This is a genomic window from Rhizobium sp. WYCCWR10014 (assembly GCF_001657485.1).
GTDB lineage: Bacteria > Pseudomonadota > Alphaproteobacteria > Rhizobiales > Rhizobiaceae > Rhizobium.
The window spans coordinates 1-56,932 of the sequence record NZ_LXFU01000022.1 but is presented as its reverse complement, the minus strand read 5'-3'; the positions used below and the strand labels follow the sequence as shown (position 1 = coordinate 56,932).

Annotated in this window: 53 protein-coding genes and 1 tRNA gene; 30 read left to right on the top strand and 24 right to left on the bottom strand. The window is 61.2% G+C overall.

The genetic code is table 11. The features are described 5' to 3' along the window. Window positions 1–115: 115 nt before the first annotated feature. Window positions 116–892, bottom strand: a complete 777-nt coding sequence (locus tag A6U98_RS02160) for a class I SAM-dependent methyltransferase (RefSeq protein ID WP_017962305.1) — start codon at window positions 890–892, stop codon at window positions 116–118. 53 nt (window positions 893–945) lie between these two features. On the opposite strand from A6U98_RS02160, the gene gloB reads away from it, so the two are divergent. Then, window positions 946–1,716, top strand: a complete 771-nt coding sequence (gene gloB, locus A6U98_RS02155) for a hydroxyacylglutathione hydrolase (RefSeq protein ID WP_064647670.1) — start codon at window positions 946–948, stop codon at window positions 1,714–1,716. Beyond that, window positions 1,716–2,135 (top strand): cupin domain-containing protein, encoded by a 420-nt coding sequence (locus A6U98_RS02150; RefSeq protein WP_064647668.1) that lies wholly within the window; start codon window positions 1,716–1,718, stop codon window positions 2,133–2,135. Before gloB ends, A6U98_RS02150 begins: the two co-directional genes overlap by 1 nt. Before the next feature lie 164 nt (window positions 2,136–2,299). On the opposite strand, the gene A6U98_RS02145 is transcribed toward A6U98_RS02150, so the two are convergent. Both A6U98_RS02145 and A6U98_RS02140 read right to left on the bottom strand, forming a co-directional pair. Continuing rightward, window positions 2,300–3,190, bottom strand: a complete 891-nt coding sequence (locus A6U98_RS02145) for an EamA family transporter (RefSeq protein ID WP_064647666.1) — start codon at window positions 3,188–3,190, stop codon at window positions 2,300–2,302. A gap of 30 nt (window positions 3,191–3,220) precedes the next feature. Then, entirely contained in the window at window positions 3,221–4,003 is a 783-nt protein-coding gene (locus A6U98_RS02140; protein WP_064647663.1) for a DUF3108 domain-containing protein, read from the bottom strand. A 243-nt stretch (window positions 4,004–4,246) separates the two neighbouring features. Here A6U98_RS02140 and rpmB point away from each other — a divergent pair, with 243 nt between their 5' ends. Together rpmB and A6U98_RS02130 are read left to right on the top strand one after the other, a co-directional pair. Beyond that, the gene (gene rpmB, locus A6U98_RS02135; protein WP_018243798.1) at window positions 4,247–4,543 is read left to right on the top strand and encodes a 50S ribosomal protein L28; all 297 of its coding nucleotides are present in this window, start codon (window positions 4,247–4,249) and stop codon (window positions 4,541–4,543) included. Between the two features lie 112 nt (window positions 4,544–4,655). Further along, window positions 4,656–5,291, top strand: a complete 636-nt coding sequence (locus tag A6U98_RS02130) for a VUT family protein (RefSeq protein WP_064647661.1) — start codon at window positions 4,656–4,658, stop codon at window positions 5,289–5,291. Between the two features lies 1 nt (window position 5,292). Here the strand turns inward: A6U98_RS02130 and A6U98_RS02125 are convergent, their stop codons facing one another. The 5 genes from A6U98_RS02125 to A6U98_RS02105 all read right to left on the bottom strand — a co-directional run bounded on the left by A6U98_RS02125 (window position 5,293) and on the right by A6U98_RS02105 (window position 10,925). Next, entirely contained in the window at window positions 5,293–5,859 is a 567-nt protein-coding gene (locus A6U98_RS02125; RefSeq protein ID WP_064647659.1) for an AAA family ATPase, read from the bottom strand. A gap of 183 nt (window positions 5,860–6,042) precedes the next feature. Continuing rightward, window positions 6,043–7,077 carry an esterase-like activity of phytase family protein gene (locus A6U98_RS02120; RefSeq protein WP_064647657.1) on the bottom strand — a complete coding sequence of 345 codons (1,035 nt, stop codon included), beginning with the start codon at window positions 7,075–7,077 and terminating at the stop codon, window positions 6,043–6,045. A 13-nt stretch (window positions 7,078–7,090) separates the two neighbouring features. Next, window positions 7,091–8,992 (bottom strand): cobaltochelatase subunit CobT, encoded by a 1,902-nt coding sequence (cobT, locus tag A6U98_RS02115; protein ID WP_064647655.1) that lies wholly within the window; start codon window positions 8,990–8,992, stop codon window positions 7,091–7,093. Between the two features lie 12 nt (window positions 8,993–9,004). Further along, window positions 9,005–9,997, bottom strand: coding sequence for a cobaltochelatase subunit CobS (gene cobS, locus A6U98_RS02110; RefSeq protein ID WP_064647653.1), 993 nt, complete (start codon window positions 9,995–9,997; stop codon window positions 9,005–9,007). 310 nt (window positions 9,998–10,307) lie between these two features. Continuing rightward, complete coding sequence (locus A6U98_RS02105; protein ID WP_011653732.1) at window positions 10,308–10,925, bottom strand: J domain-containing protein; 618 nt, start codon at window positions 10,923–10,925, stop codon at window positions 10,308–10,310. Between the two features lie 102 nt (window positions 10,926–11,027). On the opposite strand from A6U98_RS02105, the gene A6U98_RS02100 reads away from it, so the two are divergent. Then, window positions 11,028–11,312 (top strand): BolA family transcriptional regulator, encoded by a 285-nt coding sequence (locus A6U98_RS02100; RefSeq protein WP_018243805.1) that lies wholly within the window; start codon window positions 11,028–11,030, stop codon window positions 11,310–11,312. Window positions 11,313–11,414: 102 nt separating this feature from the next. Here A6U98_RS02100 and A6U98_RS02095 read toward each other — a convergent pair whose 3' ends face one another. From A6U98_RS02095 to A6U98_RS02085, 3 genes are read right to left on the bottom strand one after another with little or no spacing between them, the layout of a single operon-like run. After that, complete coding sequence (locus A6U98_RS02095) at window positions 11,415–12,725, bottom strand: HlyC/CorC family transporter (RefSeq protein WP_064647650.1); 1,311 nt, start codon at window positions 12,723–12,725, stop codon at window positions 11,415–11,417. Then, complete coding sequence (aroB, locus tag A6U98_RS02090; protein WP_064647648.1) at window positions 12,725–13,855, bottom strand: 3-dehydroquinate synthase; 1,131 nt, start codon at window positions 13,853–13,855, stop codon at window positions 12,725–12,727. The genes A6U98_RS02095 and aroB overlap by 1 nt, the downstream gene beginning before the upstream one ends. After that, entirely contained in the window at window positions 13,852–14,442 is a 591-nt protein-coding gene (locus A6U98_RS02085) for a shikimate kinase (RefSeq protein WP_027682636.1), read from the bottom strand. The genes aroB and A6U98_RS02085 overlap by 4 nt, the downstream gene beginning before the upstream one ends. Before the next feature lie 148 nt (window positions 14,443–14,590). Between A6U98_RS02085 and A6U98_RS36620 the strand changes: the two genes are divergently transcribed. The 9 genes from A6U98_RS36620 to A6U98_RS02045 all read left to right on the top strand — a co-directional run bounded on the left by A6U98_RS36620 (window position 14,591) and on the right by A6U98_RS02045 (window position 22,869). Further along, a complete protein-coding gene (locus tag A6U98_RS36620; RefSeq protein WP_012759201.1) occupies window positions 14,591–14,767 on the top strand; it encodes a hypothetical protein in 177 nt (58 codons plus the stop codon). Between the two features lie 5 nt (window positions 14,768–14,772). Then, window positions 14,773–15,726, top strand: coding sequence for a site-specific tyrosine recombinase XerD (xerD, locus tag A6U98_RS02080; protein WP_064647646.1), 954 nt, complete (start codon window positions 14,773–14,775; stop codon window positions 15,724–15,726). A gap of 62 nt (window positions 15,727–15,788) precedes the next feature. Further along, on the top strand, window positions 15,789–16,742 hold the full coding sequence (locus A6U98_RS02075) for an acetyl-CoA carboxylase carboxyltransferase subunit alpha (protein WP_064647644.1): 954 nt from the start codon (window positions 15,789–15,791) through the stop codon (window positions 16,740–16,742). 197 nt (window positions 16,743–16,939) lie between these two features. Continuing rightward, on the top strand, window positions 16,940–18,178 hold the full coding sequence (locus A6U98_RS02070; protein ID WP_064647642.1) for a murein L,D-transpeptidase family protein: 1,239 nt from the start codon (window positions 16,940–16,942) through the stop codon (window positions 18,176–18,178). Between the two features lie 5 nt (window positions 18,179–18,183). After that, complete coding sequence (locus A6U98_RS02065) at window positions 18,184–18,408, top strand: sulfurtransferase TusA family protein (RefSeq protein WP_064647640.1); 225 nt, start codon at window positions 18,184–18,186, stop codon at window positions 18,406–18,408. Window positions 18,409–19,095: 687 nt separating this feature from the next. After that, window positions 19,096–20,073 (top strand): TRAP transporter substrate-binding protein, encoded by a 978-nt coding sequence (locus tag A6U98_RS02060; RefSeq protein ID WP_064647638.1) that lies wholly within the window; start codon window positions 19,096–19,098, stop codon window positions 20,071–20,073. Window positions 20,074–20,222: 149 nt separating this feature from the next. Beyond that, window positions 20,223–20,801: a TRAP transporter small permease gene (locus A6U98_RS02055; protein ID WP_064647636.1), complete on the top strand. Its 579-nt coding sequence runs from the start codon at window positions 20,223–20,225 to the stop codon at window positions 20,799–20,801. Window positions 20,802–20,805: 4 nt separating this feature from the next. Further along, window positions 20,806–22,086 (top strand): TRAP transporter large permease, encoded by a 1,281-nt coding sequence (locus tag A6U98_RS02050; protein WP_064647634.1) that lies wholly within the window; start codon window positions 20,806–20,808, stop codon window positions 22,084–22,086. Between the two features lie 9 nt (window positions 22,087–22,095). Further along, a complete protein-coding gene (locus A6U98_RS02045; RefSeq protein WP_064647631.1) occupies window positions 22,096–22,869 on the top strand; it encodes a FadR/GntR family transcriptional regulator in 774 nt (257 codons plus the stop codon). 31 nt (window positions 22,870–22,900) lie between these two features. Here A6U98_RS02045 and A6U98_RS02040 read toward each other — a convergent pair whose 3' ends face one another. Continuing rightward, on the bottom strand, window positions 22,901–24,064 hold the full coding sequence (locus A6U98_RS02040; RefSeq protein WP_064647629.1) for a GTP-binding protein: 1,164 nt from the start codon (window positions 24,062–24,064) through the stop codon (window positions 22,901–22,903). Between the two features lie 19 nt (window positions 24,065–24,083). Then, window positions 24,084–25,217 (bottom strand): D-alanyl-D-alanine carboxypeptidase family protein, encoded by a 1,134-nt coding sequence (locus tag A6U98_RS02035; protein WP_064647628.1) that lies wholly within the window; start codon window positions 25,215–25,217, stop codon window positions 24,084–24,086. 157 nt (window positions 25,218–25,374) lie between these two features. Between A6U98_RS02035 and A6U98_RS02030 the strand changes: the two genes are divergently transcribed. From A6U98_RS02030 to eat, 7 genes are all read left to right on the top strand, one after another. Further along, on the top strand, window positions 25,375–26,538 hold the full coding sequence (locus A6U98_RS02030) for a M20 aminoacylase family protein (RefSeq protein WP_064647626.1): 1,164 nt from the start codon (window positions 25,375–25,377) through the stop codon (window positions 26,536–26,538). A gap of 54 nt (window positions 26,539–26,592) precedes the next feature. Further along, window positions 26,593–26,669, top strand: a tRNA-Arg gene (locus A6U98_RS02025). Between the two features lie 182 nt (window positions 26,670–26,851). Continuing rightward, window positions 26,852–27,097 (top strand): BrnT family toxin, encoded by a 246-nt coding sequence (locus A6U98_RS02020; RefSeq protein ID WP_064647624.1) that lies wholly within the window; start codon window positions 26,852–26,854, stop codon window positions 27,095–27,097. Further along, entirely contained in the window at window positions 27,097–27,414 is a 318-nt protein-coding gene (locus tag A6U98_RS02015) for a BrnA antitoxin family protein (protein ID WP_064647622.1), read from the top strand. The genes A6U98_RS02020 and A6U98_RS02015 overlap by 1 nt, the downstream gene beginning before the upstream one ends. Window positions 27,415–28,073: 659 nt before the next feature. After that, window positions 28,074–29,471, top strand: a complete 1,398-nt coding sequence (locus A6U98_RS02010; RefSeq protein ID WP_064647620.1) for an ethanolamine ammonia-lyase subunit EutB — start codon at window positions 28,074–28,076, stop codon at window positions 29,469–29,471. Beyond that, on the top strand, window positions 29,468–30,214 hold the full coding sequence (gene eutC, locus A6U98_RS02005; protein WP_064647618.1) for an ethanolamine ammonia-lyase subunit EutC: 747 nt from the start codon (window positions 29,468–29,470) through the stop codon (window positions 30,212–30,214). The genes A6U98_RS02010 and eutC overlap by 4 nt, the downstream gene beginning before the upstream one ends. Window positions 30,215–30,243: 29 nt before the next feature. After that, entirely contained in the window at window positions 30,244–31,608 is a 1,365-nt protein-coding gene (eat, locus tag A6U98_RS02000) for an ethanolamine permease (RefSeq protein ID WP_064647616.1), read from the top strand. A gap of 158 nt (window positions 31,609–31,766) precedes the next feature. On the opposite strand, the gene A6U98_RS01995 is transcribed toward eat, so the two are convergent. Then, window positions 31,767–32,285: a DUF2937 family protein gene (locus tag A6U98_RS01995; RefSeq protein ID WP_064647614.1), complete on the bottom strand. Its 519-nt coding sequence runs from the start codon at window positions 32,283–32,285 to the stop codon at window positions 31,767–31,769. A 147-nt stretch (window positions 32,286–32,432) separates the two neighbouring features. On the opposite strand from A6U98_RS01995, the gene A6U98_RS01990 reads away from it, so the two are divergent. Both A6U98_RS01990 and A6U98_RS37035 read left to right on the top strand, forming a co-directional pair. Then, window positions 32,433–32,675 (top strand): hypothetical protein, encoded by a 243-nt coding sequence (locus tag A6U98_RS01990; RefSeq protein WP_064647612.1) that lies wholly within the window; start codon window positions 32,433–32,435, stop codon window positions 32,673–32,675. Window positions 32,676–32,802: 127 nt separating this feature from the next. Then, a complete protein-coding gene (locus tag A6U98_RS37035) occupies window positions 32,803–32,955 on the top strand; it encodes a hypothetical protein (protein ID WP_197496329.1) in 153 nt (50 codons plus the stop codon). 67 nt (window positions 32,956–33,022) lie between these two features. Here A6U98_RS37035 and A6U98_RS01980 read toward each other — a convergent pair whose 3' ends face one another. Further along, window positions 33,023–33,313, bottom strand: coding sequence for a BON domain-containing protein (locus tag A6U98_RS01980; protein WP_064647608.1), 291 nt, complete (start codon window positions 33,311–33,313; stop codon window positions 33,023–33,025). A 64-nt stretch (window positions 33,314–33,377) separates the two neighbouring features. Beyond that, window positions 33,378–34,028: a hypothetical protein gene (locus A6U98_RS01975; protein WP_064647606.1), complete on the bottom strand. Its 651-nt coding sequence runs from the start codon at window positions 34,026–34,028 to the stop codon at window positions 33,378–33,380. Window positions 34,029–34,408: 380 nt separating this feature from the next. On the opposite strand from A6U98_RS01975, the gene dxr reads away from it, so the two are divergent. Beyond that, window positions 34,409–35,599: a 1-deoxy-D-xylulose-5-phosphate reductoisomerase gene (dxr, locus tag A6U98_RS01970; protein WP_064647604.1), complete on the top strand. Its 1,191-nt coding sequence runs from the start codon at window positions 34,409–34,411 to the stop codon at window positions 35,597–35,599. Window positions 35,600–35,661: 62 nt separating this feature from the next. On the opposite strand, the gene ugpC is transcribed toward dxr, so the two are convergent. From ugpC to hemA, 7 genes are all read right to left on the bottom strand, one after another. Beyond that, on the bottom strand, window positions 35,662–36,735 hold the full coding sequence (gene ugpC, locus A6U98_RS01965; RefSeq protein WP_197496328.1) for a sn-glycerol-3-phosphate ABC transporter ATP-binding protein UgpC: 1,074 nt from the start codon (window positions 36,733–36,735) through the stop codon (window positions 35,662–35,664). A gap of 24 nt (window positions 36,736–36,759) precedes the next feature. Beyond that, entirely contained in the window at window positions 36,760–38,682 is a 1,923-nt protein-coding gene (locus tag A6U98_RS01960; RefSeq protein WP_064647600.1) for a glycoside hydrolase family 127 protein, read from the bottom strand. 20 nt (window positions 38,683–38,702) lie between these two features. After that, complete coding sequence (locus A6U98_RS01955) at window positions 38,703–39,566, bottom strand: carbohydrate ABC transporter permease (RefSeq protein WP_064647598.1); 864 nt, start codon at window positions 39,564–39,566, stop codon at window positions 38,703–38,705. Continuing rightward, window positions 39,563–40,480, bottom strand: a complete 918-nt coding sequence (locus A6U98_RS01950) for a sugar ABC transporter permease (protein WP_027666834.1) — start codon at window positions 40,478–40,480, stop codon at window positions 39,563–39,565. The genes A6U98_RS01955 and A6U98_RS01950 overlap by 4 nt, the downstream gene beginning before the upstream one ends. 74 nt (window positions 40,481–40,554) lie before the next feature. Then, complete coding sequence (locus tag A6U98_RS01945; protein ID WP_064647597.1) at window positions 40,555–41,793, bottom strand: sugar ABC transporter substrate-binding protein; 1,239 nt, start codon at window positions 41,791–41,793, stop codon at window positions 40,555–40,557. A 54-nt stretch (window positions 41,794–41,847) separates the two neighbouring features. Next, window positions 41,848–42,825 carry a LacI family DNA-binding transcriptional regulator gene (locus A6U98_RS01940; RefSeq protein WP_064647595.1) on the bottom strand — a complete coding sequence of 326 codons (978 nt, stop codon included), beginning with the start codon at window positions 42,823–42,825 and terminating at the stop codon, window positions 41,848–41,850. Window positions 42,826–43,185: 360 nt separating this feature from the next. Then, the gene (gene hemA, locus A6U98_RS01935) at window positions 43,186–44,400 is read right to left on the bottom strand and encodes a 5-aminolevulinate synthase (protein WP_064647695.1); all 1,215 of its coding nucleotides are present in this window, start codon (window positions 44,398–44,400) and stop codon (window positions 43,186–43,188) included. 324 nt (window positions 44,401–44,724) lie between these two features. On the opposite strand from hemA, the gene A6U98_RS01930 reads away from it, so the two are divergent. The 3 genes from A6U98_RS01930 (at window position 44,725) to A6U98_RS01920 (ending at window position 53,248) form a co-directional block, all read left to right on the top strand. Beyond that, window positions 44,725–44,982 carry a YMGG-like glycine zipper-containing protein gene (locus A6U98_RS01930; RefSeq protein WP_064647593.1) on the top strand — a complete coding sequence of 86 codons (258 nt, stop codon included), beginning with the start codon at window positions 44,725–44,727 and terminating at the stop codon, window positions 44,980–44,982. A gap of 169 nt (window positions 44,983–45,151) precedes the next feature. Beyond that, window positions 45,152–47,080 (top strand): autotransporter assembly complex family protein, encoded by a 1,929-nt coding sequence (locus A6U98_RS01925; RefSeq protein WP_197496327.1) that lies wholly within the window; start codon window positions 45,152–45,154, stop codon window positions 47,078–47,080. 66 nt (window positions 47,081–47,146) lie between these two features. Beyond that, complete coding sequence (locus A6U98_RS01920; RefSeq protein ID WP_064647589.1) at window positions 47,147–53,248, top strand: translocation/assembly module TamB domain-containing protein; 6,102 nt, start codon at window positions 47,147–47,149, stop codon at window positions 53,246–53,248. Between the two features lie 59 nt (window positions 53,249–53,307). On the opposite strand, the gene A6U98_RS01915 is transcribed toward A6U98_RS01920, so the two are convergent. Further along, the gene (locus A6U98_RS01915; protein WP_197496326.1) at window positions 53,308–53,745 is read right to left on the bottom strand and encodes an Lrp/AsnC family transcriptional regulator; all 438 of its coding nucleotides are present in this window, start codon (window positions 53,743–53,745) and stop codon (window positions 53,308–53,310) included. A gap of 124 nt (window positions 53,746–53,869) precedes the next feature. On the opposite strand from A6U98_RS01915, the gene rocF reads away from it, so the two are divergent. From rocF to A6U98_RS01900, 3 genes are all read left to right on the top strand, one after another. Further along, the gene (rocF, locus tag A6U98_RS01910; RefSeq protein WP_064647587.1) at window positions 53,870–54,805 is read left to right on the top strand and encodes an arginase; all 936 of its coding nucleotides are present in this window, start codon (window positions 53,870–53,872) and stop codon (window positions 54,803–54,805) included. 76 nt (window positions 54,806–54,881) lie between these two features. Continuing rightward, window positions 54,882–56,081, top strand: a complete 1,200-nt coding sequence (gene rocD / locus A6U98_RS01905; RefSeq protein ID WP_064647585.1) for an ornithine--oxo-acid transaminase — start codon at window positions 54,882–54,884, stop codon at window positions 56,079–56,081. 257 nt (window positions 56,082–56,338) lie between these two features. Beyond that, complete coding sequence (locus A6U98_RS01900) at window positions 56,339–56,815, top strand: chemotaxis protein CheW (RefSeq protein WP_003543427.1); 477 nt, start codon at window positions 56,339–56,341, stop codon at window positions 56,813–56,815. Window positions 56,816–56,932 lie beyond the last annotated feature (117 nt).

Genomic DNA, 56,932 nt, shown 5'->3' with positions numbered 1-56,932 from the left:
CTTGGAATTGCCGGTAAATCCGGGCTGAAAAACACCAAGTGGCATTAAAGCGGAATGCGATTGTTGTCGAGAGCCATGGGCGTGACACAAGCAGTTGGGGAACGCTGGGAGCGACTTACCTGCTACGTGTGGTCGGCACGCCATGGGGTGCGAGAACCGGCACGAAGACGCGGCGGGAGGCCCGCGCCGCAACCGGCAGCCCCTGATAAAGCCGCTTTTGCGCTTCGACGATGATGACGCCCGAAAAGGCCGGCCAAAGCGTTCGGCCGATCCGCTCGAAGGCGCGCCGCAGGCGCAGGATGGTTCTGAGCTTCGAGGGCGGGAAGAACAGCGCTTCAGCCGTCGCGCCCGGCGTGAAGTTCGTCTCGCGCAGCAGATTTGTCAGCTGACCGCGGGAATAGGGCCGCCCCGAACCGAAGGGCGTATGCTCCATGCGTGCCCAGACGCCGCGCCGGTTCGGCACGACGATGACCAGCCGTCCGCCCGGCGCCAGCACCCGCCAGAGCTCCTTCAGCGTCTCGCGCGGGCTTTCGGCAAATTCCAGCGAATGCACCATCAGCACCCGGTCGATCGAGGAGTCCGGCAGCGGCAGTTCCTCGTCGAAAATCAGCGCCGTGGTCGAGAGCGAGCCCATCGGCCAGTTCACCGCGCCCTGCCCGGCCGGCATGAAGGCGAAGGTGCGCTCGGTATCGGCCTGGAAGCGATCGAGGAAGGGCACGGCATAACCGAGACCGACCAGTCGCTCTTGCGGCAGCCGCACCCAGAGCGAGGACAGCGCCATGGCGATCGACTGCTCGGCAAGACGTCCGAGCTCGGAATGATAGAACTGGCGTAAGTCGACGATATCGGCGTGCATTGCGACAAATGTTATCAGCGGGCGGTTGGACTTCAAGGCCGGAACCTCTACATTTCCGCGAGACTCCTGGGATAAGGGATTATTGAACGATGAAACCTTTGGAATTAGACGTTTTTCTCTGCCGCACCGACAATTTCGGCGTTCTCGTGCACGATCCGGAGACAGGCTTTACCGCGGCGATCGATGCGCCGGAGGAGGCGCCGATCCTGGAAGCGGCGACGCGTCGCGGCTGGAAAATCACCCATATCTTCACCACGCATCATCACACCGATCATGTCACCGCCAACCTGGCGCTGAAGGGACAGTTCGGCTGCGAGATCATCGGCCCGATCAACGAGGCCGTCGCCATTCCCGGCCTCGATCGGACGATGGGCGATGGCGACAGCTTCCTTTTTGGCGACCACATGGTCAACGTCATCGAGACGCCCGGCCACACCGCCGGCCACATCTGCTATCACTTCGCCGATGACAAGCTGCTCTTTGCCGCCGACACGCTGTTTGCACTCGGCTGCGGCCGGCTGTTTGAACGCCCGGCCGCCGATATGTGGCATTCTCTGCAGAAACTCGCTGTACTGCCCGATGAGACCGCCATCTATTTCGGCCATGAATACACATTGTCCAATGCCCGGTTCGCGCTGACCGTCGACCCCGACAATGAGCGACTGAAGAACCGCGCCGCCGAGATCGAGGCCTTGCGCGCCGACGGCAAATTCACCATCCCGACGACGCTGGGGCTGGAAAAGGAAACCAACCCGTTTCTGCGCGCCGCCGATCCGGCGATCCGCCGCAATCTTTTGATGGAAGGCAAGACCAACGAGGAAGTCTTTGCCGAAATCCGCAAGCGCAAGGACCATTTCTGATGTCGCCTGAGAACATCATCCGCGAACTCGGCATGCAGCCGCATCCCGAAGGTGGCTGGTACGTGCAGACATTCCGCGATACGGCGGGCGGAGAACGCGGCCACTCGACGGCGATCTATTATCTGCTGACCAGGGGGCAGCGTTCGCACTGGCATCGTGTCCCTGACGCGGCCGAGGTCTGGCATTATTACGCCGGCGCGCCGCTCTCGCTGCATCGGTCGGAAGACGGAACGGCAAGCGAGACCCTGACGCTCGGAGCGAATCTCCCTGCCGGCGAGCGGCCGCAGGCGATCATTCCCGCCAATTGGTGGCAATCGGCCGAAACCCTCGGCGATTTCACCCTGGTCGGCTGCACCGTCTCGCCCGGCTTCGAATTTTCGAGCTTCGAGATGGCGCCGCCCGGTTGGAAGCCCGGCTGAAGCATATCGCGCAAAAGTGTGCAGCGGTTTTGCGAGAACGATGGGCGTAAAAACAAAGATCTAAAGCGCGAGGAGCGAATCGGAGAGATCGCGACGCGCTTTAGAGCATGATGCCGAAAGTGTGAGCGGTTTTCGGGCGACATCATGCTCCAACTAGCTGAGGCCTACTCTGCCGCCGCGGACTGGGCCGGAATTTTGCGGCGGAACATGTCCTGGGCGGCGAGCACCGCCCCTCCGGTGACGAGCAGACAGGCAAGAGCCATGCGCCAGCCCAGCTCGGCAAATCCGAACAGCACCAGGATAAGCGTCGAAAGCAGCGGTGCTGCATAACTTGCCGCGCCGAGGATCTGGATATCGCCGTTCTTGACGCCGTAGTCCCAGGCGTAGAAGGCAGCCCCGACCGGAAAGAGCCCGAGCCCGGCGATGGCGACCCACTCGAAACTCGTTGCAGGCCAGACGGTCGTCTCCAGGCTTAGATGACAGAAGAGCGACAGCATGGAGGTCGCAAGGCAGAAGCCGGTGACGACATCCGTGGAGACGGCGTCGAAACGCCGCGTCAGCAGCGAATAGCCGGACCACGTGAAAGCGCTGAGAAAGGCCGCCCCGTAACCGACGGCATAGGCGCCGTCGAAATCGGTGCCGTTGCGGCCGACGATCAGGAAAGTGCCGCAAAGCCCGGCAAGCGCACCTGCCACATGATACCAGCGCAGCCGTTCGCCCGGCAGCAGCGCCGAACCGACGACGATCAACAGCGGCCAGAGATAGGCGACCAGCCCCGCCTCCACCGCCGGCGCGTTGCGGAGCGCGGTAAAATACAGGAAGTGATAACCGAACAGCCCCAAAATACCGGTTATCCAGACCTTGGCCGGCTGCTTCAGCAGCGCCAGCCGCGCGGGGTTGAGGATAAGCACGACGAGGCCGGGAATGCTGCCAATCGCAAAGCAGACGGCCGAAAGCTGGAACGGCGGCATCATGCCGGAGGCGGCCGTGAACAACGCCAGGAACGACCACATCAGAATGGCCGTAAAACCGATCAACGTCGCGCGAAGCTTCACCTGTCCCCCTTCACGGCGGCAGAAGCCCCGTCAGCTGTTGCTGCCGTATTTGACGGCAGTGATCGTCACCATTCCATATTCGGTTGGAATGCGCACATAGACAGGAGCGTATACATTTGCCGCGTTCGACTTGGCAAACCAGATTTCCATGCGGTTACTCTTGCTGAGATAGTCGATGTCCTTGCGGCCCTTCTTGTAGCCCGAGCGCGGCACGAAGCGCACGCTGCAGACGGTTGCCTTGCCCTTGAAGCCATTGGTGGAAAAATCCTCGTCGCCCTTCGGCGACAGCACCAGATCCATCCGCGTCTCGCCGTCGAAGATCGGCAGCGTCTGCGAGCAGACCTTGGTATCGCCCGTGAAGACCAGGCCGGAGATCGGATCGAGCACCGAGCGCATGTCGCGCGGCGTGACGTCGATCCAGTTCTTCGGACGCTTCGGCATCGGTGTCGTCGTCGCCGAGATGATGTTGCCGTTGCGGTAGCTGACCTCGTAGACGCGGGCCTTCCTCTTGCCGCTCTTGTAGTAGAGCGAATATTTCTGCGCCTGCAATCTGTCATTGCGCACAACGCCCGTGACGCTGGTCTTCGCCGAAATCGTCGTGACGAGATCGGCAAGACCGGCAGAATTGATGTCGCCGGCGATCTTGTAGCTGTGATCGTCCTCGATCTGCGTCAGGAACGCGGCGCGCGCGATCGGCAGGCCGGCGAGCGCCACCCGGTATTCCGTCCGATGCTGGATTTCGCCCGCCGATGCCGGTATGGCAAGAAGTGCGGCGATGGCCGAAATGAAAATCCGTCTGCCCGAATGAGCCATGGAAAAAAGCCTTGTCTTGCTGCGCGCTGGCAGGCCCTTGCTGAGCGCTCTATACTCCTGCCGTGAAGGGAAGAAAACAGCAGCTTTTTGACAGAATTGCGGGAAAGGCCAAGGTTTGGCTTGACGCGAGCAACCTGTCTGACTATAGAACCGCAACTTTCCAATCATGCCCGTTGGATTGCGCGCCTGGCTTTGCCGGGAATGGCAATTCGATGGCCCGAGAAAAACAAGAATAGGTGTTCCATGTCCCGCGTGTGCGAATTGACCGGCAAGGCCGTCCTGACTGGTAACAATGTCAGCCATGCCAACAACAAGACCAAGCGCCGGTTCCTGCCGAACCTGTGCCAGGTAACGCTGATTTCCGACGCTCTCAACCAGCGTTATCGTCTTCGCGTTTCGGCTGCCGCTCTTCGCTCCGTCGAGCATCGTGGCGGCCTCGATGCCTTCCTGCTGAAGGCCAGCGAAAACGAACTGTCGATGCGCGCGCGCCTGCTGCGCCGTCAGATCGCCAAGAAGACCGCTGAAGCCGCTGCTGCGTAAGCGTCTGCCCTTCTTTCATACGGCTTCAAAAGGCTTGAACGGATAATACCGGACAAGCCTTTTGCTTTGCCGGTTTGCTCCTCCAACTGGTGGCATCACCCAGGATAAAAAAATGCTGAAGACCCGCTATACCATCGCCTATGTCGCGCTGATGACGCTCGTCGTCGTCGCCTCCAACTTCCTCGTCCAGTTTCCGCTGAACGCCGAAGTCGCCGGCATCAACCTTGCCGACATCCTGACCTGGGGCGCCTTCTCCTATCCCATCGCCTTCCTGATCACCGATCTGACCAACCGCCAGTTCGGCCCGCAGGCAGCCCGCAAGGTCGTCTTTGCCGGCTTCGTCGTCGGCGTGACGCTGTCCTTCTTCACCTCGGTGCCGCGTATCGCGATCGCCTCCGGCTCGGCCTATCTCGCCGGCCAGCTGCTCGATATCGCCGTCTTCAATCGCCTCCGCCGCCAGGCCTGGTGGCGCGCGCCGCTGGTCGGCTCGCTGATCGGCTCGGCGCTCGATACGGTGATGTTCTTCTCGCTGTCCTTCGCCGCGTTTTTCGTCTTCCTCGGCCCGAACGATCCGTTTGCGCTGGAGGCCGCCCCCATCCTCGGCGTTTTCGCCACGGAGGCACCGCGCTGGATTTCCTGGGCGATCGGCGATTTCGCCGTGAAGATGATCGTCGGCCTCGTCATGCTGCTGCCTTATGGCGCGCTGATGAACGTACTGCGGCCGATGCAGGCCGCTCGCGCAAATTAAATCACGAACGCCGCCGGACCGCACCGGCGGCGATGGCAGGATGCAGCAGAACCTCTGCGGCCAGATCGTCGATGTCTAGCGATGAATCAAGCCGCAGCACCGGCGCTGTCTGTGTTTCCAGCCATTGCTCATGTGCCGCAAGGCTGCGGCGTTCGGGACCGGCCGTGTCGTAGCTGGCCGCCCATTCGAGGAACTCCCCGCTTTTTATGGCCATGTCGCCGCCGGGGCTGATTCTGTTTCCGTATCGGGCAATCTCCCGCGCAAGGATGCGCGCCATTCTAAGCTCCGGATCGATCCTGAGAAACACGATTAGATCGTAGAGCGGCTCGAGCGGCCTTCCCCATTTCAGCGCGGATCCGGAGAGGATCCAGTCTTCATGCCGTGCCACCTCGTCAAGCAACAATCCGATGCGCTCGTCGGCATCCCTCGGCGTCGTGAACGGTGGGTCCGTCGGCAGCCAGAAGAAATCGTCGGTGTCGAGATGGGCGATATCGAGCTTTTCGGCAAGCGCAAGGCCGAGTGATGTCGTGCCGGAACCGGACGCGCCCATGACATGAATATGCACCACGAACCTCCCTCCGAGGCTGCTTTCCCTATGGCGGGGATAGCTGAGGCATATGACATCAGTCTGACGTCTAGAGTGCCGTACGCCCTTTAGGACGCACAAAGGACGCTCTAACATTTTTAATCTAAGCATCGTGCTTTCCGAATTCCGAATCGATTCCGATTTTCGGAAAGCACGATGCTTAGATCAATTCCGCTTCCGGGAATTCGGCGCTGACCACGCGGCCTCTTCCGAAAGCCGGAATTCCAGCATCAGATTGCGCTGCAGGATCGAATGATTGTCGTCCGACACCAGGATGATATGGGTCGTGCCGTCGGCCGCCTGGAAAGCATCGAGCCCTTCCATATTGTCGATCTGCGAGTTGAAATTACCTTCCAGCAACAATTCGCCGTCAACGACGGCGCCGGGCCTGATGTCGGCGCCCTTGACGCGCCGAAGACGCATGCCGATGCCTTCGGCCATGTTGAAGCGGCGCTCCAGCAGCAGCAGGTCGCCATTCGGCAGGAAGGCGCCGTCGGTAATGTCGAAGCTGCCGTCCCGCTTAACCGAGAAACGCCCTTTCAGCGGCCCGCTGAGAATGGCCGCCAGCCGATTGCCGTCACTGTCGAGACCGCGTTCGGAGACGATGACCACGCCGCCCCGAAGCGGGCTGGATGCCGGCGCCACGGTGATGGTTTCGATGCCGCGGTTGTCGTCCAGCATTCTCCGCGGGATCAGGATCGGCAGCGTGGCGATCGCTCCCGAGCCGGCAAAGCCAGGATCGGGATAGACATCGACGCGATGAGCCTGCTCGAAGGAGACCAGGATCCGGTCGCCGTCAAGCGCCAAGCCTTCGGCATCCATATGTCCCTTGCCTTCGAAGCTGCGCCCGGCGCTGTTCTTCATCGGCGTGATCTCGACATCCGAAAGGCCAGAAAGCCTGCCCTTGACGTCGCGCTCGATGCTGCCGGTAAGCCACTGGCCGGTATCGAGCACGACGACGAAATGTTTTTGGTCCGGCCGGAAACGGATGGAGGAGAGCGAGCCGAACAGCGCTCGGCTGGACACCATCTCCAGCCCGCCGAGAAATTCCAGCGATCCGAATTGCGTCTCTGAATAACCGATCCTGAAATCGGAGATTTGCCGGCTAATGACCGGCACGTCACCGGCCCATGACGAGGAAGCGCCGGCTGCGATGCAGAGAGCCATCGACGCCGCCCGGCCGAGGCGCTTGACCGTCATTCTTCCAGCGGCGTCAGCCGGCACGGCGTATCCGGCCGCCGCGCGGCTGCACGGATTGGTCTTCGAACAGTGAGGCAAGCTGCTCGGTCATCGCGCCGGCAAGCTCGTCCGCGTCGACGATCGTCACGGCGCGGCGATAGTAGCGCGTCACGTCGTGGCCGATGCCGATCGCCAGCAGTTCGACAGGCGATCGCGTCTCGATCTGTTCGATGACGGCGCGCAGGTGGCGCTCGAGATAATTGCCCGGATTGACCGACAGCGTCGAATCGTCCACCGGCGCTCCGTCCGAGATCATCATCAGGATGCGGCGCTGCTCGCGGCGCGCGAGCAGGCGATTATGCGCCCAGATCAGCGCCTCGCCGTCGATATTTTCCTTGAGCAGGCCCTCGCGCATCATCAGCCCGAGATTGGCTCGCGCGCGCCGCCACGGCGCGTCGGCCGACTTGTAGATGATATGGCGCAGGTCGTTGAGGCGGCCCGGCGTCTGCGGCTTGCCGCCGGCAAGCCAGTTTTCACGCGCCTGCCCGCCCTTCCAGGCTTTGGTCGTAAAGCCCAGGATCTCGACCTTGACGCCGCATCGCTCCAGCGTGCGGGCGAGAATGTCGGCGCAGGTGGCGGCAACCGTGATCGGCCGGCCGCGCATCGAGCCGGAATTGTCGATGAGCAGGGTGACGACGGTATCGCGGAACTGGGTGTCGCGCTCCATCTTGAAGGAAAGCGCCTGCATCGGGTCGATGATGATACGCTGCAGCCGAGCCGGATCGAGATAGCCCTCTTCCAGATCGAAATCCCAGGAGCGGTTCTGCTGCGCCATCAGGCGACGCTGCAGCCGGTTGGCGAGACGGCCGACGGCACCTTGCAGATGCGCCAGCTGCTTGTCGAGGAAGGCGCGCAGGCGCTCAAGCTCGGCGGCGTCGCAAAGTTCCTCGGCGGTGATGATCTCGTCGAACTCTTCGGTAAAGACGTGATAATCGACCTTCTCGTTGAAATCGGCGAAAGGCGTGTTTGGACGGCGGGTCTCGCCCGGCGTTTCCGAATCGTCCTCGCCTTCTTCCATCATGTCGTCGTCGGAGATTTCGGCGCCTTCGGTCTCGCCGTCCTCCATCTGCTCGTCGGCGACCTCGCTGTCCTCGACGGGGGCGGCATCCGTGCCGGCATCCTCGTCGACCTCGTCCTGATCCTGCTCGTCGCCGCTCGACTGATCTTCCTGCTCCGACTGGTCGTCATTGTCGGCATCGCTGTCGTCGTCGCCGTATTCCTCGGCCATTTCCATGGCCGACAGCATGTTGCGGATGACCTTGGCAAAGGCCTGCTGGTCGTTGATCGCGCTAGACAGGTTGTCGAGTTCAGTTCCCGCCTTGTCCTCGATGAAGCCACGCCAGAGATCGAGCACCTTGCCGGCAGAGGCCGGCGGGCGCTGGCCGGTCAGCTTCTCGCGCACCATCATCGCAACGGCTTCGCCGACCGGTGCGTCTTCCTGGCGCTCGATGCCGGTGAAATTCGCCTTGGAATATTTCTCTTCCGTCATGGAGCGCAGGTTCGACGCCATGCCCTCCATGCGCAGCGCGCCGATCGATTCGACGCGCGCCTGCTCGACCACATCGAAGATCGCTCGGGCGTCCGAGCCCTGCGGCGCCATCGTCGCATGCATCTTCTCGTCATGACAGGCAAGGCGCAGCGCCATCGAATCGCCGAGACCACGGGTGACCGCCAGCTCATGCGCCGTCGGCCGCTTGGAAAGTTCCGGCAGCCGAATGCGCTCGCCGGTCATCCCCGGCCGTTCATTGGCGAAGGTCACCTCGACATCGCCGTCGCCGGCGATCGAGCGCACGCAGCCGGTTATCGCCCGGCGCAATGGCTCGACGTCGACAGGCGCGCCGGGTTTTGCTTTCGAATTGTCACCGCGAGCTGCCATGATCGGTCGGTCTCAAGCCCCGAGAACGATGTTGGCGGCACTTTCCTTCAGCTCGACGCCGAAGGCGCGCTGATAGTGCTCGGCGACCAACGGGCGTTCCAGCTCGTCGCACTTGTTGAGGAAGGTGACGCGGAAGGCGAAGGCAAGATCGCCGAAGATCTCGGCGTTTTCGGCCCAGGTGATGACCGTGCGCGGGCTCATGACTGTGGACAGATCACCGTTCATGAAGGCCGCGCGCGTCAAGTCGGCGACGCGCACCATCTTCGAAACCGTCTCGCGGCCGTTCTTGTCACTGCCGAAGCTCTTCACCTTGGCGGCGACGATATTCACTTCGTGATCATGCGGCAGGTAGTTCAGCGTGGTGACGATCGACCAGCGGTCCATCTGCGCCTGGTTGATCTGCTGCGTGCCGTGATAGAGGCCGGTCGTGTCGCCGAGGCCGATCGTGTTCGCAGTCGCAAACAGACGGAAGGCCGGGTGCGGCCGAATGACGCGGCTCTGGTCGAGCAGCGTCAGCCGGCCGGAGGATTCGAGCACGCGCTGGATGACGAACATCACATCGGGGCGGCCGGCATCATATTCGTCGAACACCAGCGCGACATTGTGCTGATAGGCCCAGGGCAGGATGCCGTCCTTGAACTCGGTGATCTGCAGCCCGTCCTTGACGACGATCGCATCCTTGCCGACGAGATCGATACGGCTGACGTGGCTGTCGAGGTTGATGCGCACGCAAGGCCAGTTGAGGCGCGCCGCCACCTGCTCGATATGCGAGGACTTGCCCGTGCCGTGATAGCCGGAGATCATCACGCGGCGGTTATGGGCGAAGCCAGCGAGAATGGCGAGCGTCGTGTCGCGGTCGAACAGATAGTCGGTATCGAGGTCCGGCACATAGGCGTCGCCCTTGCTGTAGGCGGGAACGCGGATGTCGGAATCGATACCGAAGGCCTCGCGAACCGAAACGGTGGTATCGGGCAGTTCTGATATATCCAGGTCGATCTTGCTCATCGTGTCTCCAAGGCGGGTGATACCACCCGGCCATACTGTCTCAGGCCATGTCGCAACCGTGACGCCGCGTTTTTTTATTCCGCGCCCGTCCAGGTCGGAACGTCGGCGATGCTTCTCCGGGACTGAAACGAAACCTCGGCGGGATAATGACCGCGTGCGAGCATTCTTGAAAAGTCCCGGACAAGAAACGCCGCGTCCGGAAGGTCGGCGGAGGCGATGTCGGGAAAACGCACAAATATGAGCCGCGTTTGCCTGCGGCCTCAGCCGATTTGGACCATACCCGATTGAAGCCCAAGAGCAAGGACGGGAATTAACAAAAACCGTTCTGCTTCAACAATTGATAGGCCTGGATGACGGCGCGGAAACGCTCCTCCGAGCCGCGATCGCCGCCATTGGCATCGGGATGGTGTTTCTTCACCAGTTCCTTGTAGCGGCTCTTGATCTCCGCCGATGTCGCATTGGCATCGAGGCCCATCGTTTCGAAGGCCTTGGTCTCGAGCGACTTCAGCTTGCGCGCCTGCGGAAAACGCGGCCCGCTGCCCTTGCCGCCTTCCTTGACGAAGCCGAAGGGATCGCGAACGCGGGTATAGGCGCCGGAGCGGATCTCCGAATGCAGCGGACTGTCCTTCGCCGCCTTGTTGACGCCGACCGTCCATGTCGGCCGGTGACCGGTGATCGCCTCTTTCTGGTAACGCGCGATCTCGCCGTCCGAAAGACCGGAGAAATAGTTGTAGCCCTTGTTGTATTCCTTGACGTGCTCGAAGCAGAACAAGAAGAACTGGCCTTCCGCATTGCGGCCGACGGGAGCGCGATGCGCCCCCTTCTTGTCGCACCCGTCCCACTGACAGGTAGGCGGCGCCTGCTCTGTCTCTGGCTCGCGTTTGCGGCGTGTTCGGATGCGATCGAAATATTTGGAATCAAGTCTCATGACGGCGCTAATTATGGGGCTGTCGCGAAGCGACAACAAGAATTGACAAACGGGAATGTTGCTGGCTTGGTAGATACCCTTTTCGCGAACCAGCAAGACCGGATGATGACCCTGCGAACCCGCATCGAAGAAAAACTTGTCGAAGCCTTCGCGCCCGAACGCGTAAGCGTCATCGACGAAAGCCATCTGCATGCCGGCCACCAGCCTGATATCACCGGCACCGGCGAAACCCATATGCGAGTGAGGATCGTTTCCGGAAAATTCGCCGGCATGTCACGGCTGGCGCGCCACCGGGCGATTACCGACCTGTTGAAACCGGAGCTCGATGCCGGCCTGCATGCGCTGGCCGTCGAACCGGCAGCACCCGGCGAACCGACCCGCTGGTAGCGGCACCAAAGCCTATATAGGCATTGGCGGCCCGCAATCCTACAGCGCCGCGCGTCTTTTCAGACGCGCAAAAGGACGCTGTAACAATTTGAATGACTGGAATCAGCTGGGCTTTGCACCGTCCTCCCCGGCGGGACGGATGCGCAGCTTGGTGATGCGGTTCTTCTCCCGCTTCATGACGATGAAACGCTTGCCGTAGAAGGTGAAGGCTTGACGCTCTTCCGGGATGGTCATCGATTCGTGGATGACGAGGCCGGCGATCGTCGTCGCCTCCTCGTCGGGCAGGCTCCAGTCGAGCGCCCGGTTCAGGTCGCGGATCGGCACGCCGCCGTCGACGACGACGGAACCGTCGGCCTCCTGACGCACACCCTGTATCTCGATATCGTGCTCGTCGGAAATGTCGCCTACGATTTCCTCGAGAATATCCTCCAGCGTGACGATGCCCTGCACCTCGCCATATTCATCGACGACGACGGCGAAATGCTGCTTGCGGCGCAGGAAGGCGTTGAGCTGGTCCTCGAGGTTGGTGCTGTCGGGCACGAACCACGGCTTCTGCGCGATCTTCACGATATCGAGGTTCTGCGGCTCCATGTTCGGTTCGGCAAGCGCGCGCAGCAAATCCTTGGCGTGGACGACGCCGATAATGTTGTCGATCGTGCCGCGCCACAACGGCATGCGCGTATAGGGGCTTTCAAGGATGACGCGCACCACCGCTTCCGGTGGATCCTCGGCGTTAATCGCCCGCATCGCGGTGCGGTGGACCATGATGTCGGACAGTTCGAGTTCGCTAAGATCGAGTACGCCGCCGAGGCGGTCGCGGTCGGCCTTAACCACCGATCCCTCGCGGTGCAGCAGATCGACGGCGCCGCGCAGTTCCTCATGCGCCGTCAGCATCGATGTCTCGCGTGAGAGATTGATGCCGAACAGCGAAAGAATCTGCCGCACGACCGCATTGACGAAGGAGGAAACCGGGCCGACGACGGCAACGAAGAGCTTGGCCGGCAGCGCGATGGCGAGTGCGAAGCGCTCAGGCGCCGAAATCGCCCAGCTCTTCGGCAGCACTTCCGCGAAGATGACCAGGATGACAGTCATTGCAAGCGTCGCCAGCGCCACGCCGGAACTGCCGAAGAGCCCGAGGAAGAGGCTCGTGGCGATCGAGGAAGACAGGATATTGGCGAGATTGTTGCCGATGAGCAGCGCGCCGATCAGCCGGTCGCGCCGCTCGATCAACTGCCGCACGAGGCCGGCGCGTTTGTCGCCATTGACCTCGAGCGTATGGACACGGCTGCGCGAAACGGCGGTCAACGCAGTCTCGGAGCCGGAAAAGAAGGCGGACATGAGCACCAGCGCCGTGATCGAAAGGATCTCCGGCCAGTATGTCGAAAGAAATGCCAGAGCGCCTTCGACCGACATCAGGCGTGTTTTTCCCGAAGAAAGCTGATCACTTCGGACGCCGGAACGTCGTCGGCGACGAAGGACTGGCCGATGCCGCGCGTCAGGATAAAGGTGAGCTTGCCGCTCTTGACCTTCTTGTCCTGGGCGATCGCGTCCATCAGCGTTTCGGCTGGCGGCAATTCGCCCGGAATGTCGGACATGCGGGTCGGCAGGCCGACCTCCTTCAGATGCCGCTCGACGCGGCGCGCATCGTCGGGGCTTGCAAGGTTCATCCGTGCGGAGAATTCATGCGCCAGCACCATACCGATCGAAACGCCCTCGCCGTGCACGAGGCGGGAACTGTCATAGGCGGTCGCCGCTTCCAGCGCATGACCGAAGGTATGGCCGAGATTGAGCAGCGCCCGCTGACCATTCTCGCGCTCGTCGGCAACGACGACATCGGCCTTCGCCTGGCAGCTCGCGGCAATCGCTTCGATGCGCGCGGAGCCGCCGGCAAAAACCGCCTTCCAGTTCGCTTCCAGCCAGGCGAAGAAATCCGGCTTGTCGATCAGCCCGTATTTCGCGACCTCGGCGTAACCTGCGCGGAATTCGCGCGCGCTCAGCGAATTCAGCACATCCGTGTCGGCCAGAACCAGGTCCGGCTGATGGAAAACACCGATCAGATTCTTGCCGTGGCGGGAATTGATGCCGGTCTTGCCGCCGACGGAGGAATCGACCTGCGACAGCAGCGAGGTCGGCACTTGGACGAAGCGCACGCCGCGGCGGACGATGCCGGCCGCAAATCCTGAAAGATCACCGATAACGCCGCCACCGAGCGCGATGACGTAATCATTGCGCTCGACGCGGGCTTCGAGCACCTTGTCGCAGGCCGTCATCAGATGTTCGAAGCTCTTGGTCTTCTCGCCGGCCGGCAGGACGACCTCAGCCGAGACAATGCCCGCTTCATCCAGACTTGCGACGAGGGCCTTGAGATAGAGCGGAGCGACATTTTCGTCGGTGACAACAGCCGCCTTGCGGCCCTTCAGCCGAGAGGCGATCTCGGCGCCGGCCCGAGCAATCAACCCCGGCCCGATCAGGATGTCGTAGGCGCGCTCGCCGAGCGGCACATGCACCGTTCGGATGGCGGAGGCGGAGGTTCTCGCATTCATGACGCTGCACTTTCCTTCTGAGCTTCGATCACGGCCTCCAGCACCTCGTCGGCCATGATTTCCTTGCGCACGTCGCGCGAAAGCACGGTGATATCGGCCTGCGCATAGATCGGATAACGCGCATTCATCAGGCCCTCGAGCGTCTGCTTCGGATTTTCGGTCTTCAGCAGCGGCCGCGTGTCGCGTTTGTTGACACGCTCCCACAACACGTCGAGATCCGCCTTCAGCCAGACGGAGAGACCGCCCTTCTTGATATGCTTGCGCGTCCGGTCGTTGATGAAGGCGCCGCCGCCGGTGGAGACGACACGCGGCCCGCTCTTTAGCAGCCGCTTCACCACCCGCGCTTCCAACGCCCGGAACTCTTGCTCGCCATAGGCGGCGAAAAGCTCGGCGATCGTCATGCGCGACACCCGCTCGATCTCGAGATCGCTGTCGATGAAAGGAATGGCGAGCTGGCTGGCGACGATGCGCCCGACGGAGGATTTTCCAGCGCCCATCAGGCCGACAAGGATCAGATTGCGTGAACCAAGCGCGGCGCGAGCTCTGTCTTTCAAGCTGTCAGCAACGGTCAGCAGTTGTTCACTCATCGGTCCATTCACACTTTGTTTGCAAACGGTATCGACAAATGCAGGTGGAGCGTCAAGTCGCAGGCAAGGGAATCATGGCTTGAATACCGCTTCTTGCACTTGCAGATAGGCTTCTTATAACAGAAGCAGAGCATGAAGGAGTTGCTGGATGCCGACCCTGTTCCGTTTCCTGTTCGTCTGCGCGATCCTCGCCGGGACGGTTTACGGAGCGATGCTGGCGCTTGTGACCTTCGTGGAGCCGCAGCAGCGCGACGTGACGATCCGCATTCCGTCCGAGCGGGTCAATCCGCCCGCCACGGGTGCGATCGACACGACCAGGAAGTGACCGGCATGGTGGATCTCGGCCGCGTCCATGTGGAATCATTTCTGGAGATGATGAGCGCCGAGCGGGGTGCTGCCGCCAACACGCTGCAATCCTATGAACGCGATCTCGACGACGTCCGCTCCTTCCTGAAAGAGCGCAGCATACGGCTCACCGAAGCCGCCTCCGCCGATCTCGCCGCCTATCTCTCCTCGCTCGCCCGAAAGGGCTTCAAACCCTCGTCCCAGGCGCGCCGGCTTGCCGCCATGCGGCAGTTCTACAAGTTCCTCTATGCCGAGGGCCTGAGGACCGACGACCCGACAGGCATACTCGACGCGCCGAAGAAGGGCCGTCCGCTGCCGAAGACGATGGGCGTCGAAGAGGTCGGCAGGCTGCTTTCGCGGGCTGAGGCCGAGGCGGAGGATGCGGGTCCGGGCCAACTGCAGCGCCTGCGCATGCTGGCGCTGCTGGAACTGCTCTATGCCACCGGAATGCGGGTCAGCGAACTCGTCTCACTCCCCGCCCGTGTGCTCGATCAGGAAGGCCGTTTCCTGATGATCCGCGGCAAGGGCAACAAGGAGCGGCTGGTGCCTCTGTCGCATTCGGCAATATCAGCCCTGAAATCCTACGGGCGCCTGCTGGCGGCGGAAAATGCAGCAATGAAGGAGCCGCAGGAAAGCGCCTGGCTGTTTCCCGCCGCCTCGAAGGAGGGATACCTGCCGCGCCAGGTTTTTGCCCGCGACCTCAAGAACCTGGCGATCCGCGCCGGCCTGACGCCGTCGCTGATCTCGCCGCATGTCATGCGCCACGCCTTTGCCAGCCACCTGCTTGCCAACGGCGCCGATCTGCGTGTCGTGCAGGAACTCCTCGGCCATTCGGACATTTCGACCACGCAGATCTACACACATGTCCTCGAAGAGAGGCTGCAGCAGCTTGTCCAGACGCATCACCCCCTTGCCAAACAGGCGAAAAAGCACGAATAGGACCGGCGACATGGGGCGGAGCCAGGAAAACGCCCCGGGCACAAGGAACGGAAACGCACCTCATGCACAATTATCTCGACTTCGAAAAGCCGATCTCCGACCTCGAAGGCAAGATCATCGAGCTGAAGAAGCTCGCAACGGAAGACGAGAGCATCGACACCACCGATGAGATCGGCCGGCTGGAGGTTCGCGTCCGCGAGGCGATCGTCGAAATCTATTCCAAGCTCAATCCCTGGCAGAAGACGCAGGTCGCCCGTCATCCGCAGCGCCCGCATTTCGTCGATTACGCCAAGACCCTGTTCCAGGAATTCACGCCGCTCGCCGGCGACCGCAAGTTTTCCGAGGATGCCGCGATCCAGGCGGGCCTTGCCCGTTTCCGCGGCCAGCCCGTCGCCGTCATCGGCCAGGAAAAGGGCAACGACACCAAGAGCCGCATCAAGCACAATTTCGGCAGCCCCCGCCCGGAAGGCTACCGCAAGGCGATCCGCATTCTTGAAATGGCCGATCGTTTTGGCCTGCCGGTGATTTCGCTGGTGGATACTGCAGGCGCCTATCCCGGCGTCGGCGCCGAAGAGCGCGGCCAGGCCGAGGCGATCGCCCGTTCGACGGAAATGTGCCTGGGTGTCAAGGTTCCCCTCGTCTCCGTCGTCATCGGCGAAGGCGGCTCGGGCGGCGCCATCGCCATCGCCACCGGCAACAAGGTCTATATGCTCGAACATTCGATCTACAGCGTCATCTCGCCGGAAGGGGCAGCCTCCATCCTCTGGCGCGATTCCACCCGCGCCCGGGAAGCGGCGACCAACATGAAGATCACCGCCGAGGACCTGAAATCGCTCGGCATCATCGACGGCATCATTTCCGAGCCGCTCGGTGGCGCGCATCGCGATCCCGACAGCGTGATTGCCGCAACCGGCGATGTGATCGCCAATGCTCTGGCCGAAATGGCACCCCGCACCGGCGAGCAGCTGCGCAACGACCGCCGCCAGAAATTCCTCGCCATGGGCCGCAATCTCTAGCGAACATTGGGCTCTTCACCGATTGGGGCCAAATCTTGGCCACATTGATGTTATCTGTAACACTCGCGCTTGCGGGGATGTTCGTGGCAAAGTCATAGGCTGGTAAGGTTTTATAAAGTATAAGCCGCCTATGATTCCTTCTGATGCCCGGACTCCATAGGCGGACCGGGTCGCACTATCTTTATGGGCTAGTTTGGATGCGCATACGTCATTTTGCCTATATCTCCCTCATGACGCTGGCTCTGTCCGGCTGCAATGACGCGTTGGAAACCGCGCAGGTCGATCTTTCCAAGGTCAAGAACAAGGTCGAGCAGCCGCTTCCCAGCCATATCCTGGCGCAGATGTCCGCCAAGGGCATGGACCGCAATTCGCCGATCATGATCCGCATCTTCAAGGAAGAAGGTGCCATGGAGATCTGGAAGGCGAAGACCGACAACCGCTTCGACAAGATCGCCGATTACAAGATCTGCGCCTGGTCCGGCCGTCTCGGCCCGAAGGTAAAGACCGGCGACCGGCAGGCGCCGGAAGGTTTCTACGACCTGACGCGCGCCAACCTGAACCCCAATTCCAAATATTATCTGGCGATCAACACCGGCTTCCCGAACCGCTACGACGCGGCGAACGGCCGCACCGGTTCCGATCTGATGATCCACGGCGCCTGCTCGTCCTCCGGCTGCTATTCGATGACCGACCAGCAGGTGCTGGAAATCTACGCGTTTGCCCGCGACGCTTTCAAGGGCGGCCAGGCGACGGTGCAGCTGCAGGCTTTCCCCTTCCGCATGACGGCGGAAAACATGGTCAAGCATCGCCTCGACAGCAGTTACGACTTCTGGAAGATGCTGAAGGTCGGCTACGACAATTTCGAAGTGACGAAGCGCCCGCCTGAGGTGAATGTCTGCGAGAAGAAATACGTCTTCAATCAGCAGGCGACCGACGGCGGAGCCTTCAATGCCGCCGGCAAGTGCCCTGCTATGTCGATGCCACCGGCGCTGACCGCAGCTCTTGCCTCCTACGGCAAGACCTATGATGCCGATTATGCCAAGGCGATGAGCAAATTTGACGGCATGGCCTGGTACGATCCCACGGAAGCCGAGCGCAAGGCCGTGGTCGCCAAGCTGCGCAAGGGCCGCGAACTTGCTTACGCCCCGACCGGTACCTCGCTGGAAGCCGGCCGCATGGTCAAGGTCGCCGAACTCGAAGACATGATGGCCAAGCGCACCGCGCAGGGCCTCGCTGCCAAAAGCGCGCCTGGCGCCACGCCTGCAGCACCTGCCCAGCCGCAGCCAATGGCCGTCGCTGCCGCGACACCTGCGGTCGTGCCGGTGCCGATGCAGAACCCGATGCAGAATGCGCTCGCCTACACGGCTCCCGAACCGCAGGAAACGGCGGAAGCTACGGCAAAGAAGCCGTTCTGGAAATTCTGGGCGAGGAACTGAACGGCTTGAACCCCGTTCTCTACGATCTTCGCGGCCTGAAATGCCCACTCCCCGTCATCAAGACGCGCAAGAAGCTTGCCGGCATGGCAAGCGGCGCGCTCATTCGCATCGACACCACCGATCCGCTGGCCGTGATCGACATGCCGCATTTCTGCAATGAGGACGGCCACCAACTGGTCGAGACGGAAAAGACCGAAAGCGGCCACCGCTTCCTGATCCGCAAGCGCTAAAGCGCGTCGCGCAAAACTGTGCATCGGTTTTTGCGAGGACGAGATGCGTAAAAACAAAAACTTGAAACGCGACGAACAAATCTGAAGGATCGCCGCGCGCTGAGGTATCTAACCCTAGATTTTTGCGGCGCACGTCTCTGCCAACCAAGGCATGAGACTAAACATCTGGCGATCCGCCGAGCAACACCAGTGTAAATGAACGAGCCTGAGAGTTCTTACGAAGCGTATGTCTCCACCACAAGGCTGTCGCCCGCATCCCCAACCTTGCCTGCTCGCGCTTCCACAGCTGTCGATCGGAGACCACGCAGCGGCGAAAATTCATCATACAACTACACAGCTTTTGTATGTTGACATTATACTATACAGGTTCTAGCCATAGTAAGCCGGTCGGAGGAACGGCAAGAATAGAGGAGGCTATTGATCCAAGTCTTCTGTTTCCACGATAAGAGCGAAAGTGTTCGCGTGTAGAGGTAAGCAACTGCTTCATCGGCCCCGATGAGCACGCTGAGCCATGTTGGTATGTCTCGATGAGCCTCTTCCGACCCGCACAGCCTTGGTGCCGGACCATCAGTGCCCGGTTGTGGAAATGCTGGAAGGAGGCCAAGCGTGCAGAGGACCGTCCTCTAAGTCGCGAAGCCGGGGATACCGACTCTGAGAATTCATCATCATGCAAAACGGGAGGAGAGCATGAAAAATTTCGTTAGACTTGCGGCCGGTCTTATGGTTGCCGCTTCATTCATGAGCGGCGCGGCCAGCGCTCAAACGGTGCTGAAATCGTCCGATACTCATCCGGACGGCTATCCGACAGTCGAGGGCGTCAAATATTTCGGCGAGCTGTTGAAGGAGCGCACGCAGGGCCGCTATTCCCTGGAAGTGTATCATTCCGCCCAGCTCGGCGAGGAGAAAGACACGATCGAGCAGGTGCGCTCCGGCGTCATCGAGCTGAATCGCGTGTCAATGGCGCCCTTCAACGGCACTGTGAAGGAATCGATCGTTCCGGCCCTGCCCTATATCTTCCGTTCGGAAGAGCACATGCACAAGGTCATGGACGGCGCCATCGGCGACCAGATCAAGAAGGCGTTCGAACCGGCCGGTCTGGTGGTGCTTGCCTTCTACGATGCCGGCGCGCGCTCGTTCTACAACAAAACGAAGCCGATCAGTTCGGTTGCCGATATGAAAGGTCTGAAGTTCCGCGTTATCCAGTCCGATATCTTCGTCGACATGGTGGCGGCCCTCGGCGCGAATGCCACGCCGATGCCCTATGGAGAAGTCTACTCGGGGATCGAAACGGGCGTCATCGACGGGGCGGAAAACAACTTCCCGAGCTACGACACAGCCAAGCACGCCGAAGTAGCGAAGAACTACTCGCTCGACGAGCATACGATCCTGCCGGAGGTGTTCGTCATGAACAAGGCAGCGTTCGACAAGCTGACGCCGGAGGATCAGGCGATCTTCAAACAGGCCGCCAAGGACAGCGTCGCCAAGCAGCGCGAGCTGTGGTCAGCCAAGGTTACTGAATCGCGCACCAATGTCGAAAAGCTCGGCGCCCAGATCAGCACGCCGGACAAGCAGGGGTTCATCGACGCCATGGCCCCGGTTTACGAAAAGCACGTGAAAGACGACGTGCTGAAGAAGATGGTCGAGGATGTGAAGGCTGTGCAATAGCCATAGCTTGCCTTCCTCTTTTGCGGGAAGCGGCGTCGGTTATCGGGGTGGACAGTTATCGCCACCTCGGTTTACCCGCCGTTTCGTGCACTTCTTTCTCGTTTCCTCCCGACAAGGGAGAGTGAGCGCCCAATTTCGACGAGGCCCTTATGTCGAACAACCTGACACCCGTCGTCAATTTTCTGACCCGCCTGAGCAACGCCGCCCTTTGGCTTGCGGGCACCGGCTTGGTGCTGATGACGGTCTTTGTCGCCTGGCAGGTATTTTGCCGCTATGTGCTGAACGACTCGCCGAGTTGGACGGAGCCGGGCTCGGTCATGCTGATGAGCTGGTTCATCTTCCTCGGCGCCGCCGTCGGCATCCGGGAGAATAATCATCTTGGTTTCGACGTGCTGCTTTATGTGCTGCCGAAATCCGGCAAGCGCGTCCTTCGCATGATCTCGGACGTCGTCATTCTCGCCTTCGGGGCCGGCATGGTCTGGTACGGCGGCGCGCTCATGAGCCTGACCTGGAACACCACCTTGCCGTCGCTGGGTATTTCCGGCGCGTTCGACTATCTGCCGCTCGCAGGCGGCGGCGTGCTTGCCGTCATCTTCTCGCTGGAGCGCATCGTGCTCCGCCTCGCCGGCGAACCGATTGACGATGCGCTGGATGAGATTCTGCCGGCGGAAATCGCTGTCGAGATTGAAAACATCAATGCCGATCCGAACGTCAAATTGAAAGTGTAGCGCGATGGAACTCTGGATCCTGTTCGGTGTTTTCACCACCTTGATGCTGATAGGCACGCCGATCGCCTTCTGCCTCGGCGTCGCCAGCTTCGCCACGGTGCTCTACATGGGCCTGCCGCCGCTGGTCGTCTTCCAGCGGCTCAATTCCGGCATGAGCGTATTTTCGCTCCTTGCCATCCCCTTCTTCATCTACGCCGGCGATCTGATGGTGCGCGGCGGCATTGCCAGCCGCATCGTTGCCTTCGCCGCATCACTGGTCGGCCACGTGCGCGGCGGCCTCGGCCAGGTCAACATCGTCACCGCCACGCTGTTCGGCGGCATCTCCGGTTCGGCGGTGGCAGAGGCGGCAGCCGTCGGCGGCCTGATGATCCCGCAGATGAAGCAGCGCGGCTATGGCGCCGATTATGCGGTGAACGTCACGTCAATGGCAGCGCTGATCGCACTGCTCCTGCCGCCCTCCCACAACATGATCATCTATTCGATCTCTGCCGGCGGCAAGATCTCCATCGCCGACCTGTTCACCGCCGGCGTGTTGCCCGGACTATTGCTTGCCGTCGCGCTCATGGTGACGGCCTACATCGTTGCGCGCTCGCGCGGCTATCCGACGGAGCCCTTTCCGGGCTTTGTCATGGTGGCTCATTTGTTCGCCGTCGCACTGCCCGGGCTGCTGCTGATCGCCATCATCTTCGGCGGGGTGAGGTCCGGCGTCTTCACTGCGACGGAAAGCTCTTGCATCGCGGTGCTCTACGCGCTGCTGATAACTCTCCTGGTCTACCGGCAGATGAGCTGGAGAGACTTCGTTCACGCCACGCAGGGCGCCGTACGCACGACGGCAATGGTGCTTTTGATTATCGGCACGGCCGCCGCCTTCTCCTGGTTGATGGCCTTCCTGAAGGTGCCTGCCTCGCTGGTGCTCTGGATGAAGAGCGTCGCCGACGATCCGCTGACGGTGCTGCTCCTGCTCAATGTCCTCATGCTTGTGCTCGGCACGTTTATGGACATGGGGCCGACCATCATTATCTGCACGCCGATCTTCCTGCCGGTTGCACAGGCCTACGGTGTCGACCCGGTGCATTTCGGCGTGATCATGATCCTGAATTTCGGCATAGGGCTGAACACGCCTCCCGTCGGCGCGGTACAATTCGTGGCTTGCGCAGTCGGCAAGATCACGGTCTGGGAGGCCATGCGCTCGATCTGGCCGTTTTACGGTGCGGGCATCGTGGTGCTCGGGCTGGTCACCTACATCCCGGCGATTTCGCTGTGGCTGCCGAGCGTGTTCAAATAGGAGTGCGACATGGCGAGCGACACGGCCGCAGATTTCAGGGTCGAGCGAAAGCCGAAACTCTCCGAAGGCGTCGTCTCGGCGATCCGCGCTCAGGTCGTGTCCGGAGTATACGCGCCCGGCCAAAAGCTGCCGACGGAGACCCGGATGGGCGAACTCTTCGGCGTCAGCCGCACCGTTGTGCGTGAGGCGATTGCAACCCTTGCCGCCGACGGCCTCGTCGAGGCGCGGCAAGGCGCCGGCGTCTTCGTCAAGAACCATCCGACGATTGCCTTCGGTTCGATCAGCGCCGATGTCGGCAACAAGGTTTCCCATGCACTCAACATAATCGAGGTGCGCATGGGGCTGGAAATCGAGAGCGCAGGGCTTGCTGCGCTACGGCGCAATGCGGCTCAGGAAGCTCAGATTCAGGAAGCATTCTTCGAATTCGACCGGCTGCTCGAGCGCGGCGAAGCAACCGGCAAGAGCGACTTCGCTTTCCACCGAGAAATCGCGGCTGCCACCAACAATTCATATTATGTCGAAGTTCTCGATGCGCTTGGCATGCGGGCCATCCCCTGCGACGTCGCCTCGCCTTGGGGTACGGATAGCACGCTGTCGCGTGGCTATCAGGAAGGCCTGCAGCGCGAGCATTTGGCGATTTTGAAGGCGATTTCTGCCGGGGACCCGGAAGCCGCCCGCGCCGCCATGCGCGCCCATCTGGCGGCAAGCCAGGAGCGCTATCGCAGCCTTCTCAGCGGCCAGCAGGCCAAGTGGCTTTCAAGTATCCTTAAACGCAAGACCTGAAGAAGATCGCCCAACAACAAACATCAACGGTTTAGATCCGCATGCCGGGGATGGCGAGCGGATTGTCCGACAGCGCCGCACGATCGGGCATATCGATGCGAGGCTTGCCGAGGAAGGCGTCGAAGAGATCCTTCACGAAGGCTTCCGGCAGATCCCGGGTGATCAGCACCATGCGCGTGCGCCGGTCTTCCCCCGGCCAGGCGGGAAGCCGCACCGGCGGATGGAAGATGCTCTGCACCCCATGCAGCACCAGCGGCCGATCCGGCCGGTCGGAAACGGAAACGATCGCCTTCATCCTCAACAGCTTCTCGCCATGGGCCGAACGCAGGAGATCGATGAACATCTCGAGCGCCATCGGATCGATCGGCTTCTCTTCGATGATCGAGAAAGAGCGGATCGAGGCATCGTGACGATTGACGTCATGCGGATCCTGATCCGCATGAGCATGATGATGGTGGTGGTGACCATGGTGATCGCCATCATGATCATGATCGTGATCATGATGGTGGTGATGCGCCTCGTGTGCATCCTCGTCCTGCAGCCAGCGGCCGACATCGGCGATCTTCGTCGCCGGATCGTAGAGCCCGTTGACCAGCACCGCGGCACTGCCCGCATCAGTGCTGTCGGCATCCATCATCACGGCACGCGGATTGAGCGCCCGCAGGCGCCTTTCCAGCCCGTCCGTTGCCTCGACCATCGCCTTTTTCGAGACGATCAGCCGGTCGGCGACCGCCGCCTGCTTGCGCGCTTCCTCGTGATTGTCGAGCGTCTGCAGCCCATTCACCGCGTCCACGACGGTAACGACGCCATCGAGTTCGAAATTCGTGGCAATGACGGGATTGCCCATGATCGCCTGCATGACCGGCGAAGGATCGGCAAGGCCCGTTGTCTCGATGACAACGCGCTTGACCGGTTTGACGCGGCCCGTCTGCACGGCGTCCATCAGGTTCGCCAGCGTATCCACCAACTCGCCGCGCACCGTGCAGCAAAGGCACCCGTCGGACAGCTCGATGATCGAATCGCCGGAACTTTCGACCAGGAGGTGGTCGATGCCGACATCGCCGAATTCGTTGATGATGACGGCCGCATCCTTCATCACCGGGTCTTTGAGGATGCGGTTAAGCAGCGTCGATTTGCCGGCGCCGAGAAAGCCGGTCAGGATGGTGACCGGAATCCTGTCGTTGAGCGCGCTCATGTCATCTTACCTTAAAAGCTTAAAAGGATGTCGGGCGCGGCATCGGCACCGGCACGTTGGCGAGCGTTCCCGCGGCATCGCCGCGCGCCATTTTTTCCGGCGGCGCAGCCGGCTGCGGATCCTGGCCCGGAATGAGGCCGGCAAAGACGAATTGCGGATCGTGGTCCATTGGCTGGATATAGGGTGACTGCACCTTCATGCGGCCGACTTCGTCGCGCGTTTCGCTGCGCACCTTGGCGCCCTTGGCGCTGCAGATATCGGCACTGATGTCGGTCACCTGGTCCTGTCCCGACCCGTAGGGTCTCAGTGAACCCAGCGTGTCGTTGCTGGCAGGCTGGGTGGTGAAGCCCTTCTGCAAAAGATTCGCCGTCGCATCGGCGCGGGCTGCAAGGCTGTCGGTGCCGAGCACGACGGAGACCAGCGTGCGGCCATTGCGCGTCGCCGAACCGATCTGGTTGAAGCCCGAGGCACAGATGAAGCCGGTCTTCATACCATCAGCGCCGGCGAAACGGCCGATCAGCATGTTGAGGTTCGGCACGTTCTGCTGACCGTTGGTGAAACCTTCCAGCGAGAAATAACTGGCATATTGCGGAAAATCGCGGCGCAGCGCCACCGTCAGCACCGCAAGGTCGCGCGCCGTCGTATACTGGCCCTTGCCGGGCAGGCCGTTCGGATTGACGAAGTGCGAATCCGTCATGCCGAGCTTCAGCGCCTCGCCGTTCATCCGCGTCACGAAGCCTTCCTGCGTGCCGCCGATGGCTTCGGCGACCGCGACCGCCACGTCGTTGGCCGACTTCACCAGCAGGATCTTCAATGCGCTGTCGAGCGTCAATTTCTGGCCCGGCTTGAAATACATCTTGGCAGCCGGCTGCGCGGCGGCACGTTTGCTGATGACGACGGGCGTATCGAGCCTGATCTGACCGGCGCGGATCGCGTCGAACACGGTATAGACAGTCATCAGCTTGGTCAGCGAGGCCGGGTACCATTTGCGGAAGGCTTCTTCATGCTCGAGCACGCGGCCGGTCTGCACATCGACGAGAATGTGCGGATTGGCCTGGGCCAGCGGAACGGAGGCCAGAAAAACGGCCGCCGCCGCTGATACGAAAGAAAGCGGCCGCAAGGCAGCAAACAAACGGAAGTGGCTCGTCGACACGGTTCGTCCTTCAGATATCAGGAAAATCTCGAAATCTTCCCCTATTTAGCCTATATGGCTATGACATGGCAAAGGTCATTGACTAAGTAATTTCCACAGCCTCACACCCTTGTGATGCGATGAAAGATTGTCGAGATTTCATAACAGGAACGCCGATATGCCGATTTTGAACAGAGCCGCGGAGTTGCAGGACGAGGTCGCCGAATGGCGCCGCCACATCCACGCCCGGCCCGAACTCCTCTTCGCGGTGGAAAATACGGCCGCCTTCGTCGCCGAAAAACTCAAGGAATTCGGCGTCGACGAGATCGTCACCGGTATCGGCCGCACCGGCGTCGTCGGCCTGATCAAGGGCAAGGGCGAAGGCCGCCGCACGGTCGGCCTGCGCGCTGACATGGACGCCCTGCCGCTCACCGAGATCACTGGCAAACCCTGGGCTTCGAAGACACCGGGCAAGATGCATGCCTGCGGCCATGACGGCCACACCGCCATGCTGCTCGGCGCCGCGAAATACCTAGCCGAGACCCGCAACTTCAACGGCAATGTCGCCGTCATCTTCCAACCCGCCGAAGAAGGCGGCGGCGGCGGCAATCTGATGGTCAAGGACGGCATGATGGAGCGCTTCGATATCGAAGAGGTCTACGGCATGCACAATCTGCCGGGCCTGCCGGTCGGCCAGTTCGCCACTCGCAAGGGCGCGATCATGGCGGCGACCGACGAATTCACCGTCACCATCAAAGGCCGCGGCGGCCACGCCGCCCAGCCGCACCGGACGATCGACCCGATCGCCATCGGCGCCCAGATCGTCGCCAACCTGCAGATGATCGCCTCGCGCAGCGCCGATCCGCTGCGCTCGGTCGTCGTCTCGGTGACCAAGTTCAATGCCGGTTTTGCCCATAACGTCATTCCGAACGATGCGACCTTCGCCGGTACGGTTCGTACCCTCGACCCAGAGGTGCGCACGCTGGCCGAGACGCGGTTCCGGCAGATCATCGAGGGACTGGTCGCTGCCCACGGCGCGGAGGCCGAAATCAGCTTCCATCGCAACTATCCCGTTACCGTCAACCACCCCGATGAGACCGAGCATGCGGTCGCCACTGCCAGCGCCATCGCCGGCGAGGCGAACGTCAACGCCGAGATCGATCCGATGATGGGCGGCGAGGATTTCTCCTACATGCTGAACGCCCGCCCCGGCGCCTTCATCTTCATCGGCAACGGCGATAGCGCCGGCCTCCACAACCCGGCCTACGACTTCAACGACGAAGCCATCGCCCACGGCATCTCCTATTGGGTCCGCCTCGCCGAACAACGCCTCGGTCTCTGACAACAATTAAGGCTTGGCTTCCCGCCAAGCCTTTTGTATGCATGGCGTGCAAGTGGTCCCGTAGCTCAGCAGGATAGAGCACCAGATTCCTAATCTGGGGGTCGCGCGTTCGAATCGCGCCGGGATCACCATTACTTTCAGCGATTTACACTTTTGGTTCGGACTTCGGACCCACATCGAGGCGTCACCGCCGCAGGCCGCGAGGCCGGAGCAATCGAGGGTCCATTGTAGTTCTCCGTTTGTAATCTACAAAATCTTTTTCGTATCCACATTTAATCATTGTCGATGGCAATGAATTATTGTAGATACATTTATGGAGATCGTATGGGGCGAACCGAAGCGGATTGCCAATATCGAGAAACACGGCCTCGATTTCGTCGATCTGACTTTCGAGTTCTTCCTGTCTTCCGTTGTCGTTCCGGCCAAAGACGGGCGGTCCAAGGCCATAGGCCGCCTCGCTGACGGAACGATCGTCGTGATTTTCGTAAATCTGGGCTCTGAGGCGCTTTCGATCATTTCGATGCGCCCCGCCCGCAAGGACGAAAGGAGCATGATCTGATGATTATCAAAGCCCCGAAAATGACCCAGTTCCAGCCTGGCCGCGGCTACTCCAAGGAGGATTGGGATGCCGTTTCCGACAATCCTCCTCTGTCCAAGGAAGAGATGGCAAGAGCCAAGCCCTTCAAGGAAGCATTTCCTGACGTTGCCGAGAAGATGGAGAAGGCCATTGCAGCCCGGGGTCGACCCAAGCTGGACAATCCGAAGCAACCCCTGAACATCCGCCTCGATGCCGATATCATCCAGTTCTACAAGGCTACTGGCAAAGGCTGGCAATCGAGGATGAACGATGCATTGCGAAAGGCGGCCGGCTTATAGCGCCCTCCGCAGATCGTCCCCCTACGCGCTCGAAGGGCATGATCGGCCGAACCTCCCCAGTCGACTTTGGGAGAAATTCGACATGATGCGCTCAATTGGGGCATTCATGAGATTCGGTTATATTCTTCTCGCATTTTTGGCGCCGGCTGCATCGGCAAATGCAGACAATGGCAGCGGCCAACGCCCGCCTTACGAGAATTGGGCGATCGACTAGACTCGTTCAACTGGCTAGATTTTCGACATCGGCGTCGATCCACGGTCAGTTCGCTCAAAATTGACGATCGCGTCTCAGCGCAGACTGCCCCACCGAACAAGCTCCCGGCCAGAACCGCTGGGTCAGGACGATCAACGACTATTTTCGCAATCAGTATTGAGCCGGGCGCAAATCTGCGCATATCGGAGCATGTTTTCGTAAAGTGGATACAACCACCCTAAATTGAAAACAGTCTCTGCGAGAGCCGAGCTGCGTGAGCGGTCATAGCCCGCCATGCGGAGCCTTTGGCACGGCTGCCTTGGTACGTTAGCCCATCAAATGGCACGCATCTTGCGTTGCTGGATATGGGGCCGAGCAAAAACATGCTCGGCGGAAGCCGGCGAATGCCCACCAAAGGCGGACGAGTTCTCGGGCATCGAATAGGCTGATCGACGGCCAGGAGCAGATGACAACATATTCGATCGTTCTAGGACGCGAACGCCACGTCTTTCAGGATCTGAAATCGGTATTGGCTTGCGCTTCGCCGCTGAAATCAGGTGACGTGCTGGCCGGGATCGCAGCGTCAAGCAATGAGCGGCGCGTGGCCGCCCGCTACCTGCTCGCGGATATGCCTCTCAAAACTTTCCTGGAGGATCTCGTCATCCCATACGAGGTCGACGAGGTCAGTCGACTGATCATCGACCGCCATGATTGGATGGCATTCGCGCCGGTATCTCATATGACGGTCGGTGAGTTTCGCGATTGGCTTCTCTCCTACGACGCGACCTCCGAAAAACTGCTCGCCATTGCACCAGGCCTCACCCCCGAAATGGTCGCGGCGGTCTCCAAGATCATGCGCAACCATGATCTGATCACCGTCGCCGGCAAATGTAAGGTGGTCACGGCCTTTCGCTCCACGATCGGTCTGCCCGGCAGACTGTCGAGCCGCCTTCAGCCCAATCATCCCACCGATGATCCTGAAGGCGTTGCCGGCTCGACGCTCGACGGACTTCTTTATGGGATCGGCGATGCGGTGATCGGCATCAACCCGGCTACCGACAATCTTGAAGCCTGCACAAGATTGATGGTTCTTTTCGACCGGCTGCGCGAACGGTTCGATATCCCGACCCAATCCTGCGTGTTGACCCATGTCACCACGTCAATCAAGGCGATCGAAGCTGGAGCGCCGCTCGATCTGGTGTTCCAGTCAATCGCCGGTTCGGAAGCCGCCAACAAGGGTTTCGGCGTCGATCTCGCCATCCTCAGGGAAGGCCAGCAGGCAGCACTTTCCATGAAACGCGGCACGGTCGGAAACAATGTCATGTATCTGGAGACCGGCCAGGGCAGCGCGCTATCGGCCGACGCCCATCATGGTGTCGACGAGCAGACGGTCGAGACGCGGGCCTATGCCGTTGCTCGTGAACTCAATCCGTTGCTCGTCAATACAGTCGTCGGCTTCATTGGCCCCGAATATCTTTTCGACGCTAAGCAAATTATCCGCGCCGGGCTCGAAGATCATTTCTGCGGAAAACTGCTTGGTGTGCCGATGGGGGTCGATGTTTGCTACACGAACCATGCGGAAGCCGACCAGGACGATATGGACAATCTGATGGTGTTGCTGACTGTTGCTGGCGTCAGCTTTCTGATTGCGGTGCCCGGCGCCGACGACGTCATGCTCAATTATCAGAGCCTTTCCTACCACGATATTGTCGGCCTCCGGCACCAGTTCAATCGTCCGCCCGCCCCGGAGTTTGAAGCCTGGCTCCACCGCATGGGCATGCTTGATCAAACGGGTCGTCTTGCGCCGGCCAGCGCCTCGGGCGCCTTCTCCCGTAATCTCTTGAGCTACAGGGCATCGGCATGAGTCCCTTCGAACGAGATCCGTTTGCGCGGTTCCGCAACGCCACCCGCGCCCGGATTGGGCTTGGAAGAGCCGGCGACGCCTTGCCGACATCGGCAATTCTCGACTTCCAGCTTGCCCATGCCCGGGCGCGGGATGCGGTGCATGGGCATGTGGATTTTGTCGCCCTTGCCAAACAGCTTGCGCCCGTGCCGACGGTGCGGATTCGGTCTCGCGCCAAAGACCGCACGATCTATCTGGCGCGCCCGGATCTCGGCCGCCAGACCAACGCAGACGATCTCCCGAACCCAGGCGATCGTTATGATATCGCCTTCATCATTGCAGACGGACTTTCGGCCTCGGCGGTCGAGCACCACGCAGTGCCGCTGTTTAAGGCCTGCATGAAGCGTCTCGGCGGCTTCAGCATCGCCCCGGTGGTATTGGGCGAGCAGGCGCGGGTGGCATTTGGTGATGAGGCAGCAGCGGCGTTTGGTGCGGAAGTTGCCATCGTGCTGATCGGCGAGAGGCCGGGACTAAGCGTGCCTGACAGTCTCGGCGCCTACATCACCTTCCGACCGCAATCGGGACGGCGGGACAGCGAGCGCAATTGTATTTCGAATATTCATGCGGACGGGCTCAGCTACGAGGTTGCAGCGGACAAGATCGTTTGGATCGTCCGGGAGGCGCTTCGCTTGCAACTGACCGGTGTCGATCTCAAGGAAAATGCCGAAGGCGCCATAGAAGCGCTGCCACACCAAGAAGCATAAAGTTCAATCTACAAAAAAGGGGAACAATCATGTCAAATTCTCAACCGACGCTCGCCAAGAGCCTGACTGGGCTGCATTTATGGGGACTTGCAGTCGGCCTCGTCATCTCGGGCGAATATTTCGGCTGGAGCTATGGCTGGGCGGCTGCCGGCACACTCGGCTTCTTGATCACCACGATCCTGATCGCCGTCATGTACACCACCTTTATCTTTTCCTTCACGGAATTGACGACGGCCATTCCGCATGCCGGCGGCCCTTTTGCCTATGCACTCAGGGCTTTCGGCCCGCTCGGCGGCTTCGTTGCGGGCTTTGCGACATTGGTTGAATTCGTCTTCGCCCCTCCGGCCATCGCGCTGGCCATCGGCGCCTATCTCAATGTGCAGTTCCCGGGGCTCGATCCGAAAGTGGCGGCTGTCGGCGCCTATATCATTTTCATGGCGCTGAATATTGTCGGCGTTACCATCGCGGCAACCTTCGAACTCTTCATCACCATTCTGGCGATTGCCGAACTGCTGATCTTTATGGGTGTCGTCGCGCCGGGCTTCTCTTTTGCCAATTTCGCGGCCAATGGTTGGGCTGGCGCCCCTGAATTCTCGGTCGGTGCCATTGGAGGCATCTTTGCCGCCATTCCATTTGCCATCTGGTTCTTCCTGGCGATCGAAGGCGCGGCGATGGCCGCAGAGGAAACCAAGAACCCCACCCGTACCGTGCCGATTGCCTATATCGCAGGTATTCTGACACTCGTCTTCCTCGCCTTCGGCACCATGATCTTCGCCGGTGGCGTCGGCGACTGGCGCACGCTGTCCAACATCAACGATCCGCTACCGCAGGCCATGAAGGCGGTCGTGGGCGAATCCTCCGGTTGGCTGCATATGCTGGTCTGGATCGGCCTGTTCGGCCTGATTGCCTCCTTTCACGGCATCATCATGGGCTATTCCAGGCAGATTTTTGCGCTGGGCCGCGCCGGCTACCTCCCTGAGGTCCTTGCAAAAATCCATCCGAAATTCCGCACGCCTTATCTCGCAGTCATTGCAGGTGGCGCCGTCGGCATCGCAGCCATCTTTTCCGACAGCCTGATCCAGATCGGCGGTTTGCCGCTGACCGCCAATATTGTCACCATGTCGGTGTTCGGCGCGATCATCATGTACATCGTCTCGATGGCGTCGCTGTTTAAGCTGCGTCAGGCCGAACCTGAACTCGCCCGACCCTTCAGGGCCTGGGGTTATCCCGTGGTGCCAGCCATTGCCCTCGGGCTCGCCCTCGTCGCGCTGGCAGCGATGATCTACTACAATTTCCTGATCTTTGTGATCTTCCTCGCGATGGGCGTGGTGGCATTCGGCATTTGGCGCCTGCTTTCAGGTGGCATCGCCAAGGAAGCGGCAGCGTCCACGTAACAAGGCTCTCTGGCCCGATCATCGGGAAGGCAATCGGACGAACCGGTTCCGATCAATATCGACGACCCCCGCCGAAGTTTGGCGGGGGTGATTTCAGCGCAAAGCTTGACTGATATCATTACGTTCCAGGGCCAGTGTCACGTTCACCACCGATTGGTTCACCGCACCTGACGATGGACTCGCCGCGTCCTCGTGACCCGCCGCGCACCCAATCCCAGCAGTGCAGCCACGACCCAACCTCCGACAAAACCAATCGCGCCCCAGACGAGACCCGCAAAGCTGACAGGCACGCCGGGCACGAAGTCGCGCCAGGTATTGGCGAAAACGACGTCATCGGCATTCCCCAGCAGGACAAAGGGCTTGGCGACGGGTGCGGCGGTGCCGAGGTGGAACTGCTGCGACAGCAGCGTTTCGTAGCGCGTAATCGTGCTTTGCATCGAGACGCCGCGGTCGCGCAGGAAATCGTCGGATGATTGCGCATAGGTGTTCAGCGCCTGCTGGCGATCGAGATGGTGCTCGGCGGCCTGAGTATTGAAATCCTCGACGATGACCCGCAATTCGTCGATCGCTCCGCCGATCCGCTGGCGGTATTGCTGCGCAAATTCCGGCGCCTGCGAAAACACCGTGCCGCCGGCAAGCCCGGCGACGATGGTGATGATCCTTGCAATCGGTCCCATGATCGATGCCTCCTGCTATACCCCAGCGCTAACGATCCGGCGCGTCAAAGGTTTCTGCCGTCGACACAATCGGTAACTCTATGTGATTGAACCGACGGCGCTTCCGGCGAGTTGATGCCGTGACCAACTCAGAAAGAGAGGCTTGTCATGAAACAGATTATCCTTGCCTGCACGCTCGCTGCTGCGTCTATCTTCTCCGCAATGCCGTCCCAGGCGGCAAGTGTGACGATCACCACGGATGACGCGCGCCCCAATTACCGCCACGCGGAACGGCCATATTACCGCCATCACACGAGGCCGCGCCACGTCTCCCAGGATTGCTTCACCAAGACGGAAAAAATCCGCCGTCACGGCCATACGGTCGTCAAGGAAACCCGAATCTGCCGTTAAGGCAAACCTTATGCAGGAAAGCCCGGCTGATCTTCCCAGCCGGGCTTTTCATTTGATCTGCCCAAATCTCGCAGATGAGGAACTTCGCCATATCAGCCGCGTTTATTGTGAAACTGGAGTATTCATCATGCGTATCAAGATGATTCTTTTGGCCATCGCCTATGTCGCCGTCAGCGCCGTGCTGATTGCCATCGCCTACCAGCCGCAGGGGTCGGTCGCCGCGCAGAAAACGGATCGTCTCGCCGGCTCGTCCTTCCTCGTCGAACGCTTCGCCGGTTGATCGGCTTATCGGCGACGATGTGGAAATAGTCCTCGCCCGGCAGGGTCCGGGCTCGGAGCCCCGTTGGTTAGTGCGAGCCGTCGAGCGAGGATCCGCCAAGCAGGATGCGGTTCTGGACCGCATGCACACCCTCGACCGCCTTGGCGACCGCGGTTGCCCGTTCGATTTCCCCGACCGTGCCAACGGTGCCGCTCAGCACGATCTGGTCGTTTTCCATCGTCACCTCGACATCCGACGCATCGATGCCGCCGGCAATCGCCAGAGCATTGGCAACGGCTGCCTCGACCGTTGCGCGATTGGCGATCTCTATTTCCATCTCGGGTTCGAGCCCGTGAAATGTCTGCTCCTTGAAAACCATGATCCGTTCCTCGGTGAAAGCTTCGTAGGAAACGCTGATCGGCGGAGTTTGGTTCAGTCCCCCGCTACCAGTTGACGCGATAACGAAGATTGACGCTGCCCGCCTGACCCCCGGAAAATGGATTGCTCACCGAAGCATCGAGATTGAGGTTCGGCAGAATGGCCTGGCTGACCCCTACCGTGCTCGAGAAGTCGCCGCTGGCATTGCTGACGCCTGTCCCCGCCGAAAGCGAGGTTCCCGTCCAGGGATGGATCAGCTTCAGCGCCTGCGATGCCGTCACCGAAGCCTGCCGGGCCTCGACCGCGTCATATTGCACGCTAATGGATCGGCTCGATTGCATGTCGAGCGAATCGGACAGTATCCAGCTGCGCGAGCGGCTGAGGGTCAGCGCGCCGCTGCCGCGCAGCGTATCGACGCTGACACTCGCGCCTTGTTGTGACCGGCTTGCCGGGGTGACGCTCGTCCTGATGATCCTGCCCCAAAGCATTGCCTGTTCGGAATCGGGCAGCAGCGCCCCGCCTTTGGTCGAGGCAAGCGCGATGTCGGCGCCGGCGCTCGTTTCCCATTCCGCCGGCAGGCGAAACCCCATCGTCGCCTTGTAGGACTGGTCCGAAAGCTTGGCCGGCGACCAAATCAGCAGGTCGTCCGCCCTGGCTCCGGCGGTGAGCGAGGGTAGGATGGCGAAAAGAATGCATGCTATTTTGAATGTCGACATGAAGTAGAACGTTTTGCCTGACAGAGGGCTGCAGCGCCGAAACCGACGCGGCAGCACATATGAAAGCGCTCGCAACGAACGCAATGAGGGATCACGGCCAAGCCGCCCATCCCGGTTTCATCCTCGATTTAATGGTTGGCCGAAAGGCCGGCGGCACCGAGTGCCTGTTCTTCGATGGACGCCGCAGCGCCCCGACTTGCCATACGCCCGTGTGACCGGCCGCAGCGGAACCGAATCCACCAGCAATGTTATAAGGATCACATCCGGCCGCTGCTCTGTAAACCCCTCAAGGGTTGAAATCTGCTGCACCGCACACTTGCCGCTCCCTCCAAAGCCTAGTAGAGCCTGAGCCTACGAGAGAAATTTTCGCGAAATTCTACATGATGACCGGCAAAAGCGCGCCGCGGCGCCTCAGCATCTTCGGTTCGACGGGTTCGATCGGCCAGAATACACTCAATGTCGTCGATCATCTGGGCGGACGGGAGAACTTCGAAATCTCCGTGCTGACCGGCAGCGGCAATGTCGAATTACTGGCCCGGCAGGCGAAATTATCCGGCGCGCGGCTGGCGGTGACGGCAAACGACCGCCATTACGAATCACTGAAGAGCGCACTTTCCGGCAGCGGCATCGAGGTCGCCTCGGGAAAATCCGGCCTGATGGAAGCCGCCGACCGCGAAGTCGACTGGGTGATGGCGGCAATCGTCGGCACCGCGGGCCTGGCCCCGACCCTTGCCGCCGCACGCCGCGGCGCCGATATCGCTCTTGCCAACAAGGAATGCCTGGTATCGGCCGGCGATCTGTTCATCGCAGCGATCCGCGAAGGCGGCGGCAGGCTGCTTCCGGTCGATAGCGAGCACAACGCCATCTTCCAGGTGCTGGAAGAGAACCAGCGTCACGCCATCGAGCGCGTCATCCTGACGGCGTCGGGCGGCCCCTTCCGCACCGCCTCGCTGCGTGACATGGCGGATGTGACGGTGGAAACCGCACGCGCCCATCCAAACTGGTCGATGGGATTGAAGATCTCGATCGACAGCGCCTCGATGTTCAACAAGGCGCTGGAGATGATCGAAGCCCGGCACCTTTTCGGCCTCAGACCCGAACAGATCGAAGTCATCTTCCATCCGCAATCGATCATTCATTCCATGGTCGGCTATACGGATGGGTCGGTGCTGGCGCAGCTCGGCGCGCCCGATATGCGCACCGCCATCGGTTATGCCCTGTCCTTTCCGCGCCGGCCGAACCTGCCGGTCGAGCGGCTGGATTTCGCCAAGCTCGCCAGGCTGGATTTCGAGGCGCCGGATGAAGTGCGGTTTCCGGCGCTGCGGCTCGCACGCCTGGCGATGATGCGCGGCGGCGTTCAGGGTGCGGTGCTGAACGGCGCCAAGGAAGTGGCGCTCGAAGCCTTCATCGAAGGGCGGCTGTCCTTCCTCGCCATGGCCGAGGTCACCGAGAGGGTCATGGACGATCTGGCCGGCCTGCCGCCGGCTGCCGGCATGGACGATGTCTTCGCCGCCGACAGGGAGGCCCGGCAAAGGGCGGCGGAGCTGATGACACTGGCGATCGCCGAGTGAAGTTCAGACGGGCCGATCGCCGAGTGGTCGCCCCGCCTGTGATCCTGACCACCGCTATTGGTCTAGCGCAACCGGTTGCCACCCTCGTCGAACAACCGGCAATCCGACGGTTCAAACAGCAGACTCACCTGCTCGCCCGCCGCGATACTGATCGGTGAGCGATGCTCGACGGTGAGCGACTGGCCATCGGCAAGCTGGCAATAGAGATATTGCGTTCCACCGAGATATTCTGAGAAATCTACCCTGGCCGTCAGGCTGCCCGATAGATCGGATGCAACCTTCAGATGCTCCGGCCGCAGACCGAGCGTCACCACGCCACCAACCGGCCGGTTTGCGGGCGGCAGACCGCTTTCGATCTGCCGGCCGGCGACTTCGACCAGGCCTCCCTCACCCCAGCGGGCATTCAGCAGGTTCATCCGGGGCGAGCCGATGAAGCCCGCCACGAAGGTATTCGAGGGATTCTCGTAGATTTCCCGCGGCGTTCCCGCCTGTTCGACGCGGCCGTCGCGCAGCACCACAATCTTGTCGGCGAGCGTCATCGCCTCGGTCTGGTCGTGCGTGACATAGATCATCGTGTTGCCGAGTTCGCGGTGGAGGCGGGCGATCTCGATGCGCATCGAAACGCGCAGTTCCGCATCGAGATTGGACAGCGGTTCGTCGAACAGAAAGACGTCGGGCTTGCGCACGATCGCCCGGCCGATCGCCACACGTTGCCGCTGGCCGCCAGAAAGCTGTCCCGGCCGCCGGTCGAGAAGATGGTCGATCTTCAGGATCGCGGAAGCGGCCTTGACGCGCGTCTCTATCTCCGCAGCATTGGTGCGCGCCATCTTCAAGCCGAAGGCAAGGTTGTCGCGCACGCTCATATGCGGATAGAGCGCGTAGGACTGGAAGACCATGGCGATGCCGCGCTCGGATGGATCGAGGTCGGTGACAACACGTCCCTTGATCTCGACCTCTCCGTCGGTCACGTCTTCCAGGCCGGCGATCATGCGAAGAAGCGTCGATTTTCCGCAGCCGGAAGGGCCGACGAAGACGACGAATTCGCCCTCCGCGATCGTCAGGTCGATCCCGTGGACCACCTGCAGATTGCCATAGCTTTTTCGCACGTCCTGGAGCACGACGCTCTTGTTACCCATACCGTTCGTCATCCCCAAAAAGACCTATCTGTCCGACTGGACCCAGACGAGCATCTCTCCGGGCGCACGGTTGTCCCAGAGATGATAGGGCACGAAACGCGCGGTGGCGACCTGCCTTTCGGCCGGCGCCTTGCGGTAGAGCGCTGTTCCCCAGTTCGATGTTTCCTCGCGCTCGACCTTGAGATCGAGGGCGACGGCATCATTGAGATCCTTCAGCACGATGGTTTCGGCTGTGGAGAGCTCACGGGGCAGGACGATGGCGTTGAGGTCTTCGCCGTTGTCAGTCGTTTCGACGCAATAGACCAGCGGGCCGCGCATCAATGCAACGCGCCCGGCATCCTGGCGCACCTTCGGGTTGGCATATTGCGGCCGAAGCGCCAGCGGCAGGTAGAGGGCGACACGATCGCCCGCGGCCCACTCACGATCGATCCTGGCATATCCGTCACGCATATTGGCGTTGAGATCGAGCATCTCTCCATTAACGCTGAGGGTTGCACCATCCGCCCAGTCCGGAATGCGTAGCGACAGCGCGAATTGCGCCGGCTTCTCCAGCCTGGTGGTAAAGGCGACCGCGCCGTCCCACGGATAGTTGGTGGTCTGCTCGAGTTCCACCTCGGCGCCGTTGGCAAGCTTCAGCCGCGCGGTGCTCTCGCCATAGAGGTGCACGGCGATCTCGTGATCCGAAACGGCGTACATGTAGGAGCCGATCGAGGTCACCAGCCGGGCGATGTTGGGCGGGCAGCAAGGGCAATGGTGCCACTTCCACCGGTGGTGCTTGCCGGCACTTTCGAGCGGATTGTCATAGAAGAATGTCTTGCCGTCGGTCGAAAGCCCCGGCAGCGCGCCATTGTAAAGCGCCTGCTCCATGATGTCGGCGTAGCGCCGATCCGGACCGCGGCCGAGCATGCGGCTCGCCCAGAATACCAGCCCGACCGAGGCGCAGGTCTCCGCATAGGCGGTATCGTTCGGCAGATCGAAGTAATCGGTAAAGCCCTCGTTGGAGGCTGCCGGCCCGATGCCGCCGGTGATGTACATCTGCTTGGTCGTCAGATCGTCCCAGAGCGTTTCCAGCGCTGCCGTCAGGCTATCGTCCTTGTATTCGGTGGCGATGTCGGCCATGCCCGAATAGAGGTACATGGCGCGCACCGCGTGGCCGACGACCTTTGTCTGCGCGCGCACCGGCTGGTGCGCCTGCGCGTATTCATAGGTCTTCTGGTGGTACTGGGAGACATCGCGGCCGTCGCGGCTTGCTTCCGCCGTGAAGAAATGCGGTTCGGTGCCGCGTTCGTCGATGAAGTATTTCGACAGCTCGAGATATTTCTTCTCTCCGGTCACGCGGGCGAGCTTGACCAGCGCCAGCTCGACTTCCTCATGGCCGCAATAGCCTGATATCTGGCCTTCGCCATGGCCGAAAATCTTGATCATGTAATCGGCATAGCGGCACATGATGTCGAGCAGCTTGCGTTTGCCGGTCGCCTGATAATAGGCGACGGCGGCTTCCATGAGATGGCCGGCGCAATAGAGCTCGTGATGGTCGCGCAGGTTGGTCCAGCGGCGGTTCGGTTCGACGCGCTGGAACCAGGCGTTCAGATAGCCGTCCCCGTCCTGCAGCTTCTCATACATGTCGATGATCTCGTCGGCCCGCGCTTCGAGCTTCGGGTTTGGCCGGCGATAGAGCGAATAGGCGATCGTTTCGATCGACTTGCCGAGGTCGGAATCCCAGAACATCTGCGTCGTCCCGCCCCATGGCTGGATGGGAATGACGACCCCGGGACTTGGCTGATCGACGTCGATCGCCTTGAGCATGCCGGCCTCGACGCAGCGGTCGAGCAGGGTCTCGGCGGTGGAATTGCAGACGGCGTCCTGCCATTTGCCCCAGAAGCCGCCGAGCTCCACATCGGGAACGGCGACGGGACGAAACTGGCGGTCATTGCTTGGTTTGGTCATGGGCTCCACTTTCTCTAGGATCATTTCACCGCGCCGGCCATCAGCCCGCGCATGTAGTAGCGTTGCAGGAGCAGGAAGACGATCAGGCAGGGGATCGTCATGACGACGACACCGGCCTGGACCGCTCCCCAGTTGATGGCGCCGAGCCGTCCGGCGCGAACCGCCGTCATCAGCACCGGCAGGGTGTATTTCTCATTGCTGGAGAGCAGCACGAGTGCTGCGAGAAACTCGTTCCAGGCATTGAGGAAGGCAAAGATCGCGACCGTCGCGACGCCGGGAAGCACCAGCGGCAGAAGAACCCGGACCAGAAGCCTGAGGTCGCGCGCGCCGTCGATGCGCGCGGCCTCTTCGATCTCCTTCGGCACGGCGTCGAAGGCGTTGCGCATCATGAAGACCGAGAAGGGCAGCTGCAGCGTCACATAGACGAGCGTCAGTCCAAGCAGCGAATTGTTGAGGCCGAGCTTTGCGAGGATGATGAAGAGCGGCGTCAGGATCGATTGGAACGGGATCATCAGCGTCGCGATGATCAGCACGAAGAGCGCATTCTTCATCGGAAATCGATACCGCGAGAAGCCGTAGCCTGCGAGCAGGCTGACGGCGACGGTCAGCACCACGGTGGCGACCGAAACGAACAGCGAATTGATCATGTGCCGCCAGATGCCGGCGCCGAACGTGTCGAGCAGTGCATAGGAATCGATACTGACCCCGGAGGTCGGCCATGGCGGCAGGGGCGGCAGGCTGGCCTCCGTGCCATGCCGGAAGGACGACAGCAGCGTGATCACAAAGGGGGCGAGAAAGAAGATCGATATGGCAATGCCGGTCAGATGATAGACCGACTTCGTCCGGATGGCCTTGCGCGCGCGGCGTTCCCTTGAGGTGGTCATGGACGCTCCTCCCCGACGCGAAGCAGCCAGAGCTGCACGATGCTGATCGCCACCAGGATGGCGAGAAGCACGATCGAGAGTGCTGCGCCATAACCGAGATTGAACGACACGAAGGACTGATTGAAGATGTAGTAGACCACCGAGATCATCTTGTTCTGCGGTCCGCCTGACGTCATGATGTAGAACTGGTCGAAGGCGAGGATCGAACCGGTGACGGAGACGATCAGCGCCAGGGCAATCGTCTTGCGCATCAGCGGCAGCGTCAGATGCCGGAAACGCTGCCAGCGGCCGGCGCCGTCGATGCGGGCGGCCTCCGTCAGCTCGGACGGAATGGCCTGCAACCCGGTCAAAAGAATGATCATCGTGAAGCCGGCGATCTTCCAGACGACCATCACCACGATCGTCAGAAAGGCGGTGTCGAAGGTCGCAAGCAGATTGGGGCTCTTTTCGACGAGGCCGAGCGCCTTCAAGGCCGGGCCGATGAAGCCGCTATCGACATTGGCGAGCCAGACCCAGAGCAGCGAGGCGGTCGCAAGGCCGACCACGACGGGCAGGAAGATGATCGTGCGGTAGGCGCCGACGAACTGCCGTTCCTTTTCGACGAAGATTGCCAGCGGAAAGGCGATCGCGAAGATCGCGATGGTGACGATCACTGTGTAATAGGCCGTGAAATTCAGCGCTGTCATGAAACGGGTGTCGTTGGCCATGCGGAAATAGTTGTTGAAGCCGATCCAGCGCGAAGCCCCCATCAGCGGCCAGTTATGCAGGCTCATCCATCCGGTGAAGAGAACCGGCATGATGAAGAAGACGATGACCAGCGCCATGGCCGGCGCGATGTAGACGAGGCCGCGCCAGTTCGATCGGCGCCGTCGCCTGCGCCGAGGCAATAGAATCTCTGAACCGGAACCGGTCATCAAAACGCTCCGCATCTGTCGAGTGGAATTGGCCGGGAAGCTGCCACCGCTCCCCGGCCGCGGCCGGGAGAGAGTTATTGGCCGCTATCGATGATCGATTGCATTTCCGATTGCGCACTCGAAAACGCGCCGTCGACGTCGTCGCCGAAGATCGCAGCGTTGGTGAAGCTTGCCCATGGCCCGTTGGCGCTGTTGATCAGGTCGTTGAACTGCAGCGTATAGGGTGTCTTGGCGACACCGATCGCCTTCAGGCCGACCTGCATGCGCGGATCGAGGCCCTCAAGCACCTTGTCGGCGATATCGCCGCGCGTCGGCAGGCTGCCATACTTCGCCATGATCTTCTGGCCGTCCATCGAATACACATATTCGAGGAACTCCTTCACCGCGTCGATCTTCTTCGTGCCCTTGGTAATGACGAAGTTGTCGCCGCCGGCAAAGGATGAAGGCTTCCCGTCGACGCCGGGAATGAGGGTTACGCCGAAGTTGATATCGGGATGCTCGGTCACCAGCGTGCCGATGGCAAAGGCGCCAAGGCTCTGCTGGCCGATCTTGCCATTGGTGAAGGTCAGGAAATTCGCGCCGTTGTCGCTGGCGGCTCCCGCCGGCACGAGGTCCTTCTTGACCATGTTGCGGTAGAAATCGACGGCCTTGCGCATCTGAGGCGTATCGAGCGTTGCGGTCTTGCTGTCGGCCGACAGGATATCGGCGCCCGCACCCCAGACGAGCGGCGTGAATGTGAAGATCATGCAGCCGCCGCAGCCGCCGCCGGAAAAATAAAAGCCGTAGGTATCGTCACCCAGCGCCCGGATCTTCTCGGCATTAGCAGTAATTTCGTCCCAATTCGCCGGTGCCTTTTCCGGGTCGAGACCGGCCTTCTTGTAGAGATCCTTGTTCCAGGCAAAGACGGATGTTTCGACCGACAGGGGCAGGCCGTAGATCCGGTCCTGGTAGGTACCCAAGCGAACATGCGATGGCGAAAGCGAGTTGAAATAGGGCAGGGATTTTGCCCAGTCCGTCAGGTCTTCGAGCTGGCCGGCCGCGGCAAAGGCCGGATTATAGATCAGATCCATCGACAGCGCGTCCGGCGCCTGTCCGCCGGCGATCGCCGTCGCATATTTCTGCACGAGCTCGGAGAACGGCACTTCGGTCATCACGACCTTGTTCTCGTGACCGGAATTATAGGCTTCGACGACCTTCTTGAAGGCGTCGCCGATCCCCGTGCGAACCCACATTTCGACATTTTCGGCAGCCGATGCGGCCGACAAAAGACATAAGGTAGCGATGCTGGTCGCCGCCAATAGACGCTTGATCATGACACTCCTCCCAATATGGCGCATCTCCTCGCGCCTTTGCTCATTCTCTTGTTCTCATTCCGTGGGGGCTTTTCCCCCGCATGACTGCCGGACGATCAGCCGGCACGGCAATTTCCTCACTCCCGGCTCGACAGGCCGTCCTTCCGCCAGCGCAAGCACCGTCAATCCGGCTTGCCGCCCGAGCTCCTTCAGTTCCATGTCCACCGTCGTCAGCGGCGGCCTCGTTTGGGCCGCGACAATCTCCCAATTGTCGAAGCCGATGACCGAGACATCCTGCGGCACCTTGACGCCGCGCTCACGCAACGCATCCACAGCACCGCGGGCGATCTGATCATTGCCGCAAAAGAGCGCATCCGGTTTTTCTCCCGGCCTCTTCCAAAGCTGTTCGACCGCCTCATGCCCCCAGCTTTCCGACCAGACGCCGTAGAGCACCGGTTCGCGGTGACCTGCCACCTCGTGATAGGCGCCGGCACGCTCCCGCACCGAGAAGAAGTCCTGCGGTCCGGTGACATGCGCGATCCGCCGCCGCCCGATCTTCGTCAGCCATTCCACAGCCAGCTTCGCACCCTGCTCGTCGTCCGATCGGAAAGTAACACTGTTTTGCGCTCCCTCCGTGAACGCATAGACGACGGGCACATGCAGATTCGACAGGTCGACAGGCAGACGTCTGTCCAGGCGCTTGCCTGTTGCGATGATGCCGTCGACCTGTTTGTCCAGCATCGCGTCGACATGAATCTGGGCGAGCGCCGGATCATCTTCGATGGCGCACAGGAAGACCGAAACGCCGTGATCGACGAGAGCATCCGAGATACCCGCCATGACAGGCAGCGTGAAACGGCCGTAAGTATCGTTCGTCAGCAGCCCGATGGTGAAACTGCGCTTGCTGAGAAGACCTCTCGCCAGCGCATTCGGCCGATATCCGATCTCGGCGGCGATCCGTTTCACCCGTTCGCGCGTTTCCGACCCCATCCGGCCGGTATCATTGAGAGCTTTCGACGCCGTCGAGATGCTCACCGCGGCAGCCGCCGCCACCTCGTGGATGGTGATCCTGCCTCTTTTTCCTCCCGATATGTTCAGAACGTCCTCCTTCTGAAGTGACCTGAGAAAAGCTTTTACCAACCTCCATGTCAAGTGAGAAAAGGTTTTCTCACGCGACGCCAAGGCTCGGATTGGCAAGGCCATTTGCGGGACGGGCAAGCACAGGGAAAGATCCATGCGCATCGGTCGGGCCGATTGCGATGTGTCATCGGCGTTGAGACCAAGCGCAGAGCGGATGATCTTGGACTGGCAGGGGAGTTTTGCTGCAGTGTCTTGCAGAAGCAAGACCGATCGCTGTCAGAGCCTCCAGTGGAGGCCCTGAACTACGGTTCGAACCGGGCGATCATCGAAAAATCAGGCGACGTGCCTTGCGAGCGCGCAACGCGACCAGAGCGAATGCAGCGCCTCGACCAGATGGGCGATATCGGCGTCGGAATGCAGCGGCGTCGGCGTGATGCGGAGGCGCTCGGTCTTCTTCGGCACAGTCGGATAGTTGATCGGCTGGACGTAGACGCCGCAATTGTCGAGCAGCAGATCGGAGATCCACTTGCACTTGGCCGCATCGCCGACCAGCACCGGCACGATATGGCTCGGATTGGGCATATGCGGAATGCCGCGCTGGTCGAGCAGCGCTCTCAGCTTGCGGACACGATCCTGATGGCGGGCGCGCTCGAACTGGCTGACCTTCAGGTGCTGGATCGAGGCGACGGCGCCGGCGGCAAGCGCCGGCGGGAGCGCGGTCGTGAAGATGAAGCCGGAGGCAAACGAACGGATGAAATCGCAAAGAGCTGCCGAAGCGGCGATATAGCCGCCCATGACGCCGAAGGCCTTGCCGAGCGTGCCCTCGATGACGGTCAACCGGTCCATCAGCCCCTCGCGTTCGGCGATGCCGCCGCCGCGCGGGCCGTACATGCCGACGGCATGCACTTCGTCGAGATAGGTCATCGCGCCATATCTGTCGGCGAGGTCGCAGATCTCCTTGATCGGGGCGATATCGCCGTCCATCGAATAGACGCTCTCGAAGGCGATCAGCTTCGGCGCCTTCGGATCGGCGGCCTTGAGCTTGGCTTCGAGATCGGCCACGTCATTGTGCTTCCAGATCACCTTTTCGCACTTGGCGTGGCGGATGCCCTCGATCATCGAGGCATGGTTCATAGCGTCAGAGAAGATTATGAGCCCGGGAATCTTCGCACCTAGCGTGCCGAGTGCCGCCCAGTTGGAAACATAGCCTGATGTGAAGATCAGTGCCGCTTCCTTGCCGTGCAGATCGGCAAGCTCACGTTCGAGCACGACGTGGTGATGGTTGGTGCCAGAAATATTCCGGGTGCCTCCCGCACCCGCGCCACAGTGGTCGATGGCGTTCTTCATCGCCTCGATCACCTTGGGATGCTGGCCCATGCCGAGATAGTCGTTGGAGCACCAGACGGTAACTTCTTTTGCGCCATCGGCCGTATGGCGCGTCGCGCGCGGAAAATTGCCGCGGTGACGTTCGAGATCGGCAAAAACGCGGTAACGGCCCTCGGTGTGAAGCCCGTCCAGCTCGCTTTTAAAATACGCTTCGAAATCCATCATATGCTCCAGTATCACGCGACCGTTCTTGCTGACCGGACGTTCGCGCGTCAACCCTTGCCCTTTGCTTTAACATCAACTGCGGCAAAAGGCGCAGAGTTTTGAATGATTCCAGATAAAGAATATGCGAGCCGCGATCAACGAAATTGATGTGGCAAGTATAATGGAAATTCGCGAAACCGCGCAGCTGGCGACAACATCCTGTATCGAAAAAAATCAGGACAGCAGTGGACAACCCTTTCTTCCGACATAGTTTTCGATCTAGCTGACAAAAAATAAAAGGGACGGCCTTTGCCCGCTGGGCAACAACCTCGGAGAGAAAAGATGAAGAAAGTTATCATACTCGCATTGATCGGCTTGTCGATCGCAAGCTGCACGCCGACGCAGCAGGGCGCCGGCATCGGCGCTGCATCAGGCGCCGTCATCGGCGGCGTAGTTACCGGCAACGTCCGTGGCGCAGCAGTCGGCGCCGCTATTGGCGGCGTGTCCGGCGCCCTCATCGGCAGCGTCGCCGAACAGCCCGGCCAGTGCTACTATCGCGACCGCTACGGCCGCCGCTATATCGATAGTTGCCCGCGCTGAGAGCGCTCTGAAATCGGCAAATTCAGGAAATCCCGGACACAGGTCCGGGATTTTTTGTGCTAAATTAGCGCGTTGGCAATTTAAAATGGTACACCTCGCGCGATTTTGCCGCTAAGCTATTCATGGCTGGGCAACGAAGCTTCAATGTAGACACAACCAAAAGCGGCGGATGCGGATCAGAGGGACAGGCCCGAAAACAGGTACTGCGTATCGGCGAACAGGCACCATGATGGTGGTCGCAGCGGCGGCTGCGTTCTCACCGGTGCTGATCGGCGACGCTTACGCCTTCAAGCTTTTCGGCATCACCATTTTCGGCAAAGAGGAAGACGAAGGCGAGCAGGTGCCCGATCCGGTGCGCTACCAGGTCGACCTCAAAGCCGATACCGCCGATCCGGACCTGAAAGAAGCGCTGGAAAACAGTTCCCGTCTCGTCAGCGACCAGAAGCTGCCGGTGTCCGGCGATCTCGGCATCGTCGTCAAGGCGCGCGACGACCGGGAGCGGCTGATCGCCACTCTGTATGAAAAAGCCCGTTATGGCGGCCTGGTGACGATCACCATCGACGGCAAGAATATCGACGACCTGCCGCCCAATCCGACATTCGACCGGTCCGGGCCGATCCCCGTCACCGTCGCCATTGCTCCCGGCCCCGTTTTCAAGGTCAGGGAGGTCCAGTTCGGCGGCGATGCCGCAAACCATAATCCCGCTGATTACGATCTCGCCCCGGGCGCGCGGGCCGGCTCGCTCGCCATCATCAGGGCCGGCGACAAGATCGTCGAACAATTGAAGAGCGAAGGCCGGCCCTTCGCCAAGTTGACCGAACGCAAGGTCGTCGCCGATCACAACAGCGATACCGTCGATATCGTCCTTGCTGCCGAGGGAGGCCCTATCGCTCCGATCGGCGATGTCGGCGTCACCGGCGAGAAGACCGTCAAGCCAGCTTTCATCCAGCGTTATTCCCGGCTGAACAAGGGCGAAGCCTATTCGCCGGAAGCGCTGAAGAAAGCCGGCGAGCGGCTTCGCGCCCTCGGCGTCTTTTCGAGCGTCACCATTCACCAAGGAGATGCGCTGGCATCGGACGGCACCTTGCCGATGACGATCGAAGTTTCCGAGGGCAAGAGGCGTTACTTCGGCGTCGGCGCGCAATATTCCACCACCGACGGCTTCGGTGTTCAGGGCTATTGGGGCCACCGCAACCTTTTTGGCGAAGCCGAAACGCTGAGGATCGAAGGATCGGTCTCACGGCTTGGCGAAACGACGGATGTCGGCAGCCTCGACTATTCCGCCGGCATCCTCTTCACCAAGCCCGGCGCCTTCTTCCCCGCCGCCACCCTGAAGGCCGGCATCGTCGCCAAGACCGAAAATCCGGATGCCTATAACGCGACGCTCGTCACTGCCTCGCTCGGCCTTTCCTACGAACTGACCGACCAGGACACCGTCTCGGCGAGCGGCGAGGTCAGCTGGGAGCGCGATGACGACGCCTTCGGCGAGAACGACTACCTGACCTTCACCCTGCCGATCCAATATGATCGCGACGCACGCGACGACAAGTTCAATCCGACGGAGGGCTACCGCGCGACGCTTTCGGCAAAGCCTGGCTACGAAATCTTCAACGCCACGCCCTATGCGGCATTCGAGGGCTCGATCTCCGGCTATCTGCCGTTCGGCCAGGAAGACGGCGTGGTGCTTGCCGGCAAGGTTGCAGCCGGCGTCTTGATCGGCGGCGACAGCATTGGGGACATTCCCGCCACGCAGCGCTTCTTTGCCGGCGGCGGCGGCTCCGTGCGCGGATACAGCTATCAGGAAATCTCGCCCTATAACGACAATGGCGATCCCACCGGCGGCCGCTCCTATGTGACCGGTTCGCTGGAGGCCCGCATCAAGATCACCGATACGATCGGCATCGTGCCCTTCATCGACGTCGGCACCGTATCGGACAGCACCTTTCCGGGTTTTTCCGATATCCGCGCCGGCGCCGGCGCCGGAATACGATATGCAACGCCTTTCGGCCCGCTGCGGCTTGATTTTGCCATGCCGCTGAACAAGTACGAAGATGGCACAGATTACGGAATCTACGCCGGCATCGGCCAATCCTTCTAGGATTGCCGATTTCCCCGTGTATTCCGATCTGCGAGCCGTCATGAAAACGGGGTAGTGTCCGCGCCAATGCAAACGCTGACAAAAATCGTCAACTGGGTCGTACGGCTCACCGGCTATGTCGTCGGTGCCACGTTGATTCTCGCGGTCGTAGCACTGGCGATCTTCGGCTTCACCAGTTTTGGCGCCCGCATCGTCACCGAAAAGATAGCCTCCACACTGTCCAATCGCGACATGACGATCGAGGTTCGCGAACCGCAAGGCCTTTTGACCGGCGGGCTTCGCGCCGCCGAGATCTCCATTTCCGACACCAGGGGCGTCTTTGCGGAAATTCATGGCGTCGCGATCGACTGGAATCCGCTTGCGCTGCTGACCGGAACCTTCCATGCCAAACGCTTCGAGATCGAAGCGATCAACGTGCTGCGCAAGCCGGTACGCACCCTGCCCTCGCGGCCCAAGGCAGAAAATTCCGGCGGATTCCGCCTTCCGATCAAAGTCGATGTAGAGCGCATCGCGCTGCCCGATATCAACCTTGCCGCACCCCTTGCCGGCCGCGCCTTTGCGCTCGCCGCCGAAGGCAGCCTTTCGGCGAACGGCGATGGCGGCGAGGCCGTCGTCAATGTCAGCCGTCACGCGGTTCCGGATGCGCGGCTTGCCGCCGACATCGCTTTTGCGCCAGCCGAAAACCGGCTGCGGCTGAAGGCACAGCTGTCCGAGCCGAAGGGCGGACTGCTGGCGGGCTTTCTCGGCCTGCCGGACAGCCCGGCCGTCAACATCGATCTCGATGGCCAGGGGCCGATCTCCGATTGGAAAGGCAAATTGCAGGCTGCCCTCGACGGGCAGCAGCGCGCCGCAATCGAGGCCCGGCATCAGATCAGCGAAGACGGGCTGCACCACCTCGATCTCAAGGGCGGCGGTGACCTGAGCTCGCTGCTTCCATCGGCATTCCGGCCGCTTTTTGCCGGCCAGACCAATATCGATCTTGCCACCACCTTCGACGATCACGGTAAGATCGATATCCAGACCGGCAATATCGCCACCGGCAGCGTCGTGATCGCCGCCTCCGGCACCCTCGATCCAGCCGGCAACAACAGCCTGAACGCCAATCTGCTCGGCACGTCGGGGCCTGTCGATTTCCGCTGGCCGCTCGCCGAAGGCGAAGCGCGCTTTCTTATATCAGGCCTCAACCTGGCGCTCACAGGCGATGCGCAGGCCGCCCGACTGAATGTCAGCGGCTCGCTCGACACCGCAAACCTTCCGCAGGCCGACATCGGCAACGTCAAGCTGACGGCAAAGAGCGACGCCTTCAATCTCGCCGCCCGTTCCGGCAGCGTCCAACTGCGCCTTGTTGCCGGCGACGCGACCTTTGCCGAGCCGAACCTCAATCGTGCGGTCCAAGGCCCGATCACCATCGCCTCGCCGCTGCAGATCTCGCCCAGTGGTATCGGCTTCAACGGCACCACCGTCGAAAGCGCCAATATCAACGGCAGCCTCAACGGCTCCTATCGGCTGACAGACCAAGCGCTGACCGGTAACCTCAAGCTCACCATCAACCCGGCAGCCCTGCCGGCTGCGGCAACAGAAAGGTTCGACGGACCGATCTCGCTCGAAAGCCAGGTGGTCGGCACCATCCCGTCGAAATTTGCGCTGTCCAATCTCGTCCTGAAGTCCGGTACGCTCGAAGCCGCTGGCAACGTCGCGCTCGACGGCGGGATGTTGAACGCCGATCTCTCCGGCCGGTTGCCTGACATCGGCAAACTCATCCCCGGCGCCAGCGGCGGGGCGGGTTATGCGTTGAGAGTGGGAGGTGAGCTCCCGGCAATCTCCGTCACGGCCAATCTCAAGGCGCCCAGCCTTGAAATGGCCGACCGCGTGCTCGGCAACCTCAATATCGACCTGTCGGGTCTCGCCGATCCCAAGGCCCCGCAGGGCAGGATCACCGCCACCGGCACGATCGATGGCCAGCCGATCGGCATCAACGGCGACATCCGCTCGCAGGACGGCAAGACGAGCATTCCGGCGCTGACCGCCGACATCGGCGGCAACCGGCTGACCGGCAATGTGGAATTCTCGTCCTCCCTTGAGCCGACAGGCGCGCTGACCTTCGATTTCCCCAATATCGGCCTGCTCGCCGCACTCGGCGGACAGAAGGCCGAAGGCGATCTCAAAGGCTCGCTCGGCGTCAGCAGCGATGGCGGCAGGATTGCGCTCAAGCTGCTTGCGACCGGCGACTCGATCCGCCGTGATACGCTTGCGATCGTCAAGCCGGATATCGATGTCACGGTCAGCGATCTCAAAGCCCTTGCGGCAAACGGCACGGTCAAGGCCGAGGAGGTGAGTGCCGGAACGAACAGGCTCGCCGGCCTTTCGCTCGATTTTACCAAGCAGCAAGACCATACCGATTTCGATCTTGATGCTGCCTATGACGGCAATCCCGTGTTGGCCGCCGGCAATATCGAAGCGGCGGGCGGTACGATGCACCTGAACCTCGATCGCTTCTCGGCGAGCCCCCGCAATATCCCGATCGAGCTTGCCGCACCGACGCAGGTCGCCATCGGCGGCGGTGCCGCTAGCCTGAGCGGACTGACGCTGAAGACCGGCACCGGTTCGCTGACCGTCACTGGTTCCGCCGGCGAAACGCTGAATATCGATGCGGACGTTCGCGAGCTGCCGGCAGCGCTTGCCAACGGTTTCGTGCCGAACCTGTCTGCCGGCGGTACGATCTCCGGAACCATTGCCGTGACCGGAACGCCGGCAGCACCCGTCGCCGACTTCAAGCTCGACTGGAAAGATGCGACGACGGGCCAGACGAAAGGGGCGGGTCTGGCACCGCTCGGCATCACCGCCGGCGGCAAATTCACCGACAATAAGCTCGATTTCGACACGACGGTCGGCAGCAATGACGGCCTGTCGCTCAAGGCTGCCGGCAATGTCACGCTCGCCGACCCAAAGGCGCCGGTGCTCGATGTCGACGCCGATATCCTCAATCTGCCTGCCCGCATCGCCAATGGTTTCGTTCCCGATCTCGCCGCCGAAGGCACGATTACGGGAAAACTGGCGGCCTCCGGCTCCCTCGCTAATCCCACCGCCAATTTCGATCTCGCTTGGAAACGTGCTGCGACGAGCCATACGAGGCGTGCGGGCCTTGCCGACCTCGCCGTCAAGGCATCCGGAAAATTCGCCGACAACAAGCTCGATTTCGACACCGTAATCGGTGGCGCCAACAGCCTCTCGCTGAAGGCAAACGGCAATGTCGCCATCACGGGCACGACGATCGGCAACGTCACGGTCGATGCAGCGCTGGCAAATATCCCGGCAACTATCGCAAACAGCTTCGTCCCCGATCTCGCCGCCGAAGGCGCGATCTCAGGAACGATCTCGGCCAGCGGGTCGCTCTCCGCTCCGACCGCCAATTTCGATCTCAATTGGAAGGATGCTGCGACGAGCCACACGAAACGTGCCGGCCTTGCCGCGATCGGCGTAACAGCATCGGGAAAATTTGCCGAAAACAAGCTTGATTTCAATGCTGCAGTCAGCGGCGCTAAAGACCTCTCACTGAAGGCCATGGGCAATGTCGCATTGGCCGGTACGGCGATCGACAGCATCAAGGTCGATGCCGAGATCGCCAAGCTTCCGGCCAGTCTCGCAAATGCCTTCGTTCCCAATCTGGCGGCCGGCGGCACGATATCCGGCACTGCGTCCGCCTCAGGGACACTCGCCGCACCGAAAGCCGACTTCAAGCTCGACTGGACGGATGCTGCGACCAGCCAGACCAGAAGCGCTCATCTCTCGGGCCTCGCGCTCACCACATCCGGACGCTTCACCGACGACCGGCTCGATTTCAATGCCAATCTCGCCGGCAAGGACGGCCTCTCGCTGAAGGCCGCCGGCAACGTCGCGATATCAGGCACCTCGGTTAAAACGCTCGACGTCAAGGCCGATCTTGCCAACCTGCCGGCAGGCCTCGCCAACGGCTTCGTCCCGGGTCTTGGCGCAGAGGGCACCCTGTCAGGAACGGCATCTGCCTCCGGAGCACTTCCGAAACCGGCCGTCGATTTCAAACTCGACTGGAAGAACGCTGCGACCGCCCAGACCAAGAGCAGCGGCCTTTCGGGCCTGAATGCTGCGGCGTCCGGCAAGTTCGCCAATGACAGGGTCGATTTCGACGCCAACCTCGCCGGCAAGGACGGCGTGTTGGCCAAGGCGACGGGCGGCGTGACGATCGCGGGAACGGCTATCCGGGACCTTTCGATCAATGCCGATATTCCGGCGCTGCCGGCAAATATCGCAAATGCCTTCGTTCCAGGACTCGGTGCCGAAGGCACGCTTTCGGCAAGTGCTATAACGTCGGGAACGCCGGCAAATCCGATCGTCGATTTCAAGCTCGACTGGAAAGACGCCGCGACCAGCCACACCAAGGCTGCCGGCCTTTCCCGCCTTGCGCTGGCGGCGACGGGAAAATACACCGGTGACAGGCTGGATTTCGATGCCGCCCTCAACGGCGGCGGCGGCATTGCGCTGAAAGCTGCCGGCAATCTCGCCATAGCAGGCACCTCGATCCGGTCGCTCGATGTCACGGCGAGTACCACCAATCTTCCGGCCGGCATTGCCAACGGCTTTGTTCCCGGCCTTGCAGCCGAGGGCGCGGTCTCGGCGACCGTAAAGGCCACCGGCGCGCTATCGGCCCCCTCCGTCGACTTCAAGGTTGATTGGAAGAACGCAGCGACGAGCCAGACAAAAGGTGCCGGCCTTTCGCCAATCAGCATCGGCGCATCAGGCAAACTTGCCGGAAACAGACTGACGGTCGATACCAGCCTTGCCGGTGACGCCGGCATGTCGCTGAAGGGCGGCGGCAGCGTCGTCATCACAGGCGGTCGCGCCATCGACATGCGCTTCACAGGCAATCTTCCTTTCGCCGTGCTCGGCGCTCCGCTTGCGCAACAGGGCCTCGTCGCGGACGGCGTCGCCACCGTCAATCTCCAGATCGGCGGAACGGCCGCAGCACCCGTCATCAACGGCACTGTCTCGACCAATGGCGCAAAGCTCGTGGACGTTCGGCGCAATATGGCCGTCAACAATCTGACGGCGACCGTGACCTTCAATGGCAGCCAGGCCGTGATATCGCGCCTCACCGGCAGCCTTGGCGGCGGCGGCACGATTTCGGCCAGCGGCACCATCGGCATCCAGCCGGCCGGAGGCTTTCCCGCTGACATTTCGATCAAGCTCGACAAGGCGGTCTATGTCGATGGAACCCTTGTCGTCTCGACAGTCAATGGCACGGTCGGCCTGCGCGGGCCGATCACCAATGCGACGCTGAGCGGCAAGCTTCGACTGGACAAAACCTCGATCACGGTCCCGGAAAAATTGCCCACCTCGCTGAGAGAAATCGACATTCGGCATAAGAATGCGCCGCGGGCTGTACTTGCGCAGTTGCGGGATGACGGCGAGCAGAAACCCGGAGAGAAATCCTCCGTGATCACGCTGGATCTCGAAATCGACGCGCCCTCGCATATCTTCGTGCGCGGCCGCGGCATCGATGCCGAGCTTGGCGGCTTGGTGACGATCCGCGGAACGGCGGCAGCACCCATCGTGACCGGTGGGTTCACCATGCGCCGCGGCCGCATGACCATCCTCAACCGCCGGCTGGATTTTTCCGACAAAAGCAGAATCACCTTCGCCGGCGACCTGACGCCGGCGCTCGATATGGAAGCGACCTCGGACTCCGGCTCGACGACGCTGACGGTCGACGTCGCCGGCCTCGCTACCGACCCTGCGATCACCTTTTCCTCCTCGCCCCAACTGCCGCAGGACGAGGTGCTGGCGCAGCTGATCTTCGGCCAGTCGATGTCGAAGCTCTCGCCGGTGCAGATCGCCCAGCTCGCCGACGCTGTCAGTCAGCTGGCCGGTAACCGCTCCACCTCGCTTTTCGAAGGCCTGCGCAACCAGCTCGGCGTCGACGATTTCGACGTCAGCACCGATTCCAAGGGCCAGACGAGCGTCAGCGTCGGCCGCTATCTCAACGATCGCACCTATTTTGAATTGCAGCAGGGCGGTTCGGCCGGCGCCAAGGCGGTGATCAACCTCGATGTCGGCCGCGGTGTCAAGCTGCGCGGGGGGGCCGGTGGCAACGGTGAGGGCGAAGCCGGGATTGTCTACGAACGGGAATATTGAAGCATCTCGCCCGAAGCTGTGCACAGTTTGAGGACAGCATGCACGAGCTTTAAGCCGGCTTAGAAACCGGTTTTGCTGGTCTTGAGAAGGATATTGGTCTCGGTCGAATTGATGCCGTTGACCAGCCGGATGCGACGCAGCGTCTCGTCGAAGGCGGCGAGGTCACGATCCTCGAGCTCGGCGACGAAATCCCATTTGCCATTGGTGCTGTGCAGTGCGCGCACCTGCGGCAGGCCCCGCAACTGATCGGCCACCCTGTCGGCGAGCTTGCCAAGCACCTCGATCATGACGATGGCGCGCACGCCGGCGGAGCGCGTCTCATGACCGGTGCGGATGGTGAAGCCGACGATGGTGCCGCTGGCCACCAGCCGGTCGATCCGGGCGGCAACCGTTGCCCGCGATGCGCCGGTCATCGCTGCAAGCGAGGAGACGGAAATCCGGGCGTTATGGCGAAGTGCACTCAGAAGTTCGGTGTCGAGATCGTCCACGCTGATCACTTTGTCAAAATAGGTTTATCAATCTGCGCAATCATAGTCCATTTCTGACACTTTTCCATCTTTTTGCCGCCAGCCCTTTATCCCACTATCGGCCGAAACAGGCCTCAACACGGAGCCCTCCAAAATGAATGCGCAATCGCGATCTGTCACCCTCATCGGCGCGCCGCTGGAAGAAGGCTCCGGCCGCAGAGGGGCTGCCATGGGCCCTGCGGCCCTGCGCATTGCCGGCGTCGACCAGACGCTGATCGAGCTTGGCCATGACGTCGCCGATATCGGCGATCTCAGGATCGTGCCGGCGATGGACCTGCCGAACCACCCGAAGGCCCATAATCTGAGGATCGTCGGGGCCTTCACGCGCGCCCTCGAAAGCAGCGTCCACGATGTGGCCGCCTCCGGCCGTTTTCCGCTCATTCTCGGCGGCGACCACAGCCTTTCCATGGGCAGCGTTTCCGGCATGGCCCGCTATGCCGCCGGCAAAGGCCGCCCGCTCTTCGTGCTCTGGCTCGATGCCCATGCCGATTTCAATTCTCCGGCGACGTCGCCCTCCGGCAATATTCACGGCATGCCCGTCGCCTTCTTCTGCGGCGAGGCGGAGTTCGCCGACATCCTGCTGAAGGACCGTCCGTTCGTCGATCCGAAGAATGTCTTCCAGGTCGGCATCCGTTCGGTCGATGCGCGCGAGCGCGAGGAAATCCACGAACACGGCGTCAACGTCTTCGACATGCGCGCGATCGACGAGCAGGGCATCGGCGCCATCATGCGTGAGATCCTCGATGTCGTCACCAAGGCGAACGGCCTGCTGCATGTCAGCCTCGACCTCGATTTCCTCGATCCCGAGATTGCCCCGGGCGTCGGCACGACGGTGCCTGGCGGTGCGACCTTTCGCGAGGCGCATCTGGTGATGGAAATGCTTTCGGACAGCGGCCTCGTCTCGTCGCTCGATCTCGTCGAGCTCAATCCGTTTCTCGACGATCGCGGCAAGAGCGCCCGCATCCTGGTGGAGCTGACGGCAAGCCTCTTCGGCCGCCGCATCTTCGATCGTCCGACACGCGCCGCATAAGAGCATGTCGAGCAACAGTGTGCAGCGGTTTTGCGATAACGACATGCGTTGAAATAAAACTAGAGGGAGAACGGCCATGAACACTTCGGAAAAACTGATCGCCACGGAACAACGGCTCGGCGCCCATAACTACAAGCCGCTCGACGTGGTGCTGACGCGTGGCGAAGGTGTTTATGTCTGGGATACCGACGGCAACCGTTATCTCGATTGCCTCTCGGCCTATTCCGCCGTCAACCAGGGCCATTGCCATCCGAAGATCCTCGCCGCCATGGTCGAGCAGGCGGGCAGGCTGACGCTCACCTCTCGCGCCTTCCGCAACGATCAGCTCGCCTATCTCTACGAAGAGCTCGCGGCTCTCACCGGATCGCACAAGATCTTGCCGATGAATTCCGGTGCCGAAGCGGTGGAGACCGCCATCAAGGCGGTGCGCAAATGGGGATACGAGGTCAAGGGCGTGCCGGAGGGCAAGGCGGAGATCATCGTCTGCGCCGATAATTTCCATGGCCGGACGCTGAGCATCATCAGCTTCTCGACAGATCCCGAGGCCCGCAGCGGTTTCGGCCCCTACACGTCAGGTTTCCGCACCATTCCCTTCGGCGATGCCGAGGCTTTCGCCGCCGCAATCAACGGCAATACCGTGGCCGCCCTGATTGAGCCGATCCAGGGCGAAGCCGGCGTCATCATCCCGCCGGCGGGCTATTTCACTCGCATCCGTGAGCTTTGCACTGATAACAACGTCACCCTCATCCTCGACGAGATCCAGACCGGCCTCGGCCGTACCGGCAAGCTGCTGGCCGAGGAACACGAAGGCATCGAGGCCGACGTGACGCTGATCGGCAAAGCGCTGTCTGGCGGTTTCTATCCGGTGTCGGCCGTGCTTTCGAATTCCGAAGTTCTGGGCGTGCTGAAGCCCGGCCAGCACGGCTCGACCTTCGGCGGCAATCCACTCGCCTGCGCAGTGGCGCGCGCAGCACTCAAGGTGCTGACGGAAGAGGGCATGATCGAGAACGCCGCGGTTACGGGCGACTACTTTCTCGAAGGCCTCAGGTCGATCCGCTCGAACATCGTCAGGGACGTGCGTGGCCGCGGCCTGATGATGGCCATCGAGCTGGAACCCGAAGCCGGCGGCGCACGGCAATATTGCCATGCGCTGAAGGAGCGCGGCCTTCTCGCCAAGGACACCCACGACCACACGATTCGCCTCGCTCCGCCACTGGTCATATCAAGAGAGCAGGTCGATTGGGCGGTTTCGCAGATTGAAAAGACGATAAGCTGAGAAGATCGGAGAACTGCGAAAATATCGGCTCGAGGAGATTGGCAGCAAAACCGTCTCGTCTTCATCCGAGCTCAAAAACCTTCTCAATCTCGTCTTTCAATTTAGATTTGGGCAACACTCTTTCGCTAAAGTCATCGACAACCGTAACGATGCTTCGCCGAGCGCAAGCCATCGCGTGGTATGAAGGCAAAGCTTGTCCGCGCCAATGGTGGCGCATCCGCTTCTGCCCTGGCTTACGATAGTTGGGAAGAATTCTAATGGCCACGATCAATTCGACTAACTTCAGCGGCGATACGCTCGAAATTATTGCCTTCCGCCTGCATGACCAGGAATTCTGCGTCAAGACCACGACCATCCGCGAAATCCGCGGCTGGGCGCCGTCGACGCCGATCCCGCATGCACCGGCCGATGTCATCGGTGTCATGAACCTGCGCGGCTCGGTGATCCCGATCATCGATCTTGCTTTCAAACTCGGCATGAAGAGCACCGTCGCCAATGAGCGCAGCGCCATCGTCGTCGCCGAAGTTCACAGCATGGTCATCGGCATGCTGGTCGATCGCGTCTCGGACATTCTCACCATCTCGTCCAGCCAGGTCCAGCCCGTACCTGAAGTGACCGCCTCCTTCGACCGGGCCTATTGCGAAGGCATCATCGCTTCGGAAAACGGCATGATCTGCTTCCTGAACCTCGCCAAGATGTTCAAGGAAAACGAGACGGATGAACTGGCCGCGTGATCGGCCTATATAATTCTCAATAAAAACCGCCCACCCTGAACTGACCCCCGAAAGTTGGACATCCACCTTCGGGGGTTTTGCATGTCCAATCACAGCCTGGCTTTTAAGCTTTCTGTT

What these genes read in the sequence shown, in the direction of transcription:
- A6U98_RS02040 (WP_064647629.1), bottom strand. Translation starts at nt 24,064, where the DNA reads ATGAGCGCGCTCAACGACAGGATTCCGGTCACCATCCTGACCGGCTTT.
- A6U98_RS01955 (WP_064647598.1), bottom strand. Translation starts at nt 39,566, where the DNA reads ATGACCACCTCAAGGGAACGCCGCGCGCGCAAGGCCATCCGGACGAAG.
- rocF (WP_064647587.1), top strand. Translation starts at nt 53,870, where the DNA reads ATGAATGCGCAATCGCGATCTGTCACCCTCATCGGCGCGCCGCTGGAA.
- A6U98_RS02095 (WP_064647650.1), bottom strand. Translation starts at nt 12,725, where the DNA reads ATGTCGGTCGAAGGCGCTCTGGCATTTCTTTCGACATACTGGCCGGAG.
- hemA (WP_064647695.1), bottom strand. Translation starts at nt 44,400, where the DNA reads ATGGATTTCGAAGCGTATTTTAAAAGCGAGCTGGACGGGCTTCACACC.
- A6U98_RS02045 (WP_064647631.1), top strand. Translation starts at nt 22,096, where the DNA reads ATGGCGAGCGACACGGCCGCAGATTTCAGGGTCGAGCGAAAGCCGAAA.
- dxr (WP_064647604.1), top strand. Translation starts at nt 34,409, where the DNA reads ATGATGACCGGCAAAAGCGCGCCGCGGCGCCTCAGCATCTTCGGTTCG.
- A6U98_RS02085 (WP_027682636.1), bottom strand. Translation starts at nt 14,442, where the DNA reads ATGAGTGAACAACTGCTGACCGTTGCTGACAGCTTGAAAGACAGAGCT.
- A6U98_RS02030 (WP_064647626.1), top strand. Translation starts at nt 25,375, where the DNA reads ATGCCGATTTTGAACAGAGCCGCGGAGTTGCAGGACGAGGTCGCCGAA.
- A6U98_RS02010 (WP_064647620.1), top strand. Translation starts at nt 28,074, where the DNA reads ATGACAACATATTCGATCGTTCTAGGACGCGAACGCCACGTCTTTCAG.
- eutC (WP_064647618.1), top strand. Translation starts at nt 29,468, where the DNA reads ATGAGTCCCTTCGAACGAGATCCGTTTGCGCGGTTCCGCAACGCCACC.
- A6U98_RS01990 (WP_064647612.1), top strand. Translation starts at nt 32,433, where the DNA reads ATGAAACAGATTATCCTTGCCTGCACGCTCGCTGCTGCGTCTATCTTC.
- ugpC (WP_197496328.1), bottom strand. Translation starts at nt 36,735, where the DNA reads ATGGGTAACAAGAGCGTCGTGCTCCAGGACGTGCGAAAAAGCTATGGC.
- A6U98_RS02055 (WP_064647636.1), top strand. Translation starts at nt 20,223, where the DNA reads ATGTCGAACAACCTGACACCCGTCGTCAATTTTCTGACCCGCCTGAGC.
- xerD (WP_064647646.1), top strand. Translation starts at nt 14,773, where the DNA reads ATGGTGGATCTCGGCCGCGTCCATGTGGAATCATTTCTGGAGATGATG.
- A6U98_RS02060 (WP_064647638.1), top strand. Translation starts at nt 19,096, where the DNA reads ATGAAAAATTTCGTTAGACTTGCGGCCGGTCTTATGGTTGCCGCTTCA.
- A6U98_RS01950 (WP_027666834.1), bottom strand. Translation starts at nt 40,480, where the DNA reads ATGACCGGTTCCGGTTCAGAGATTCTATTGCCTCGGCGCAGGCGACGG.
- A6U98_RS01975 (WP_064647606.1), bottom strand. Translation starts at nt 34,028, where the DNA reads ATGTCGACATTCAAAATAGCATGCATTCTTTTCGCCATCCTACCCTCG.
- A6U98_RS02075 (WP_064647644.1), top strand. Translation starts at nt 15,789, where the DNA reads ATGCACAATTATCTCGACTTCGAAAAGCCGATCTCCGACCTCGAAGGC.
- A6U98_RS02020 (WP_064647624.1), top strand. Translation starts at nt 26,852, where the DNA reads ATGGAGATCGTATGGGGCGAACCGAAGCGGATTGCCAATATCGAGAAA.
- A6U98_RS01900 (WP_003543427.1), top strand. Translation starts at nt 56,339, where the DNA reads ATGGCCACGATCAATTCGACTAACTTCAGCGGCGATACGCTCGAAATT.
- A6U98_RS01980 (WP_064647608.1), bottom strand. Translation starts at nt 33,313, where the DNA reads ATGGTTTTCAAGGAGCAGACATTTCACGGGCTCGAACCCGAGATGGAA.
- A6U98_RS02050 (WP_064647634.1), top strand. Translation starts at nt 20,806, where the DNA reads ATGGAACTCTGGATCCTGTTCGGTGTTTTCACCACCTTGATGCTGATA.
- A6U98_RS02140 (WP_064647663.1), bottom strand. Translation starts at nt 4,003, where the DNA reads ATGGCTCATTCGGGCAGACGGATTTTCATTTCGGCCATCGCCGCACTT.
- aroB (WP_064647648.1), bottom strand. Translation starts at nt 13,855, where the DNA reads ATGAATGCGAGAACCTCCGCCTCCGCCATCCGAACGGTGCATGTGCCG.
- gloB (WP_064647670.1), top strand. Translation starts at nt 946, where the DNA reads ATGAAACCTTTGGAATTAGACGTTTTTCTCTGCCGCACCGACAATTTC.
- A6U98_RS01995 (WP_064647614.1), bottom strand. Translation starts at nt 32,285, where the DNA reads ATGGGACCGATTGCAAGGATCATCACCATCGTCGCCGGGCTTGCCGGC.
- A6U98_RS01960 (WP_064647600.1), bottom strand. Translation starts at nt 38,682, where the DNA reads ATGACCAAACCAAGCAATGACCGCCAGTTTCGTCCCGTCGCCGTTCCC.
- A6U98_RS02100 (WP_018243805.1), top strand. Translation starts at nt 11,028, where the DNA reads ATGATGACCCTGCGAACCCGCATCGAAGAAAAACTTGTCGAAGCCTTC.
- A6U98_RS02105 (WP_011653732.1), bottom strand. Translation starts at nt 10,925, where the DNA reads ATGAGACTTGATTCCAAATATTTCGATCGCATCCGAACACGCCGCAAA.
- A6U98_RS01925 (WP_197496327.1), top strand. Translation starts at nt 45,152, where the DNA reads ATGCGGATCAGAGGGACAGGCCCGAAAACAGGTACTGCGTATCGGCGA.
- A6U98_RS01920 (WP_064647589.1), top strand. Translation starts at nt 47,147, where the DNA reads ATGCAAACGCTGACAAAAATCGTCAACTGGGTCGTACGGCTCACCGGC.
- cobS (WP_064647653.1), bottom strand. Translation starts at nt 9,997, where the DNA reads ATGAGCAAGATCGACCTGGATATATCAGAACTGCCCGATACCACCGTT.
- A6U98_RS02070 (WP_064647642.1), top strand. Translation starts at nt 16,940, where the DNA reads ATGCGCATACGTCATTTTGCCTATATCTCCCTCATGACGCTGGCTCTG.
- A6U98_RS02015 (WP_064647622.1), top strand. Translation starts at nt 27,097, where the DNA reads ATGATTATCAAAGCCCCGAAAATGACCCAGTTCCAGCCTGGCCGCGGC.
- rpmB (WP_018243798.1), top strand. Translation starts at nt 4,247, where the DNA reads ATGTCCCGCGTGTGCGAATTGACCGGCAAGGCCGTCCTGACTGGTAAC.
- A6U98_RS01945 (WP_064647597.1), bottom strand. Translation starts at nt 41,793, where the DNA reads ATGATCAAGCGTCTATTGGCGGCGACCAGCATCGCTACCTTATGTCTT.
- A6U98_RS02130 (WP_064647661.1), top strand. Translation starts at nt 4,656, where the DNA reads ATGCTGAAGACCCGCTATACCATCGCCTATGTCGCGCTGATGACGCTC.
- eat (WP_064647616.1), top strand. Translation starts at nt 30,244, where the DNA reads ATGTCAAATTCTCAACCGACGCTCGCCAAGAGCCTGACTGGGCTGCAT.
- A6U98_RS02120 (WP_064647657.1), bottom strand. Translation starts at nt 7,077, where the DNA reads ATGACGGTCAAGCGCCTCGGCCGGGCGGCGTCGATGGCTCTCTGCATC.
- rocD (WP_064647585.1), top strand. Translation starts at nt 54,882, where the DNA reads ATGAACACTTCGGAAAAACTGATCGCCACGGAACAACGGCTCGGCGCC.
- A6U98_RS01930 (WP_064647593.1), top strand. Translation starts at nt 44,725, where the DNA reads ATGAAGAAAGTTATCATACTCGCATTGATCGGCTTGTCGATCGCAAGC.
- A6U98_RS36620 (WP_012759201.1), top strand. Translation starts at nt 14,591, where the DNA reads ATGCCGACCCTGTTCCGTTTCCTGTTCGTCTGCGCGATCCTCGCCGGG.
- cobT (WP_064647655.1), bottom strand. Translation starts at nt 8,992, where the DNA reads ATGGCAGCTCGCGGTGACAATTCGAAAGCAAAACCCGGCGCGCCTGTC.
- A6U98_RS02150 (WP_064647668.1), top strand. Translation starts at nt 1,716, where the DNA reads ATGTCGCCTGAGAACATCATCCGCGAACTCGGCATGCAGCCGCATCCC.
- A6U98_RS37035 (WP_197496329.1), top strand. Translation starts at nt 32,803, where the DNA reads ATGCGTATCAAGATGATTCTTTTGGCCATCGCCTATGTCGCCGTCAGC.